Source organism: Mucilaginibacter ginsenosidivorans (assembly GCF_007971025.1).
Taxonomy (GTDB): domain Bacteria; phylum Bacteroidota; class Bacteroidia; order Sphingobacteriales; family Sphingobacteriaceae; genus Mucilaginibacter; species Mucilaginibacter ginsenosidivorans.
In genome coordinates this window covers 3,514,333-3,572,003 of the sequence record NZ_CP042436.1, presented here as the reverse complement: position 1 = coordinate 3,572,003, position 57,671 = coordinate 3,514,333, and the positions used below count along the sequence as shown (strand labels likewise).

General features: G+C 43.2%; 42 protein-coding genes and 1 pseudogene (2 of these 43 only partly in view). 8 read left to right on the top strand and 35 right to left on the bottom strand.

All coding sequences use genetic code 11. The annotated features are described in order from the left end of the window. On the bottom strand, positions 1 to 2,260 hold the 5' portion of the coding sequence (locus FRZ54_RS16385; protein WP_147032659.1) for an endonuclease MutS2. The gene continues 101 nt to the left of window position 1, outside the view; 2,260 of the gene's 2,361 nt are visible here — the first part of the coding sequence; the start codon lies at positions 2,258 to 2,260; its stop codon lies beyond the left edge, outside the window. Next, on the bottom strand, positions 2,241 to 2,765 hold the full coding sequence (locus tag FRZ54_RS16380) for a DUF4296 domain-containing protein (protein ID WP_147032658.1): 525 nt from the start codon (positions 2,763 to 2,765) through the stop codon (positions 2,241 to 2,243). The genes FRZ54_RS16385 and FRZ54_RS16380 overlap by 20 nt, the downstream gene beginning before the upstream one ends. A 40-nt stretch (positions 2,766 to 2,805) precedes the next feature. Between FRZ54_RS16380 and FRZ54_RS16375 the strand changes: the two genes are divergently transcribed. The 4 genes from FRZ54_RS16375 to FRZ54_RS16360 all read left to right on the top strand — a co-directional run bounded on the left by FRZ54_RS16375 (position 2,806) and on the right by FRZ54_RS16360 (position 6,109). Beyond that, the gene (locus FRZ54_RS16375; RefSeq protein ID WP_147032657.1) at positions 2,806 to 3,495 is read left to right on the top strand and encodes a YggS family pyridoxal phosphate-dependent enzyme; all 690 of its coding nucleotides are present in this window, start codon (positions 2,806 to 2,808) and stop codon (positions 3,493 to 3,495) included. A 75-nt stretch (positions 3,496 to 3,570) separates the two neighbouring features. Continuing rightward, positions 3,571 to 4,053 (top strand): GNAT family N-acetyltransferase, encoded by a 483-nt coding sequence (locus tag FRZ54_RS16370; protein WP_147032656.1) that lies wholly within the window; start codon positions 3,571 to 3,573, stop codon positions 4,051 to 4,053. A 101-nt stretch (positions 4,054 to 4,154) separates the two neighbouring features. Continuing rightward, a complete protein-coding gene (locus FRZ54_RS16365) occupies positions 4,155 to 4,853 on the top strand; it encodes a DUF3298 and DUF4163 domain-containing protein (RefSeq protein ID WP_187359643.1) in 699 nt (232 codons plus the stop codon). Then, positions 4,853 to 6,109, top strand: coding sequence for an aspartate kinase (locus tag FRZ54_RS16360; protein WP_147032654.1), 1,257 nt, complete (start codon positions 4,853 to 4,855; stop codon positions 6,107 to 6,109). Before FRZ54_RS16365 ends, FRZ54_RS16360 begins: the two co-directional genes overlap by 1 nt. Here the strand turns inward: FRZ54_RS16360 and FRZ54_RS16355 are convergent, their stop codons facing one another. Together FRZ54_RS16355 and FRZ54_RS16350 are read right to left on the bottom strand one after the other, a co-directional pair. Next, positions 6,110 to 6,829, bottom strand: a complete 720-nt coding sequence (locus FRZ54_RS16355) for a DUF92 domain-containing protein (protein ID WP_147032653.1) — start codon at positions 6,827 to 6,829, stop codon at positions 6,110 to 6,112. Between the two features lie 33 nt (positions 6,830 to 6,862). Further along, positions 6,863 to 7,531, bottom strand: a complete 669-nt coding sequence (locus FRZ54_RS16350; RefSeq protein ID WP_147032652.1) for a ferredoxin reductase domain-containing protein — start codon at positions 7,529 to 7,531, stop codon at positions 6,863 to 6,865. A 114-nt stretch (positions 7,532 to 7,645) separates the two neighbouring features. On the opposite strand from FRZ54_RS16350, the gene FRZ54_RS16345 reads away from it, so the two are divergent. Next, positions 7,646 to 7,870, top strand: coding sequence for a hypothetical protein (locus FRZ54_RS16345; RefSeq protein ID WP_147032651.1), 225 nt, complete (start codon positions 7,646 to 7,648; stop codon positions 7,868 to 7,870). Between the two features lie 79 nt (positions 7,871 to 7,949). Here FRZ54_RS16345 and FRZ54_RS16340 read toward each other — a convergent pair whose 3' ends face one another. Both FRZ54_RS16340 and FRZ54_RS16335 read right to left on the bottom strand, forming a co-directional pair. Then, positions 7,950 to 9,047, bottom strand: a complete 1,098-nt coding sequence (locus FRZ54_RS16340; RefSeq protein WP_147032650.1) for a fatty acid desaturase — start codon at positions 9,045 to 9,047, stop codon at positions 7,950 to 7,952. Between the two features lie 45 nt (positions 9,048 to 9,092). Next, complete coding sequence (locus FRZ54_RS16335) at positions 9,093 to 9,413, bottom strand: hypothetical protein (RefSeq protein WP_147032649.1); 321 nt, start codon at positions 9,411 to 9,413, stop codon at positions 9,093 to 9,095. A 433-nt stretch (positions 9,414 to 9,846) separates the two neighbouring features. Between FRZ54_RS16335 and FRZ54_RS16330 the strand changes: the two genes are divergently transcribed. Next, positions 9,847 to 10,143, top strand: coding sequence for a VOC family protein (locus FRZ54_RS16330; protein ID WP_228462518.1), 297 nt, complete (start codon positions 9,847 to 9,849; stop codon positions 10,141 to 10,143). Between the two features lie 69 nt (positions 10,144 to 10,212). Here the strand turns inward: FRZ54_RS16330 and FRZ54_RS16325 are convergent, their stop codons facing one another. The 12 genes and pseudogenes from FRZ54_RS16325 to FRZ54_RS16275 all read right to left on the bottom strand — a co-directional run bounded on the left by FRZ54_RS16325 (position 10,213) and on the right by FRZ54_RS16275 (position 34,310). Beyond that, positions 10,213 to 11,775 carry a glycoside hydrolase gene (locus FRZ54_RS16325; RefSeq protein ID WP_147032648.1) on the bottom strand — a complete coding sequence of 521 codons (1,563 nt, stop codon included), beginning with the start codon at positions 11,773 to 11,775 and terminating at the stop codon, positions 10,213 to 10,215. A 62-nt stretch (positions 11,776 to 11,837) separates the two neighbouring features. After that, positions 11,838 to 12,860 carry an aldose epimerase family protein gene (locus FRZ54_RS16320; protein ID WP_147032647.1) on the bottom strand — a complete coding sequence of 341 codons (1,023 nt, stop codon included), beginning with the start codon at positions 12,858 to 12,860 and terminating at the stop codon, positions 11,838 to 11,840. Between the two features lie 96 nt (positions 12,861 to 12,956). Continuing rightward, on the bottom strand, positions 12,957 to 14,780 hold the full coding sequence (locus FRZ54_RS16315) for a glycoside hydrolase family 35 protein (RefSeq protein ID WP_147032646.1): 1,824 nt from the start codon (positions 14,778 to 14,780) through the stop codon (positions 12,957 to 12,959). A 77-nt stretch (positions 14,781 to 14,857) separates the two neighbouring features. Beyond that, positions 14,858 to 16,012 carry a glycoside hydrolase family 43 protein gene (locus FRZ54_RS16310; protein WP_228462517.1) on the bottom strand — a complete coding sequence of 385 codons (1,155 nt, stop codon included), beginning with the start codon at positions 16,010 to 16,012 and terminating at the stop codon, positions 14,858 to 14,860. A gap of 11 nt (positions 16,013 to 16,023) precedes the next feature. Beyond that, positions 16,024 to 17,370: a vanadium-dependent haloperoxidase gene (locus FRZ54_RS16305; protein ID WP_147032645.1), complete on the bottom strand. Its 1,347-nt coding sequence runs from the start codon at positions 17,368 to 17,370 to the stop codon at positions 16,024 to 16,026. A gap of 4 nt (positions 17,371 to 17,374) precedes the next feature. Beyond that, positions 17,375 to 20,710 carry a VCBS repeat-containing protein gene (locus FRZ54_RS16300; protein WP_147032644.1) on the bottom strand — a complete coding sequence of 1,112 codons (3,336 nt, stop codon included), beginning with the start codon at positions 20,708 to 20,710 and terminating at the stop codon, positions 17,375 to 17,377. A 105-nt stretch (positions 20,711 to 20,815) separates the two neighbouring features. Further along, positions 20,816 to 22,666 (bottom strand): RagB/SusD family nutrient uptake outer membrane protein, encoded by a 1,851-nt coding sequence (locus FRZ54_RS16295; RefSeq protein WP_147032643.1) that lies wholly within the window; start codon positions 22,664 to 22,666, stop codon positions 20,816 to 20,818. A 10-nt stretch (positions 22,667 to 22,676) separates the two neighbouring features. Further along, positions 22,677 to 25,940 (bottom strand): SusC/RagA family TonB-linked outer membrane protein, encoded by a 3,264-nt coding sequence (locus FRZ54_RS16290; RefSeq protein ID WP_147032642.1) that lies wholly within the window; start codon positions 25,938 to 25,940, stop codon positions 22,677 to 22,679. Positions 25,941 to 26,372: 432 nt separating this feature from the next. Then, the gene (locus FRZ54_RS16285; RefSeq protein WP_228462516.1) at positions 26,373 to 29,642 is read right to left on the bottom strand and encodes a hybrid sensor histidine kinase/response regulator transcription factor; all 3,270 of its coding nucleotides are present in this window, start codon (positions 29,640 to 29,642) and stop codon (positions 26,373 to 26,375) included. Between the two features lie 192 nt (positions 29,643 to 29,834). Beyond that, positions 29,835 to 30,401, bottom strand: a pseudogene (locus FRZ54_RS24995) (ligand-binding sensor domain-containing protein); the annotation flags it as partial. 348 nt (positions 30,402 to 30,749) lie between these two features. Next, positions 30,750 to 32,726 carry an alpha-L-arabinofuranosidase C-terminal domain-containing protein gene (locus FRZ54_RS16280; protein ID WP_147032640.1) on the bottom strand — a complete coding sequence of 659 codons (1,977 nt, stop codon included), beginning with the start codon at positions 32,724 to 32,726 and terminating at the stop codon, positions 30,750 to 30,752. 45 nt (positions 32,727 to 32,771) lie between these two features. Beyond that, positions 32,772 to 34,310 (bottom strand): alpha-N-arabinofuranosidase, encoded by a 1,539-nt coding sequence (locus FRZ54_RS16275; RefSeq protein WP_147032639.1) that lies wholly within the window; start codon positions 34,308 to 34,310, stop codon positions 32,772 to 32,774. A gap of 263 nt (positions 34,311 to 34,573) precedes the next feature. Here FRZ54_RS16275 and FRZ54_RS16270 point away from each other — a divergent pair, with 263 nt between their 5' ends. Continuing rightward, positions 34,574 to 35,281: an NUDIX hydrolase gene (locus FRZ54_RS16270; RefSeq protein WP_147032638.1), complete on the top strand. Its 708-nt coding sequence runs from the start codon at positions 34,574 to 34,576 to the stop codon at positions 35,279 to 35,281. A gap of 277 nt (positions 35,282 to 35,558) precedes the next feature. Beyond that, positions 35,559 to 36,836, top strand: a complete 1,278-nt coding sequence (locus tag FRZ54_RS16265) for a glycoside hydrolase family 27 protein (RefSeq protein WP_228462515.1) — start codon at positions 35,559 to 35,561, stop codon at positions 36,834 to 36,836. A 230-nt stretch (positions 36,837 to 37,066) separates the two neighbouring features. Here the strand turns inward: FRZ54_RS16265 and FRZ54_RS16260 are convergent, their stop codons facing one another. From FRZ54_RS16260 to FRZ54_RS16185, 17 genes are all read right to left on the bottom strand, one after another. Then, a complete protein-coding gene (locus FRZ54_RS16260) occupies positions 37,067 to 38,902 on the bottom strand; it encodes a Rieske 2Fe-2S domain-containing protein (RefSeq protein WP_147032636.1) in 1,836 nt (611 codons plus the stop codon). 118 nt (positions 38,903 to 39,020) lie between these two features. After that, entirely contained in the window at positions 39,021 to 39,200 is a 180-nt protein-coding gene (locus FRZ54_RS16255; RefSeq protein ID WP_147032635.1) for a hypothetical protein, read from the bottom strand. Further along, the gene (locus tag FRZ54_RS16250) at positions 39,197 to 40,060 is read right to left on the bottom strand and encodes an alpha/beta fold hydrolase (protein WP_147032634.1); all 864 of its coding nucleotides are present in this window, start codon (positions 40,058 to 40,060) and stop codon (positions 39,197 to 39,199) included. Before FRZ54_RS16250 ends, FRZ54_RS16255 begins: the two co-directional genes overlap by 4 nt. 1 nt (position 40,061) lies before the next feature. Next, a complete protein-coding gene (locus tag FRZ54_RS16245) occupies positions 40,062 to 40,820 on the bottom strand; it encodes an NRDE family protein (protein WP_147032633.1) in 759 nt (252 codons plus the stop codon). Positions 40,821 to 40,841: 21 nt separating this feature from the next. Beyond that, positions 40,842 to 42,509 carry an aquaporin gene (locus FRZ54_RS16240; protein WP_147032632.1) on the bottom strand — a complete coding sequence of 556 codons (1,668 nt, stop codon included), beginning with the start codon at positions 42,507 to 42,509 and terminating at the stop codon, positions 40,842 to 40,844. Position 42,510: 1 nt separating this feature from the next. Beyond that, complete coding sequence (locus FRZ54_RS16235) at positions 42,511 to 44,046, bottom strand: GMC oxidoreductase (RefSeq protein ID WP_147032631.1); 1,536 nt, start codon at positions 44,044 to 44,046, stop codon at positions 42,511 to 42,513. 24 nt (positions 44,047 to 44,070) lie between these two features. Continuing rightward, a complete protein-coding gene (locus tag FRZ54_RS16230; protein WP_147032630.1) occupies positions 44,071 to 44,697 on the bottom strand; it encodes a TMEM175 family protein in 627 nt (208 codons plus the stop codon). Between the two features lies 1 nt (position 44,698). Then, the gene (locus tag FRZ54_RS16225; protein ID WP_147032629.1) at positions 44,699 to 46,675 is read right to left on the bottom strand and encodes an amylo-alpha-1,6-glucosidase; all 1,977 of its coding nucleotides are present in this window, start codon (positions 46,673 to 46,675) and stop codon (positions 44,699 to 44,701) included. Positions 46,676 to 46,693: 18 nt separating this feature from the next. Further along, positions 46,694 to 48,346: an SMP-30/gluconolactonase/LRE family protein gene (locus FRZ54_RS16220; RefSeq protein WP_147032628.1), complete on the bottom strand. Its 1,653-nt coding sequence runs from the start codon at positions 48,344 to 48,346 to the stop codon at positions 46,694 to 46,696. A gap of 148 nt (positions 48,347 to 48,494) precedes the next feature. Beyond that, the gene (locus FRZ54_RS16215; RefSeq protein WP_147032627.1) at positions 48,495 to 48,962 is read right to left on the bottom strand and encodes a GlcG/HbpS family heme-binding protein; all 468 of its coding nucleotides are present in this window, start codon (positions 48,960 to 48,962) and stop codon (positions 48,495 to 48,497) included. Positions 48,963 to 48,980: 18 nt separating this feature from the next. Next, positions 48,981 to 49,907, bottom strand: a complete 927-nt coding sequence (locus tag FRZ54_RS16210; RefSeq protein WP_147032626.1) for a YHS domain-containing (seleno)protein — start codon at positions 49,905 to 49,907, stop codon at positions 48,981 to 48,983. Positions 49,908 to 49,935: 28 nt separating this feature from the next. Next, positions 49,936 to 51,135 carry an MGH1-like glycoside hydrolase domain-containing protein gene (locus FRZ54_RS24770; RefSeq protein WP_394348422.1) on the bottom strand — a complete coding sequence of 400 codons (1,200 nt, stop codon included), beginning with the start codon at positions 51,133 to 51,135 and terminating at the stop codon, positions 49,936 to 49,938. After that, a complete protein-coding gene (locus tag FRZ54_RS24765; RefSeq protein WP_228462513.1) occupies positions 51,033 to 52,532 on the bottom strand; it encodes a hypothetical protein in 1,500 nt (499 codons plus the stop codon). The genes FRZ54_RS24770 and FRZ54_RS24765 overlap by 103 nt, the downstream gene beginning before the upstream one ends. 64 nt (positions 52,533 to 52,596) lie before the next feature. Then, entirely contained in the window at positions 52,597 to 53,406 is an 810-nt protein-coding gene (locus FRZ54_RS16200) for an SDR family oxidoreductase (protein WP_147032625.1), read from the bottom strand. Between the two features lie 256 nt (positions 53,407 to 53,662). Beyond that, the gene (locus FRZ54_RS16195) at positions 53,663 to 56,242 is read right to left on the bottom strand and encodes a DUF5686 and carboxypeptidase-like regulatory domain-containing protein (RefSeq protein ID WP_147032624.1); all 2,580 of its coding nucleotides are present in this window, start codon (positions 56,240 to 56,242) and stop codon (positions 53,663 to 53,665) included. Then, entirely contained in the window at positions 56,239 to 57,042 is an 804-nt protein-coding gene (locus tag FRZ54_RS16190) for a hypothetical protein (RefSeq protein ID WP_147032623.1), read from the bottom strand. The genes FRZ54_RS16195 and FRZ54_RS16190 overlap by 4 nt, the downstream gene beginning before the upstream one ends. Positions 57,043 to 57,075: 33 nt before the next feature. After that, positions 57,076 to 57,671 carry the 3' portion of a Crp/Fnr family transcriptional regulator gene (locus FRZ54_RS16185; protein ID WP_147032622.1) on the bottom strand. 76 nt of this gene lie beyond the right edge of the window, so the window shows 596 of its 672 coding nt (coding positions 77-672); its start codon lies beyond the right edge, outside the window; it ends in the stop codon at positions 57,076 to 57,078.

Below are 57,671 nucleotides of genomic sequence, written 5' to 3'. Positions count from 1 at the left end.
ATTTACGCAAAATACCGTCACCTTTTCCATGTAATATTTTCAGGCTCCCAATGCCCATCATCAGTGCCCGGTCCAACAGCTTTTCAATTTCATACAACGCCTCTTCTCCCCGCTTCCCGCGTACATCAATCTCCGGACTAAAATTTGCCACATCCCCGGTACCGGCACTAAAGCTCCTCCTGATTTCTTTCGGAACTTCTTTTTTTGATACCTTTTGTACCCGGTTCTTCCTGGCTACGGTACGCAGGTTGCCGATGGCAATGATCACGTTATCCTTTGCTATTTCCATCACCTGGCCGGTAGTTTCCGAATCGGTCAGTTTCACCCAATCGCCGGGTTTCAATTCTTCATTTGCTTTTGCAGCCTTGGTCGGTTCGGTTTTTATCGTATTCTTTTCCAGTTCCCGGTTCAGGTTTTCCCGCAACATGCGTGTCTTTTCTTTATCGGCGTTGCTATTTTTTATACCCGCTATGGTATTTTCAACTAACTTATTGGCATTTAGTATAATGGTGTTAGCCTCCTGTTTGGCTTCGCGAATAAGGATTTTTTTATTTTCTTCAAGATAGCTTTTTAATTTCTCGTTCTCGCTCAACAGGTTATCCACCTGCCTTTGCTGCCTGTCCAGTTTCAATTTGGTGTCGTATATTTCCTTCTTCTCTCTTTCAAGGTCGACTAATAAGGTATCGACTTTCTTTTGATTAACGCCTATCTTATTTTTGGCAAGGTCGAGCACTTGCTTCGGCAACCCGATCTTTTGCGCAATTTCAAACGCATAAGAGCTCCCGGGTTTACCCACTTCAAGCATGTAAAGCGGCCGCATTTCTACATTGTCGAACAGCATCGAGGCATTCTCTATCCCTGGTGTGTTACTGGCGAACAGTTTCAGGTTTGAATAGTGCGTAGTGATAACCCCGCGAATGTGCTTTTGGTTAAGTGTCTCCAAAACAGCTTCCGCTATCGGGCCACCAAATTGCGGGTCGGTACCTGTGCCGAACTCATCTATCAGCACCAGCGTTTTGCCGTTAGCCATCTCTACAAAATTCTTCATTTTGGAAAGATGCGCACTGTAGGTACTCAAATCACTATCAATGGATTGATCGTCTCCGATATCAACAAACATTTGTTTGAAGACTCCTATGGTACTTACCTCTGAAGCTGGTATCAGTAACCCGGCCTGTGTCATCATTTGCAGTAACCCAACCGTTTTCATACAAACAGATTTGCCCCCTGCGTTCGGCCCTGAAACTACTACAATCCTGGCGTCTTCGTCAATCGAAATATTCAGGGGTACAACCGTTTTCTTTTCTGCTTTAAAGCTCAGGTACAATAAAGGGTGTCGCGCGTTTTGGAGGGTTATTTTAGCATCATTCACCAGCACCGGCATTTCAGCTTCTATATCAATCGCAAATAATGCCTTCGCACGAACAAAATCTATTTTGGTCAGCAAACCATGATACGATAACAAAAGCGGAACATAAGGCCGCAATTCGTCTGTCAAACCGGTCAATATCCTTACTATTTCGCGACGCCGCTCAAATTCCAGGTCGCGGATGCTATTATTCAATGAAAATACTTCTTCCGGCTCGATATACACAGTTTGCCCGGATGCCGATTCATCGTGAATAAAGCCTTTTAGTTTGCGTTTATTTTCGGCGAGCAACGGTATACATAGTCTCCCGTCGCGAACAGTTAAAGATCCGTCGGCTGTCCATCCGTTAGCCGAGGCATTTTTAAATATCTGATCGATCTTCCGCCTTGCCTCGTGTTCGGCTTTGGCAATGCCCGCTGTTATATCAGCCAGTTCGCGCGAAGCGTTTGGCCTGATCTTGCCTTTCTGATCGATAATCACTCCTATTTTTTTGAGAATTGATTTTTCAATCGGTAAATGCTCAAATAAGGCTTCAAGGTTGGGATACTGTCCTTCGCGTTCATTAAAATAGTCAATAACCGCAAATACGGTTGACAATGAAGCCTGCACCTGGAAAAACTCTTCTTCACTAAGAAAGGCACCTTCTATCTTCGCTTTATTTGCCAGCGATTTAATATCGAAGAAATGATGGATGGGCAATGCCTCATCATTCTCTAATATATTTTTGAACTCATTGGCTTGGTGTAAGAATTTCAGGACCTGGTCATAATTATTCATTACCTGTATCTTGTCAACCATTTGCTGGCCCATGACACTCAGGCAATGCGCTTTTATCAGTTCCTTTATCTCAGTAAAGCCAAGCTTTTCAACACTATTTGATGGGATCAGCATTCGGTTTACGCTTAAAAGGTACAAATCGTTTGATCGGGGCGGGTTGAGTACGTGGTTTGATTTTGGGCGTATCAATTGGCTTTGTTTGTGTCGCCGGCTGTTTAGGTAATTTTTTGATGGAGTCCGCCTTTCTTTTTGCGTCCGCGGCTATCTGCTGTTGGTTAACTTTATTGAGTGAGTCTGACTTCTTTTTCAACACATCCGATACCTGCTCATACATTTTCACAAGCAGTTCAGGGTTTTGGGAATAATACTGAAGGCTTTTTTTGAATTGATTAGAATCTGTATGGAAACTTTTGAACACCATCAGGTATTTGGCGGTGCCATATTTGAACAAACTATCGGGCACCTGCATTACATTATACATACTGCCATCGGTAATATGTATCTCGGTTAACAGCCTGGTCATCCTGTCAGGCTGAATTATGTTGTCAGGTACGCGGTCGCCGCCGCAAGCCCCGCAGAAAAGCAATAGTGAAAAAAACAGGATATTATATTTTTGCATTCTTTATTTTAGCGGCATTATTAAGCAAAACTACGGATAAATGAGCATAGCAGATAATATCAGAAGCTTAAAAAACGAAACCTCGGTCATTCATGTAACGCTCATAGCCGTATCCAAAACCAAATCGAACGAGGAAATAATGGAGGCCTATGATGCAGGACAACGTTTATTTGGTGAAAATATGGTGCAGGAACTGGTAGAAAAGTATGAAACGCTACCGAAAGATATCCAATGGCACCTTATCGGGCACCTGCAAACCAACAAGGTAAAATACATTGCGCCGTTTATTACAATGATACAATCCGTCGATAGCATCAAGCTGCTGCAGGAAATTGATAAGCATGCACAAAAAAACAACCGGGTTATTGATTGCCTGCTGCAAGTGTACATAGCCGATGAGGAAACAAAATATGGCCTGGGTTTCGACGAAGTGATAGAGATGCTCCGTTCCGAAGAATTCGTTAATATCAAACATGTGAGGGTACGGGGAATGATGGGAATTGCGACGAACACAGAAAGTGAAAAGCAAATAAAAGAGGAATTCTACGAGTTAAAAACGTTTTTTGAAGGTATCAAACAAAGCTATTTCCGCAAGGAAAACAGTTTTGATACCTTGTCAATGGGCATGTCGTCCGATTACAAGATCGCTATCGAACAAGGCAGCAATATGGTGCGCTTGGGGAGTACGGTGTTCGGGCAGCGGGTGATCAAACACTGGAAAAACAATTAAGACGCAATTTTTAGATTTTAAAAATCGACACGATTTAACCGGTCACATAATCCACTGACCTATTATGAATGACAAATGATCAATAACCAGATACAATTAAGAATTGCAAAAAGGGAAGATTGCCCACGACTGATGGAGTTGGTAAATGAACTGGCTCTGTTTGAACGCGCCCCTGATGAAGTTACCGTAACGCTTGACGAGTTTGAAAAAGCCGGTTTTGGCCCGAACCCGGTTTGGAAAGCCTATGTTGCCGAGTGGGAAGGTTTTGTCGTCGGTTTCGCTATTTACTACGTGCGTTACTCTACCTGGAAAGGTTGCCGTCTTTACCTTGAGGATCTCATAGTTACTGAAAGCTGGCGCGGAAAAGGAGTCGGTAAATTATTATTTGATAAGATGATTGAAGAGGCAAGCGAACTGGGATTTAACGGCATGACCTGGCAGGTGCTTGATTGGAACGAGCCTGCAATTAAGTTCTACAATAAATACGAAGCTACTATCGAGGACGGGTGGCTGAATGGCTCGCTCTCAAAAGAGCAAATAAAAAATTATAAATTATGAATCGTAGGCTTAGTCTGTTAGTTGTAGTTATATTTAGTTTATACTCATGCCATAGGTCGGCTCCTAAAAATAGTGGGGCGACCACGACAAAAGACACACTTGTGTATACTTATAAAGTTGTTAAGCAACGGGCCTCTGACTGTGGTGATAAGCCCGATACTTCCTGTACGGTTGCCAAAGTGACCTACCCTTTTTTCCCCGACCAGAAAGTCCTGAACGACACGGTTGTTAAGAGGTTGCTTATTGCGTATTACACAGGTGATAAGCCCGATAGCAGTTTGCAGCAACAAACTCAGAAGTTTATCCAGTTTTACAATTACGATACGACGCGTAATGCCGATCATCCGAATGTATTTTACACCCTGGAATCAAGTGCAACCGTTGTCAGGCAGGACTCCAGCCTTATCACTTTGCAGATAGACCGGTATACTTACGATGGCGGTGCACACGGAAGCGACTATACCGGCTTTATTAACTGGGATACCGGCGCCAATAAAAAAATTGAACTCGGCGATATCTTGTCGCCCGGGAATGAGGAAAATTTGAGAGCTATCGCCGAAAAAAATTTCCGGAAGCAGGAGAAATTAAGCGATACCGGTTCGTTTACAAATTATTCTTTTAAGGGCCGCAAATTCGCCCTAAACAATAACTTTTTGGTGACCCCTATCGGGATCAGTTTCCTGTACAATGAATATGAGATAAAACCATATTCAGAGGGTCAAACGACCCTTTTGATACCATATATGCAAATCAAATCCTTGTTGCGGACAAATACTGTAATAAGCCAATATATCAGATAATGCTTGTATTCAAATTCGGAGGTGCATCGGTAAGGGATGCAGCCGGGGTGATAAACCTTTCGGAGATTGTCAGAAAATACACCGGTCAGCAATTGCTCATTGTCGTTTCTGCAATGGGCAAAACAACCAATGCGCTCGAACGGCTCACTAAAGCTTATATGAACGGAACTGACGAATTACCCGATATTTTTTCGGAGATCAAAGATTATCACTTCAATATAGCAAAACAGCTTTTCGACCCGTCCCACTCAATATTTAATGAAGTTGCAAATACGTTTGTCGAGATAGACTGGATGATAGAGGACGAACCGCACGACGACTATGATTTTGTTTATGATCAGATTGTATCGATCGGAGAATTGGTATCGACCCGTATTGTTGCAGCATATCTTAATCATGCGGACATAAAATCACAATGGGTTGACGCACGCGGATATATTCATACTGATAATAACTACCGGGAAGGAAATGTGGACTGGGAGAAGACCATGGTCTCAATTAAAAATGACATTCCAAAATTATTGGAAAAAGGCATTGTCGTGACCCAAGGGTTTTTAGGCGGAACATCGGAGAATTTCACAACAACGCTGGGGCGCGAAGGTTCGGATTATACAGCGTCTATCTTTGCTTCATGTCTCCAGGCAGAGTCGGTTACTACATGGAAGGACGTACCCGGTATACTGAATGCCGATCCAAAATTTTTTAGTGATACCGTCAAATTTGATGAGTTATCGTATACCGAGGCCATCGAAATGACTTATTATGGGGCTAGTGTAATTCACCCAAAAACCATCAAACCTCTACAGAACGCCAAAATACCGTTACTCGTAAGATCATTCAATCATCCCGACGAGCCAGGCACTATTATCAAAGAAACGGCGAACACTGCTTTTGAAAAGCCGGTGATCATCCTTAAACAAAACCAGGTATTACTGTCAATTTCAGCAAAAGATTATTCATTTATCTCCGAAACCCATTTAAGTGAAATATTTAGCTTTTTTGCCAAAAACCAGGTTAAAGTAAATATCATGCAAACATCAGCGTTGAGTTTCAGTGTATGTTTCGACCTGAAACATGAGCGGTTTGAAAAGCTGCTGGTTGCCCTTGCCCCGAATTTTAAAGTGAAATATAACGAAGAAATTTCGCTGATAACCATCCGTCACTATAAACTTGGGGCGTTGCGCGACCTGGTAGGCGGTAAAACCGTTTTGCTTGAACAGATCAGTCGGAATACGGCACAAATGGTTATAAAATAATTACCAGGCCAGGCTCACAAAGGCCAGCACAGATAGTGCGGCGATCAACGTATTCAGGAAGTTGACCGAATCGTTATTTAAGCCACCCTTTCGTTCGAAGACAGCACCCAGAACAGAATCAGCCAGGTTGCCGATTGTTCCTGCGCAGATGATCCAAATGAACGTCATGTGCGATAGATGGCCCTGCGAATAAATAGCAGCAATAAGAGCAGACCCGATGATGCCAATCAACAGTCCTTCAAGACTGATAACGCCGTCAAGCCCTTTTGTTTCTTTTTTTAACGTGATAATATTAAAGAAGCTACGACCGTAAACCATTCCCAATTCGGACGATAAAGTATCTGCTGTTGCCGAAGCAAGCGCGCCTGCCATCATTAGCCCGAGTAAATACGTTTGCTGCGGGATGAATATCGCAAGCAGACCCATTATTGCAGCCACGCCCCCATTGGCCAATACCTGCCCCGCGTTCCGGCTGGCTGACTGATCGGATTGAGCTTTGAATCGTATTTTGTCTTGCTTTTTCCAACTTGTAGCCAAGGTGCCTGATATAAAAAAAACCGTGAGTATGCTTAAACCAATATATCCGAAACCTGCGAATACCAATAAGCCTACGGTTCCGCCGGTTAACCCTCCTGCTGCGGTTAGTTTGCCGGTCCTGATACTAAGTAAAACAGCTACAACCAGGAAAATTGCAACAATTAAATAATCGGAAACGGCCATTTTCTAAATAATACAGCCGTAAATTTATAAGGATTATTCTTCTATTATAATGCACTCTTTGCTTTTGCCCAACTCCTCCAGGCATTTTACCATATCTTCTGTAAACTTATCAGGACCGCACACATAAAAATATTTCATGTCATCTGTGGCGTACTTTTGGATAAGTTGCTTATCAATATGGCCCTGGAGGAATTTAGGGTTGTCTGTTTTATCCAGGATATTGATAAAGTTTTCACCAAGCATCATTCGAAACTCATCATTCAAAATAATGTCGTTTACCGACTTGTTAGCAAAAAGCAACTTGCAGTTATTTACATGCCCATCCCTATACAATTGTCGCAGTATAGCGATGAAAGGCGTTACTCCTGCCCCACCTGCTATAAATAAACCAGGGCCTCTAAAATTGATCGCGCCCCAAACATCATGAATGATCAATTCATCGCCGCCGTTTATATGCTGTAACTTATTGGTCATTCCGTCATGATCCGTATATATTTTGACCGTAAACTGCAAATTGTCCCATTCATTAAGTGATGTGAATGTAAACGGGTGAAGGTCATCTTTTAAACCCTTTTTATTCAGGGATACATCAGTGGCCTGCCCGGGAAAGAATTTGTATCCTTTTGGCTTCTCGATATCAAATTGCTTTACGTTATGTGTAATGGAGCGTGTTGCCAATACCTTTACAATATGTTTTTCCATGGCCGTAATATTTAAAGTACAAAATTCGCATCTAATTGTTGGAATACCATCTAATTCTATCAAAATGACGATCGAATAAAAATTTATTTTACATTTGTACCAAAATAACCATTAATGAAAACAACAAGCATATTCATCACTCTTGCAGGCATAGCTATCCTGATAACTTGCCTTATTTATTTCAGGCCGGCGCTGAATGTCGTTGATTCTGATCCTATGACCATTAACCCTAAGGGCGGCATGACCTCTGAGTGGCCTTTGTTTATCGGCATATTAACAACATTTGTAGGTGTGATCTTCTTTTTCATATCCACCAACGATAAAACCGCAAAGAAATAAATCATTAATTATTTCCGGTTTCATAAAAAAGGACATACCTGTTGCAGGTATGTCCTTTTTGTTTTTTGATGTAGGCATATCAACTCACGTTGATCTGTTTATTAATGTCTGTGCGATTGGCGGTTAGTTCGCTCCCGGCACATGCTTTCATTTTACTTTCCAGGTAAGGCTGGTGATATTGCCTGTAATAATCTTTTTTTGAATCCTTGTATGATTTTACAGCTCCTATCATGCTCATGAACTTGATATAATACCATGCAGTATCAACCTGGTATGGCCTGAAGCCGCTGCGGGCGCTTTTGGGGTACAGGTGATGATTATTATGCCATTCGCCGGCTACAAAACCTGGCCAAAGCTGGTTGATGGAATTATCTTTCTGATTATGGTCAACCCCTTCGCGTTTTTTGTCTTTTCCTTTTCCATGTCCCTCGTAGTTAAATGTACGTACGCCTATGGCCCAGAATCCTGCTGAACCGAATATGGTGCAGGCCAGAGCATGACCGCCAACGAGGTAAAAAGCCAGATACCAAAACGACCAGTTGAGTATCCACGACATTACGGCGCGATATGGGTTTACATACGAACCCCATTTTTGATATTGCGCGTAAGTATTCGCTTTAACTCCCGTGTGTTTCATTAACGCTTTTACGCGGCAATAGTCATCTTCACTCAGGTTTTTCGCAATAGGCTGATGATTGACGTCGGCAAGGAAACAATACCAAAAACCAGCTTCGGCGTTGTATGGGTCGCCCGGTTGATCTGATTTGGAATGATGGACGTGATGTGATATAGCATATATTTCCTCAGGGATGATGCTTATGGTAAGGTTTTGTGTAAAAAAACGCCAGAAAGGGTTACGAAAATGGTACGCGCCATGCGTACAGTACCTATGGTGCCATATGGTGCCATGCGTGCCTAATATGACCATGCTATACATGAATCCTACCAGCAACATCCAGGGGTCCATGTATTTGAACAGGAACAAAATAAAAAACGGCACCAGGCAAAGCACCTTGAACCAGCTAAAAAAAGGCAACCAGTTTTTACGGTTACTAAAAACATTCAGCCGTGAAAAAAACTCGCGCAATATTTGCCTGATACTTGGTTTGATCAAGTCGCCCTGTACGTCTTTCCATCCGTAGGCCGGGGCTTGCAATACATGATCTAAAAATGCCATTCAATTTAATAAATTAGGGTTCAAAAATTGGGTTCCTCAATAGGTTTAGCGGAGCCTTTTTGGACTAAAGGCTATAATGTAGGCAAGACCGTCGCTTAATACCGTGCGAAGATCTATCAATTGTTCTTCTTTACTCATGGATTGCTGTAGCTTTGATTTTACAGTGTGAAAGACGTCGAGGATCAATTCAGGATACACCTTACTTGCTACCGCAGGATAATACTCACGCTGGATCTGCTTTTTTTCTGCTTCAGTTACCAATTTCAGGCTCCATGGCTCGTCAGGTTTAAATCCATGCTCTTTGGCTTCATTCATCAGGTCATAGAGGTATAGCCTTGCCTGACTCTCCAGCGCTTGCGTGTCCATAAATGGTTTCTATTATTTGCCCAAAATGAATTTCGCAGGAATGCATTCATCCTCTTCGTTCACGTGGTGTAAGTTTTTGTACAATAATTGTTTATGCCTGCCTTGGTATGTAGCTTAAAGATCACCGAAAATGGAAACAGGCAAAGTCTAAGGAATATGACCCAGAGTGGAACGTACTAAAGGTACGTATTTTTTACGTAAAACTGACATTCCTGCAATTTATTTTCAACTCCTAAAAGGTGCCGTTGTAAAATCCCTGCTTTGTGCAGCTTTTCTGTTGGGCTATGGTTTCAGCCGAATAACCAACCAGGTCAACAGCGGTCCGAGTGTAACGGGTGTCGGCGGTATTTTTTTTAGGCCAAAGACCCCACGGCGCTGAAAGCTTGGTACAGCGAGAATTTGGGTATCTGTATGGGAGGATACGGTTCAACTTTTGAATGGCACCAGGTCATGGACAGCACCAAAGGGGTTTACCGCATGGGCGCCGTTTAAGGAAACCACCAAATACTTTCAGCCTTCTGAAAAGCAATTCATGATCAATTACGGCGTGGAAGGCTTGGACCAGCTTTTGACCCAAATGAGAGCGGCTGGCGTTATGCCGACTAATAGCGTCGAAAAGACCAGCTATGGTAATTTTGTAGACCTGATGGACCCAGAGGGCAATAAGATCGAACTGTGGGAGCCTAATTATGTGGAATATACCAAAATGGGCACCCTCACCACCAAATAAGCAGTCGGCTTACAGATTTAGTTAAACGCAAGAAGGCCCTTTCAGCTTAATTTCATCGGTATTTAAGAATTAATTTTCATCCATTACCAAAGTGTAAATGGACCGTGGCCTTATATTTAAAATGTCATCAGGTCTCCCTTTCCGTTCCGCTTTCATATTGTCATCAGCCATTGCCGTAGTTACATAGGATTGACAGGTTTTAAACTTTCCACCCGGTATATCCAGGTGCAACTTTTTCACCAGGCCGCCGTTATTAATGATAACTACTATCAATTTCTTATCGCCGTAAAAAGCGCTGGTAAGTAAATCCTTACTTGTTTCCTCCAAATTAAGCCTCGCCATTCCTGGCCGGATAAACCTGCTAAAATGCCCCAGTGCCCAAAGGTTTTTGGTGATTTCAAAACTGCCTGATTTAAAATCGGTCGAGGGATGGAGAGCGAGCAAATAATAGCGCGGATTGATATCAGCTGCGCCCGGCTCCCATGAATTCCAGAACTGCCAGCTTGATGCGTTGCCGTACGTAAGGTCATAATATATAAGTTTGGCTAAGAACATAGCACAATCAAAGCCACTCCGGTTACCCCGCCCCCCTTCCTTAAAGCCATCACCCAGCATAGAATATTCCGATTGCCAATATTCTACTTTATATTTTTTTGCGGTATCGGCCACTTGTTGCCTTATATTGATCGCTTTTTGCGTCGTATCATCAGTAAAATAGCCATGCCCGGCTATAAATTTACCCAGGTGCGGCAAATTCCCCAGGTATAAGGCGCTGTCTGCAGACCAGAAATTTTGTATTTGGCTGCCGTTCATACTGTTTTTGGGTGTACTGTATAAATAGTTAAGCATACCTGCTTCAGGTATCAATATACGGTTTGACAGTTGGCGGGCCGTCAAAGCCTGATCAAGTGTTTTAACCACTTTGAAAATTTCTTCATTGGTATACGGACTACCCTCCTGGCTCGCTTCACCAAATTTATTATACCATTGCCATTGCGGCTCATTTACGGGGCTTATAAAGCTGAAGTAAATATTTTCGTTATTAAAATGTGTCAACACCACGGCCAGGAAGTCCGCATAGGCACTATATTTATCTGCTGGCAGATTAGCATTTCCGTCTTTCGTGGTTTTATAACCTAAATGGTTTTGAGTGTAATAAACGGGTGGACTGTTTACAAAAGCTATTAAATTTTCAACCCCGTAGGCACGGGCCTGTTTAACAAACCAAAGGTATCCTTGCTCTTTATTCCAGTTGTAAGTACCGTCGGCATTTAAAAAGCATTCAGTTCTTCTGTTAACATCTTTAATGCCGCTGCTGTCGCCCTGTTCTGCAGTACCGGCACCTATATTAAAGCGCCAGGCCGAAAGGCCAATTCCTTTTGGATTACCTTGCTTGTCTATTGCTTTACTGAAAAGTAGCTCAGCCATACGTTTTTTTGTGCTATCTGGCCAATAAAGCCCTATGGACTCAGAATACCAACATCCCGAAGCGCCAAAACTTTGAATGGTCTGTGCTTTATTTTTAAGGTCGATGGTTATTGTAACAGGTTTTTGCGCCCGCAGTTGAGTTGAAATTGTGAGAACCAATATGATAACAGCAAGACGGGATGTGTATGGGATAGTGAACTTCATATCAAAATGTTAAAATATCAAAAGTGCCATTTTAATTTAACGCATCATTATTCATTATCATTTCATTTATAGAAATCACTTATAAACCGATAAATAATGGTATGAGGCGGGTTTTTACCCGGATTGAATGTTATGAGCGGAAGAGCGAAGCGGTTTAGCGAATCAGATAATGACTGTGGTGCCATGCAAAATCCTGTACGGGAATAATTTTCCATCCCCTCATTTATTGAACCTGTACTTTTTTTAAGGCTACCAGAATAAAAGTGTAGCGCTGGTTGGTCGGTAAACACCTCCATCAGAATACCACTTTTGTCCCCACTAACTTTTGCTACCGATGTTCTGTTACTATGCTTATTCAACACAAAATTGTGATCATAACCTCTACCGTTATTGAGCTGTACATGGTTATCATTGATGCGGATGCCGACAGCCGTCGGTTTTGTAAAGTCGAAAGGCGTGCCTTTCACCATATCTATTTCCCCGGTAGGTATTAGGGCAGAATCTATCGGCACGTAATGATCCGCTCTGATCAGCAACAAATGATGTCCAATGGTTCCGCTTTTTACTCCATTAAGATTAAAAAAAATATGATTTGGCATATCGATCGTGACAGCCCGATCGGTATTCGCATTGTACTCGATCTTCAACTTATTGAAATCATCAATGGTATACCTGATCGTTAGCGTTAGGTTGCCCAAAAACTCACCTGCATAATCTCGAGACTTATAGGTAAACGCGATTGTCTGCGCCCCTTTCAGAACTATTTTCCAATTTTTTGACCGAACATTATATTGTTCATCATGGATGATCTTGTGGTCGTTATTCGCAACTAATTGGTAATATTTTTCACTTAACTTCAAGTCAAGGTAATTATCAATTGCCGATATATGATTGGGTTCAGACAAACGAACACATTGTTCTGCTCCGTCGAAATTATGTACGATATTAATGCGATTCCCATTTTTGTCGGGAATTTTTAAATAAACAAGTTTGGCACCGCAGGCAGTAAAAGCAGCTTCCATACCACGACTGTTTCGAATAACATATAGGTCCCGGGTTTCAGTCTGTTTTTTATAAAATAGCATATTTGCTCTGCTTGGTAAAAAGGCGCTTCCATCTCACCTGAAGCGCCCTGGAGAAATCAACTAATCATCAATCAATCTTTTTATATTTTGAAACACCTATTCCAGCTCATTCAAAATAGGCGTCCCGATACTTTTTAATATTGTTTGATCCGTTTTGATCAATTCAAAGACAGCCACCTCATTTCGGCCTTTCTTTAACCATTCAGCCGGCAAATAAACAGTTTGTTGTGGCCCAACAGACCAGTACCTGCCCAGATTATGGCCATTAACCCAAACCACACCCTTGCCCCATTTACGCATATCCAGGTAAGTATCGGCTACGGTGTTAAGGTAAAATGAACCTTTTTTGACGACAGGCGCGTTGGTACTTACCGTATTATTGCCATTAAAATTGATTGTATTGATATGGTTAAACGGCAGGCTGTACATTTGCCAACCTTTAACCTGATTGCCAGAAAAATTCACGCCCTGGGTTATACCCTTTTTATTTTGCAGCAAGTATTTCCCGAAATTGATACGGCCCAGGTTTTCAACCAGTATATCCAGTTTTACCTTTCCTTTTGGCAGCGCAATATTGATACTGTCTTGGTTCTGCCTTCTGTCTAATATTCCAGCCCTTTTACCATTAATTAATATAATGGCATAATCGCGCAAACCGTCCAATTTCAATATCCCCGCCCCCCCACCGCTAAGTGTGGTACGATACAGCATAAAACCATAGGCCTGATTCAGATCTTCAAAAGTAAGCGGTGTTGCATTTTTTACCGCAGCTGGTAAAATATCCAATATACTGCGTGTTTGCGACAGCGTTATCCGGGGTATGATTATAGTAGGTTTAGATGAAGGAACATCGGAAAGGACCTGCCCCTCAGGCAGGTGCTTTCTGATGACATCCCTGAATTTCATAAACTTATCCGTAGGGTTGCCCGCTTCATCTAACGGCGCGTCATAATCATAGCTGCTGATCTGTGGTTCGTAAGGTGTTCCATCTTTAAAATTAGCACCATTCATAAATCCACGGGTAGTCCCACCGTGAAACATATACATATTGATAGATATACCGGCAGCCAGTACCGAATCAAGCTTTGGCAAAAATTGCTCGGCTGAAACTATATGATGTTTGGTTCCCCACCAGTCAAACCATGCGGGATACCATTCCGCTATAAAATAAGGGCCTTTACCATCGTGGTTATTATCAATTACTTTCTTAACTTTTCTTACATCGTCGATACCATTTACAGCAGGCAGCAACCCCGGCAGATGCCCGTTTTTAACATCTGATTCAGGGTCACAAGTATAAAGCAAGCCATCGAAGCCCGCCTCTTTGAATAGCTTTTGATTGATACTGAGATATCCTTTATCGGCACCGTAAGAGCCATACTCATTTTCGATCTGTACCATCAAAATATTTCCACCATGGTTTACCTGCAAGTGCGCCAGTTGCTTACCTACCTGCATAATGTATTTTCTGTATTCATCCAGGTATCGCGCTTCTTTACTGCGAACGATCAATCCTTTTTCCTTTTCAAGCCAATACGGATATCCTCCAAACTCCCATTCTGCACATACATAGGGGCTTGGCCGAAGAATAACCCATAGCCCTTCTTCCTGGGCTATTTTAACAAATTCAGCAACGTCGTTATTTCCTGTAAAATCAAATACACCTTTTTGAGGTTCGTGCAAATTCCAGAAAACATAAGTACCTATTGTGTTCAGACCCATAGCTTTGGCCATTTTCATTCTTTGGCGCCAGGCCTCACGGGGCACCCTTGGATAATGCATCTCTCCCGAAATGATCTGGAATGGTTTATTATCAAGTAAAAAGGCATCATCGCCTAATTGAAATGTATGTATTTGAGCAAATGTATTCCCGACATTTAAAAAAATAAGTACAAATAATATCAGTTCTCTCAGTTTCATTTTAGTATTTAAAAAAGTTTTTCTTTGTGTCTTATCCAGATGAGGGGACTCTAATTTGATTGTTCGATCAATAATTTTTACTGATCAAAAATTTGCAGGTTCCATTTATCAAGCCAGTTAATTTGTATATCATCATCCTTAAAAAGGATGGGCAGCCATAAGTATCTTCCGTCAATTGCATTTTGGGGTTCCCATTTATCTGCCATAAAAATAAATGCGTCCTTTTTCCCTTCAACAGGCAACACGAAGGTACTTTGCCCGTTAAATGTAAGTTGCGCATCCGGTCCTTTGCAGGGGTTTCCATGAAAAGTCCAGGGGCCCCATATACTGGCAGCAGTAAACCAGCGGGCTTCATTCGGCGCCCAGCCAGTACAACCCGACCCTATCATATAATAGATGCCATTCCTTTTAAACAATGCCGGAGCTTCTGTTTGGTGGCCTATATAAACCCTCGCAAATTTTCCTGTATAGCCAGTGTAACCGGCATCCAATTCAGCTATTTGCAGGGTATAATTCTCTTCGGACGAAAACACATGATAAGCTTTCCCATTATCATCCATGAAAATTGTCATATCCCGCACCATTTGCCCGCCAGCAAAATCGCGGTAAAAAAATTTATTGGCCTTATTGAAGGTATCGGCGCAGTTAACTTTTTCCGTTTCGGGGGTCCCGTGCGGATAGAAAGGCATTTTACCCGCATTGGCCCTGAGGCTTTTTAAATATTGGTATGGCCCTGTTATTTTATCGCTAACTGCTACCCCGGCTAAGGCTGCTGCATATCCTTTTCCTTTCAACTCCAGATGGAACCACATGACGTATTTTTTGGTTTCCTTATTGTAAACCACTTTTGGTCTTTCAATGATGCTGCCCTTGGTTATATCACTTTTCGGATCGTCACTTACCTTTAAGACGACTCCTTCGTCCGCCCAGTTATACAGATCTTTTGACGAGTAACAATGTACGCCAACCTGTGCTGAATTACCTTTTTTACCCTCAATTTTATGTTCGCCAAACCAGTAATAGATGCCATTTTGATACCATATTCCTCCGCCATGCGCATTGATATGCAGCCCATTGTTATCGGGCCATATTGCCCCCGGGCTGAAACTGGTGTTCGGAATGTTAAGTTTTGATTGTGCTTCTGTTTGGACTATAACTGCCAATAAAAAACACAACAATGAAGCATAGTGTATTTTTCTTGTTACTATCGCTATAAATAAGTTATTTGCCACAGCTTCAATTGTTAATAAGGGGTTGCATTACCCTTAACTTTACTTAATTTACTTAACACCCACTGCCCTACTTTGACCCCCTGTATCATCCCATTATCAATTGCATCTTTAAAGTGGATACCACCCCAAAAGCGCGACATTCCTGCTTCGGCGGCAGCCTCGTTGAACGAATTAAAGGTGCGGGGAGCGAGGCCATATTTTTCTTCCACATTATCCGTGTAATGAAATTTATCTCCAAAGTAACCGGTAAGGATTGCCGCCGATGTTGACGATATCACCGAATGGCCACTAATATATTCGGGAAACGGCGGCGTTTGCAGAAAAGGCTTCCAGTTAACATCAATATACCTGCGGATGGCTGTTTCGGGGCGGATACGGTTAGTACGATATTTATCGTCCCAGCAACATATAAAACTATCCATCAGACCGACGCCTACAATGGTATGAATCTCCATCGCCTTCGAAAAGCCTGTTTTTGCCTGCTGGCAGGCTATCCCTGTAATTCCCATCCAATGCGCTCCGGGCGATATCTTTTTAAAGCCGATCATCATATGTCCGTTATCCTGCAAGGCGAACGGGTTGCAGTCCCAAAAACCAGCTATGGTGCGTTGTTCGTCCGTTAATCCGTAACTGCTTGCCTTATAGTTCATCACCATGAATTTGTAAAAGGCAGAGTTCTTATTGGTAGAAAAAGGTATGGGCGGATCGGGCAGAAACTGCGAAGCAGAATCGAGGGTGAGCGGACGGATCGTGTTAAAATAAGGTTCAACCGGGGACATATAAGCGGGTGGTGTTGGATACCAGCTGCTGTCCTTTCCCAGGGGTGCATATCTGGGAAAATTACTGATCTTGTTATACTTGTCTTTTTTGGCATAACCAAGTACCTGCTTGCTGATAGCCTGCGCATAGTGCTTCGAACTATCAATAACGTCATAAGTAAAACCACTCTTTTTACAAGAGTCTAAAAAGCTCTTCTCGAATTTGGTCATCAAATATCCGGATGGCTGTAGTTTGGCCGCCGTCTCCATCATGGCGATCACCGCACTCAGCTCATAAGAGTAACCAGCAGCATATTCTGGCTTTTTAATAAGCGGGTATCCATTTAAAATACCATGCATGCTTTTAAAACTCTTGTCGTTTTCCGATACCACTTCATAACCCGCCAGGCAGGTATAGGCAAAAAAGCGCCCGGCAAGAGGCGGATTGGTTACATCATGTACCATTATGCCCGTCACGTTATCTATTACTTTAGCTATATCGGCACTGGTTAATACAGGCATCGGTTTCTTATTGCTGCAGCTATTATACAAAGCAACAGCGGCCAGTAGTATCGTTATTAATAAAACCTTCGCTTTCATGCATTTAGTTTTCCTTATAGGCCCTTATCCCCTGCTGGTTGATACCGAACAACAGCACATGATTTACCTCCGTAACACTTCTGACATCTCCCCATAGCTTAAAGCCAGATTGCAGCTGTGGAATGTATTGAAAATGACCTTTGCCGTCCCCTTTTAATAAAGTGCCATAATTGGCATCATATTTTCCGAAACGCAGTCTCGCCCGGTTTATATTACCGCACAAAAGCAAATCCTGATTGCCATCATGGTCATAATCTAAAACAGTTATGGTATATACCGGCGCAAATTGTACCTCTAAGGGTAATGCGGATGAATGCAGCTTGCCTCTTGCATCGCTCAAAAAACAAGTTGTGGCCAAATTATCTGCCTGCAAATGTCCTGCACCTTTTAACTCGGCCGGCGTGAATATATCGGTAATAGATGCGTCAGCATAGCTTTTATAATCCGGAAAGCGTGAGCGCATCATACTGATCTGCTCCAGCAATTCGTCGCGCGTAACGTAGGGGTAACTTTTGTGTTGTATATAAAAACACAGGATAGGGTCAACAGCTCCATTAGCTTCAAAATCTTTATAATACATTTCGGCAGGTTCGCCGATACTGGCCTTGCACTGTGTATTTAGCCCTTCATTGCCAATTACAAAATCAGGATGACTATCGTGGTTCAGATCAGCAACGAGTATTTTGTTCCACCACCCGCTAACTGGCTGGTCAAAGTAATCTTTAGTGTGGTTTACCAGTTTGTCGCCTTCATTGATAAGGATTGTCACGGGCATCCATTCGCCTACTAAGACCAGGTCGGGTTTCTTATCCCCGTTCATATCCACCCATGCGGCATCGGCAACCATACCTATATGCTGTAATTGAGCATTGAATTTTGCGGTTTGATCTGTAAAGTGTCCTTTGCCATCATTGATAAGAATATAACTCGCTGGCGTTTCGGGATACCTGCCTGGTATTACTCTGCCGCCAACAAATAAGTCGGGAAAACCGTCGGCATTAATATCCGCCACTTTTACGCAACTCTTGCTGCTGAGCATGACAGGTAAAGCATTTTTTGCTTTTGTAAAATTGCCTTTCCCATCGTTCAGATAAAGTCTGTCCTGCAATAAGGGGTCATCGGGAATATAACTATCATATCCTCCCGAACTTATATACAAATCTGGTTTACCATCGCCATTGGCGTCAAAAAACACAGCATCAGCGTCTGTACTTTTTTTATCCGCCTCAAAAACCGCCTCGGGCTTTGCAGTGAATTTACCATTGGCCTGCTGTATATACAATGAACCGGATGAGCCATTGCCTCCGCCTACATAAACGTCTTCAAGCCCATCGCCGTTCACATCCCCTTTTGTCATACATGGTCCCGAAAACGATAAGGGATTTATCATAAGTGGCTGCCGCTTAAAATCATTGATGTCATTTTTGCTTTGCCTGTTTACTATAGCGGGAGCAACTTCGGTAAAAATAGGTTTAACAGTTTTGGGGTGATGTACAATGCTAACCGCATCTTTCTCGTTAAGCGTTAGTTCCTGATCGGCTTTAATATTTTTTATTATCTGCTGCTTCCCTTGCTGCCATACAATGCCTAGAGAATCGACCAGTTTATCTTTCCCCAATCCGAAATGAAGTATCGGTGATACGCTGGATTGAAAGCCCCTGCTGGGCATCTGTTCCAGATATTGTTTTTTATTTTTTATGTAGATGGTAACCTTAGCGCCTATGCCCTGTGTATTTTTCCTGGCACCTTCAAGCCGGAGTTGCAGATAATGATTACCAGATTGTTCATTGGATTCATTTTGATAGATAAACGCCGGCAGATTGACATTATTAACCACCAGATCCAGATCGCCGTCATTATCAAGATCGGCGTAAGCTGCGCCATTACTATTCGACGATTGCGTAATACCCCAGGGGGCGCTTGTATTAGTAAATGTTAAATTGCCATTGTTTTTGAAAAAATAACTCTTGACTTCCGAGGATGGCATTTGCTGCACCAGGTTATATATATCCTTTCGCATCAATCTTTTATCCTTCATAAAATCGCCCATGTATTTCATGAAGTCCATATTGGTAAAATCGCGGGTATAGCCGTTGGTTATAAAAATGTCTTTCAAGCCATCGTTATCATAATCGGCCAACAAAGGAGCCCAACTCCAGTCGGTATTCGAGATGCCGGACAACTGACCAATTTCGCTAAAGGTGCCGTTGCCGTTGTTTATTTGCATCATGTTCCGCATATACTGATAGTAAAATCCGGTACGCAACGACAGATCAAATTTTTCGTAGTTATCCGGTGCAAACAATAGTTTTTGCCGGTGATTATCCTCGGGAAGCATGTCGAGCGTAAAAATATCAGGTAAACCATCGTTATTTATATCCGAGATATTGTTGCCCATGGAAAATTCGGAGGTGTGCCCAACAGCTTTTTGCAGCTTGTTAGTGAAAGTACCATTGCCGTTGTTGATATATAAAAAATCAGGTATGGTATAATCGTTAGAAATATAGATATCCGGCCAGCCGTCCCCATTGACATCGGCTACGGCCGCACCCAACCCATAGGTAAGATCGGAACTGCTTATGCCAGCCTGCCCGGTTACATTTTTAAAAACACCGTTGTCATTTCTGTATAACCGAACCCCATTGGGCGAATTGGATTTTTTTAAGATCGCAGCTGTATTTGCTTCGTCCAGAATGGGTAATTGAGTAGGACTGTGGTTTAGCAAAAACATATCCAGATCGCCATCTCTATCATAATCAAAGAAAACGGCCTGGGTACTGTATCCGGCATCAGCTAATCCGTATTGCCGGGCTTCTTCCGTAAAATGAGGGATTCCGTCCTTATCATTTCCCTGGTTAATAAACAACTGATTTTCGCGCTTCTCAGGGCGCAAATTGCCCGAATAACAAACATAGATATCCAGTTTACCGTCACCGTTGATGTCTACCATCGTTACACCAGTTTTCCAGGGCCCGGGCCGGCCGGCTACTTCGGCGGTTTGGGTAATATCCTTAAACTGCATGTGCCCTTTGTTCAGGTACAGCTTATCATCGGTCATATTGCCGGTAAAATAGATATCCAGCAGGCCATCGCCATTCACATCGCCCGTAGCCACACCACCGCCGTTATAAAAATACTCATACATCAACACATTGGTATTCAGCCCCTCGGTTAACACATTGTTAAAATCCACGTGAGTTTGTTCAGGAGGAAGTAGTGTAAATAGCGGGTGGATCTCGTTGTCTGTTGTTTCTTTATTTTCAACTTTATGCGTACATCCTGCTGATGCTAAAAGTCCAATAAAAAGTAGTCTAAGAAATAATTTACTGTGTGTATTCACAAAAATGGGGGTTAAATTTAGATAAAGAGTAAAATTTAAGAGAATGCCGGCCTTTTATAGCCGACATTCCCCTTAGTAAATATAAACAATTTTATACCCCATTAATTAGTACCCGGGATTTTGAAAATCCTTAAGCTTGCTGTTTTTATTAATCTCGTCCCTGCTTATAGGCATGAAATAAAGCTTATCATCCCATGTTCGGTTTTCAACTCCGGGATCAAGATCTTGTACCGTGTAAGTATAATTGTAGTTATCGGTGTTGTACCTGTAAACACTAACGGATTTCCCAGGTTTTAATGTACCGGTAATCTTAATGATCCTGGCTTTATTGCCAAGGGTCGTCGGAGCAATCATCCAGCGGCGCGCATCATAAAACCGTTGCTCTTCAAACATCATTTCCACATTGCGCTCGTTCCTGTACCGTTGTTTAAGTGCATCCCCCACATCGGTTATTGCCGGCATTCCAGATCGGAAACGGATCTTATTAAGCCAGGTCCGCGCTTCGTTTTCTTGTCCCAGTTCAATACAGGTTTCTATGTAATTGAATACAACTTCGGTATACCTTATCAATGGCGACGGTACTTCCGACCGGGTGTTTTGGTCTACGATGGCTGGGTTAGGGTCCATAAACTTCCTGATGGCATAGCCGGTCCGTGTTCCGTTCCAGTTTTCAATAGGGCCGTTCCTTGTATCTAAGCCAAAGTAAGTTACAGGACTGGCAGCGCTGCCGGTTTGATAAGTTCCCATTTGTATTTCATTGTAAGGATCTATACCTGCACCGTCAGGGGTGCGCGGTTTCCACGGAGCGCCATCATACAAAACAGATGCATAAAAGCGTGGGTCCCTGTTTGTATAAGGTGCTCCGGCTTCCGCAGCGTTGTTCCAATCAAATTTAGTTCCATCCATCATTTCATAATCATCTACCATGTTTTGGGTAGGTTCGCTCGACGTCCAGCCATGATAACCATTGGTACAGTTGTTTCTGCCATACCATGCACCCCATTCGTCTTTGCTGTTACTATAATACCTCGCAAATATTATTTCGGCTTCTCCGCCATTTCTCGACAAATAAGAATTTTGATAATTCGTAAATCCATCTGCCGCACTTGCCGGGGCAGATAAATCAAGAGCATAACCATATTTGCCTAAATCCATCACCGCCTTTGCCGCTGCCTGTGCCTTTTGCCAGCGAACGGTGCGGTCGCCGCTCACATAACCCAACAATTCTGGATGGGCATAACCGGATATGGTGCTTGATTTTGTTTTTGCTGTGGGTATGTCATGCAAATCGCTAGCTGCGTATAGCAACACCCTTGCCTTTAAAGCTAAACAAGCATCACTGGTAGCACGTCCTTTTGCCAGATTCTTACCTTGAAGCAAGCTGGCTGCTAAATCTAAATCGCCTGTTATAAAATCAACACATTCTTCATATGTATTCCTGGCAATCGAAAAATCAGGTGTGCTAAGTGAATAGGACGATTTTACAATCGGAACGCCACCATAATAGCGCAGCATTTGATTGTAGAAATATGCGCGCATAAAATAAGCTTCTCCTTTCAATCTGTTAACCAATGTTGAATCAAGCGGAGCCGTCGCAAGATTCTCTAACGCCAGGTTAGCAGCCCTGATGCGGGCGTACATTTCACCCCATTCGTAGGTATTATTTACCCATCCTAAATGCGACGGGCTAATATTAGCCTCCATAATATCCTGTTTACCAAAATTATAGAGTGCGTTGTCCGTTATGCAATCCATACTTTCCTGGTTCAACTCTGCATCGTGCAAGCCATTATATAGCTCGGTTACAAATGCCTCGGAAAGGGCCGGATCAGACCATGTAACCGATGCCGATGCCTGGTTTAATGGTTTTGTGTTCAAAAAGTCCTTCTTACACGATGTAAGCAGCGCCCCCGATACAATGGTTATTATTGAAATATTTCTTATAAATGTTTTCATATCGTTCAAATTAAAATTTAACACTTACACCGAGATTAACGACTCTTGCCTGCGGATAATAATGACCATCTGAACTTGTGGATTCAGGATCATAGATATCCTCTTTTGCAAACGTTAACAGGTTAAGACCATTTGCATATACCCGCAAGTTGCTTATGCCAATTTTGCTGGTTAATGAAGTCGGAATGGTGTATCCCAACTCAACGTTCTTAAGACGGATATAATTCGTATTAAGTAACCAATAGGTGTTTCCGCCAGAAAAATACTGGTTATTTCTATCAACCGTACGCGGGTATTTAGTACTCGGATTGTCAACGGTCCAACGATGATCATAACTCCATTGCAAAAAGTTACCAATCGTTCCTGATTCGGTCTGAAGGAAAAGTTGACCGCCGGTGGCGCCCTGCAATAAAACAGTTAAATCGAAGCCCTTATACTGTAAACCTAAGTTAAAACCTCCTTGAAAAGTAGGCTGATTGGTCTTATCGTTCCTTACCTGGTCGTCCCCATTAATTTTACCATCGCCATTTACATCTTTATACATCATATCGCCTGGGCGAAGTGTGCTCGCACCAACGCCGCTGTAGTCAACCTTATTGGCATCGATTTGGGCCTGGGTCGAAAATATACCGGTATATATGTAATAAAGCTGGCTACCGATTGGATGCCCTGTTGATTTTTGCCAATCAGGCGCTCCGGGAACTTCTGACCAATAATCGATCTTATTTTTGGAATAGCCGCCGTTAACACCCAGGTTGTACCTCAAATCGCCGATCCTGTCGTGATAGGCTAATTGAAATTCCCATCCTCTGTTGCTAACCTTACCGATATTTATAGGAGGTATTAAGTTTCCTGGAATTGCAGTTGCAGGTATAGCGCCGTTATATGCCAATAATATCTGAGTACGTTTATTTTGGAATGCTTCAAACGTAAAATCAAGTTTCCCGTTTAACGTGGTACCATCTAAAGCGAGATTTATATTATTAGCTACTTCCCATGTAAAATTTGGATTTGGAACCGCGTTCTCATATAATGTTTGAGCGGGCACTCCATTAATTATATATGAACCAACATTATATAAGGGCAAATAAGCGTACTCATCTAAGGTATTGGAATTAGGTTTAACAACATAGTCATTGCCTAATTGTCCCCACGACCCGCGAAGTTTTAAACTTTGAATAAACCGGACATTTTCTCTAAAGAAACCTTCTTCAGAAATTCTCCATCCGGCTGACACCCCAGGGAAAAAGCCAAAACGATGCGTTTCAGGGAACATATAGGAACCATCCAGGCGCCATAAAAACTCAAGTAAGTATTTTTCTTTATAGTTATACCCTACCCTGCCAAAATAATTTAAACGGGCTTTTTCCCATGCGCCACCACCATCATTTATCTCAGCGTTACCACCGGCATCTAACTGATCAATAGATGTTGAATTAAAATACTTACGGGAAGCATTAAAATAGCTGGAATTTGATTTTTCTTTGGTTACACCTGCAAGCAAGACAATGTTGTGACTGCCGAAACTATGATCATAACTTATTATGCCTTCGAGCATGGTGCTTAACTGGTCTTCCGAGCCCTGATCAAGATGTGCCTGGGCAGGCCCGCGTGCTACTTTGGTAAGGACAGGCACACCGTTGTCATCCTTAGTTACATTATCCCAACTGTATACGTACCATGGCGTTTGCCAGTCTTTGGTTTGGCGCATATATTTATCTATGGCCACATTGCCGGTAATTTTCAGCCCAGCTACTCCAGGAACAGAAATTTCTATTTTTCCGTTAGTCTGAGCATAATATCGCGTGTCTTTGCTATACCCGGTTTGATTAGTCGTGATCAATACAGGTTGCTGGCCATTTTCAATATCTGGTCCCGGCAAACCATTGGGCCAATAAGCCGGCCTGTAGGGATAACCGCGCATTAACATCCTGAATATATCACCCGCACTTTCACCGGCAGGGAAGAAACGGTTTTCCTGCCGGCCCGATACGCCAAAGCTTGTAGTGATATATTTGTTGACCTTGGCGTCAAGGTTTAAACGGATATCGTATTGTTTATACCCCGTAGCAGAATTTTTGTAATAACCATCCTGATCTTCGTATCCAATGGAGGTAAGATATTTCACATCTTCTGAACCGCCTGACAATTGAACATTCTGACGCGATTGCGGAGACCAGTCTTTTAAAGTAGCCTTGAACCAATCTGTATTAGGGTGTCCCCATGGGTCAGAACCATCGGCAAACTTCGCAAAATCATCTGGTTTAAATGTAGCCGTAGTAACCGCTCCGTTGTCCGGCCTGGTAAAACTACCTGTCGTTTTAAATGCCTCTGAAGCGGCTGCCCAGTACTCTGAAGGCAAACCATACAGGTCTATTTCGTTAACCAATGTGGCATATTGGGTTGAATTAGCCATTTTGGGTATAAGTGTAGGCTGAGCCCATCCGTGATTGTAAGTATAGGAAAGCTGAGGTTTGCCTACTTTACCGTGTTTGGTGGTGATCAGAATAACGCCGTTGGCCGCCCTGGCCCCATAAATAGCAGCAGATGCATCTTTTAATACCGATATACTTTCGACATCAGCCGGATTTATACGATCAATATTATTTTGTCCGGCTGGGGCTGGAACTCCATCTATTACAATGAGTGCATCGTTATTACCCAAAGTGTTAGTACCGCGTATCCGGATAGTTGAACCATCATAACCAGGTTCGCCGCTTCCATTCATCGCGATAACACCCGGCATCCGTCCTGCTATGGAATTGGAAAGGTTAACAGCAGGCGATTTTACCAGGTCTTCACCCTTAACGGATGCTACTGAACCGGTAACCGTTATTTTCTTTTGTACACCATAACCGACAACCACTACTTCCGTTAGTCCTTTGGATGATGGTTTTAATTTAACATTAATAGTGGATTGGCCGTTGACAGGTACCTCTGCTGTAGTATACCCGATATAGGATATAACCAATGTAGCATTATCAGCAACGGTCAAGGTAAAATTTCCATTTGCGTCTGTCAGCGTTCCCAAACTAGAACCTTTTACCTTTACTGATACACCGATCAGGGTTTCACCAGTCGTCTGATCTGACACATTCCCTGAAACTTTTATTTGAGCATTTTTTGCTCCCGTTATTTTTGTAAACTTCGCTCCCTTAATATTTATAGTGCCGGCAAATGAAAAGCTCACAAATATTAAAGCTAATAATACCTGGCCTAACACTACTTTAAATATCTTGAACAAGTTTACAGTTCTATGTAAATTGTATTCCATAATAGCTTATTTTTAATTAGTTAAAATTTAATGCACATTATAAGGCAAGATGATTGAGGGCAAGAAATCATGTATTGATTTTGTCCCTTCCGTTCCGGGGTCAGTATAGTTTATTTATCATGCTCATGAGTTTTTAGGTTATATGTTGAATTAATATTGGTTCAATTGGCAAAGGGCTATTTAGGCAGCCCGAATAACTACGGCCTTTAATAATTTCGTGTAATAAAATTCATAAACCTGCGTTTACTTCATCTATCAACGTGATTGACAGTCGTTCAATCAAAATAAATGTACTTACTACAATTATAATCGGCGACACTAAATTGACTATAAATGGCAAGAAGAGTGCGGGGTAAATTCTTAGAACTTGAGGGGGTAATTGGTAAAATCGGGCAATTTTGCCGTCTTTATCAATATTGTTACTTAATGAAATTAATATTTACCCGATTTTAACTTTACGGCGTTTTTGGTGATGTTATTATGAAAGGGTGTACGGAACTTCTTTATATATTCGGAAGGGTTTAATTCAAATAATTTATTGAACTGTTCCCTAAAATATTTAGGATCATTTATACCAACTTTGTACGCTGCTTCAGAAACAGTGCAGTCTGTGTTGAGGAACATTTCAGCAGCTTTTCTGAGCCGTATAAATCGTATAAAACCATTTGCCGATTGCCCGGAAATAGCCCGGATCTTCTTATAGAGGTTAGAATGGCTCATTCCAATCTCATCAGCCAAAGTTTTAATACAAAAATCACTGTCAGCGAGGTTGTCTTCTACAACTTTGATGCATTCTGTTAAAAACTTTCTATAATCCGGTGGTATCTTAAAATCATTTACTTTTAACGTTATTTCGTTGTAAAAATATTTTTGGAGATTATTTTTACTCTTTAGGATGCCATTAACACGAGCAACCAGCAATTCCTTTTCAAAAGGTTTACTTATATAATCGTCCGCTCCCCCTTCAATCCCTTTAAGCTTAATTTCGGGCGACGAACTGGCAGTTAATAACAAAACGGGAATATGGCTTGATACAGGATCTTCCTTAACTCTGCTGCACAATTCAATACCACTAAGGCCTTGCATCATCACATCGCTAATGATGATATCCGGTAAAAATTGAAACACCATGTCCAGGCCTTCAACTCCATTGGCAGCCTCAAAGATCTCAAAATCAGATGAAAAAATTTGCTTCAAATACTGCCTGATCTGGGCATTATCATCAACTATCAGCATGGATTTGCATTCGACATTAAAAGGTTCTTCCTTTCTGCCCTTCACTGAATTAAGTTCTTTATTCTTTGGTAACTCCTCATAACTTTCAATAAGTTCGTCCAAAAAAACAGAATTTTCCAGGACGTCTTCGAAAATAAGATTAGGGCTTAAATGCTCCTTGCCTTTTAACAAACTTATTTTAAAGGTTGTACCAACTCCTTTTACGCTTTTATAACTAATATTGCCCTTATGGTTTTCAATAAACATTTTTACAAGATAAAGGCCAATTCCAAAGCCCCCTGTCAATGGTAATTCATTTTGTGCCTGGTAAAATTTATTAAATAATTCTTCGCCAATAGCTTCGTCTATGCCGCAGCCTGAATCTGTTATTTCTATATTAACCAAGCTGGCAGTTTCAGAAATCCAACAATTTACTGTCCCGTTATCCGGTGTAAACTTTAATGCATTTGATATTAAATTAAATAGAGCGATTTCTATCTTTTCCCTGTCGGCAAACAATTCGATATTTTCAACATCGCAAAAAAAACCGAACTGGATATTTTTCCTTTTCGCCTGGTGATTAAAGCATAAAAAGACCTCCTTAGACAAATTTACAACGTTTAACTTGACTATTTTGAGTTTATCTGCTTCACTATCCGCTTTCCTGAACAATAATAATTGGTCAACTAAACTTAACAACCTGCGCGCATTACGATATACTATATTCAAATTAGTTGTGTCATTCGATCGTTCCCCGGTACTAAATAGCAATTCTTTCACAGGGTTTATGATCAATGTTAAGGGAGTTCGAAATTCGTGAGAGACATTTGTGAAAAAAGACAGTTTCCGTTCGTTAAGTTCCTTTTCTTTTTCAGCCGACATTTGTGCAATTTTCACTTCGTATTTTAACCTGGCCTGCCTACCGCGATAAAGCAGGTAATAATAGATCAAAGCAGCCGCTATTAGGGAATAACTCAAAAATGCCCACCATGTCTTATACCAGGGCGGGAGGACTTTTATTTTTAGAGTAGCATAATTTTCAAACCATATTCCGTCCTGATTAGCTGTTTTTACTTTAAATGTATAATCCCCAGCCGGAAGGTAACGGTAAGTAACTGATTTTTGATTTTTTACGTAGTTCCAGGTTTTTTCTAACCCAACCAATTGATAAGCGAATTGATTCTTTTCGGCGTATGCATAATTTAACGCGACATATTGTATGGAAAAAACCGATTGGTTGGGTTTTAAAGTAATTTGAGTAGATTCATTTATAACCTCACTTAGTATGTTATCTTTTTGACCAACCTCAACTTCTTTACCAAATAATTGAAAACCAGTAATTAGCACCTTTGGTTTAAACATATTCTGCTTAACCGCTGCAGGGTAAAAAACATTATAACCTTCGGTTCCGCCAAAAATCATAAACTTTTTCTTACTGCAATACATTGATGAACTTGGATTAAACTCACCCGCCTGTAATCCGTCCGAAGTATCATAATTGGTGATTTTGTTAGTATTTACCTCAACCCGCGACAACCCATTATTTGTACTTATCCAGACGTTCCCTATCTCGTCTTTCTGTATTGCATTTACCGTATTGTTCGCTAATCCATCCCTTTCCGTGTATCGTTTGATTTTTTTTCTTTTGATGTCATACACAACCAACCCATCTCCTTCGGTGCCGATGAAAAGGTGATCATTTTTATCTAAATACAAGGAATATATAACCTTGCTCGGCAGAAACTCTTCGATTTGAGCCTTACTAAAATAGTCGACGAATTTTTTTTGATCTCTTATGAAGTATTTTAACCCTGAAGCGTATGTCCCGATGTATAGGTTCCCATATTTATCTTCAGCAAGGGCGCGAATATTGTCAGAACCGATGGTGCTGTTTTGCGGATTATAGTTTACAAATTTATCCTTTCCCGATGTTAGCAAACTTAAACCTCCCCCGTTTGTCCCCACCCACAAATTGCTTTTTGAATCCTCGAGAATAACCCTTACATCATTCTGACTTATACTTGCCGGATCATTTGCTTTATGAATAAAATTGATAAAGGAATCTTTTTTTTTGTCATATCGAAAAAGCCCCTGAGAATAAGACCCAAACCACAACGTATTGGTATGATCCTTATAGGCACAGAGTATTGCATTGTCGGTTAATGAGCCTTTTTGTCCATTTGCACGATAGTATTTTACAACCTCTCCGCTTAATTTCTTTTTGTATATTCCATCACCGTCTGTTCCAAGCCACAAGTAGCCGTCATCGTCAATGCACATGCCATAATATCTCAAAAAACTAACACCGTAATTATCAGTCAGTTTATTCTGAAATTTTTGAAATTTTTCAGGCGCTTTGCTCAATAAATATATCCCATCGCCATAAGTACCGGCCCATATGTTCTTGTCCTTATCCTGGAATAAGGCTTGAACAGACCGTGCTGTTATACCATAGTTATCTTCAGATTTTACCGGGTCGATAGTCAAATCCTTATACGCTGATTTTTCGGCTTTATCGAGATCGATATGATATAAGCCACCATCCTGTAAGCCAACCAACAAGTTTTTATTGTCATCTTCCAGGAGAGAATAAAAATAGTTGCTCCTGAGGTTATACTTTGAGCCCAAAAAAAAGTGGAATTTATGCTCCGATCTTCTATAAAGAAATAACCCTTTGCTGGTTGCTATCCACATATCATGGTTGTGATCCTCATAGATAGAATTCACCCTGCATGGAGGGATTATATTTACGGGGACCTGGTTATTTAAATTTTTTGAGAGCGCCCCGTTGGCTGTGCTAAAAACACTTAGCCCGCCGTTCTGTGTGCCGACCCATAACAACCCATAGGTGTCCTCAACAACATTAATGACTAAATTGCCTGACAGACCACGCAATTGCTTTTTATCATAACTTTTAAATTGCTGACTTTTTAAATTATAGGACGATAAGCCCAAACTGCCACATGAAAACCACAGTTGATCTTTATTATTTTGAAAAATACTGTTAACATTATTTAGATAAAGTGATTCGTTACCTGGTGGATCAAACTTAATAAAACGTTCGGTATTGGTATCAAATTTGTATATTCCCCTTCGTGACGATATCCATATTCCATCGCTATTATCCTTAAATATAACCTGGACATAGTTGCTCGGTAAACTATACGGATTATTAAATTCAAATTTGAATACTTTAAAATTGGTACCGTCAAAACGATTTAAGCCATCGCCTGTGGCAAACCACATAAATCCCTTACTATCCTGGGTTATCCCATTAATAATCCCAAATGAAAGTCCATCTTTCAATGAGTATTTTATCACTTTTTTATTAAACAGATCTTGGGTAAAACCGGATGAACAAGCTATTAACCCTATCAGGATAAGTATAAATCTCCTCATTAATATTAAATAATAGGTAAATATTGGCAGTTGTAAATTTATGTAACAAAAGCGCTACAAAAACTCCATATTCAAATGTAGTTTATTTTCATTGAAAAAGAAATGTATAATTGACAATCATAAATACTTCGATTTTGCTTTATTTCAGCCTATTTACATCAACTTCACCAGTACAGGGGTACTTCAACACCACACCTATTCCGCTATTGACACGCGAACAACACAGAATGAATATTGCTTTAGAATTAATTTCACATGATTGCCCATAAACTCAATTTTGCTTTTCTTCGGGCTGATGTTAAGCGGATCATCCAGCGAATTGACGCCATTAAGATCGTCGCTCTGTAACACCGTCAGCGTTCCTTTTGACCCCGGTTTTACGCCATTAACCACCAAATCGGCTTTCTGTTCCATTTTGCCGGTATTAACTATTTTAATGATCAACTGATGCCCCTTACTATCCAAAACGGCCGAGGCAAAACAACCTTCCTGCCCGGTGACAGCTTTGTTATCTAAAGTAAGAGGCACCACGTCTGTCCCTTTATTTAATGAGTATAACTGCTGTACATAGTAATTCGGTGTACCGTATGATTTCAGGTTATCAAACCATATCAGGTCAGGTGTCCATTGCCATCCTTCAACATGGGCGAATAATGGTGCATAAGATGCCATACTTACCACGTCGGCATTTCTCTCTAAACCCGTCATAAAAGCAGCTTCGGCTATTGCACATTGCCAGTTATTCTTATTATCCGGGCTCCCTGCACTCACACTTTGAGCTGCGTATTCGCCTGCAAAAATCTTTGGACCCTTGCGGGCATAATTGTCATATCGCTTTACGTTTTGCAAAAACCATTGGGGTGCCCTGTAATAGTGTTCATCTAAAATGTCAGCATTCAGCTTCCGGAAGCTCTTATTCAAATCGTCAAATATTTCGCCATCGGGATTGGGGCCAAGGCTGCTTACAAGTTTGATCTGCGGATATCTGGCATGAATGGCCTTCTCGAAAATTTTATACCTCTCAATATACTGTGGTCCCCATTGCTCATTACCAACACCCATCATTTTTAAATTAAATGGCTTCGGATGCCCGAGCTGCGCACGCTTTTTACCCCATGTTGTTTTGACAGATCCATTTGCAAACTCGATGAGGTCCAGCGCGTCCTTTACATATGGGCCAAGCTGATCTAACGGCACTAATTCGCAGGTGTTAAACTGGCAGGCCATTCCGCAATTAATTATTGGTAAAGGCGATGCCCCGATATCTTCGGCCAGTTCAAAATATTCCAGGAAACCTAATCCAAAGCTTTGATAATAGTCGGGAGTCGGCCGGTGAGCGAACTCGGTATTCCAGCGATTGATTATCATTCTGCGATCAGCCACATCGCCTATGGTTTTTTTCCATTGATACCGCGTGTCCAATTCGCGTCCTTCGACGATACAACCTCCGGGAAAACGCAGAAATCCGGGTTTCATGTCGGCCAGTTTTTGTACAAGGTCGGCTCGCAAACCGCCCTCCCGTTGTTTCCAGGTATCTTTTGGAAACAGCGATATCATATCAAGATCAACAGAGCCTTTGCCGTTTACCAAAACTCTAAGGCTGGCTTTGGGATCTGTTTCAGTAGCGTTAAAGTTGGTTGTATATTTTTTCCATTCTTTTGATGAAGGCGAAACTGTGGCACTGCCAATAACTTCCCCTTTTGCACTAATCAATTCGATTTGGAGGCTTATACCGGCAACCCAAGGAAGTTTGGCAAGAACGGAGAAATTATATTGATCATCCTTTTTTACGCCCATGCCACGAAACCCCTCGTTGCTAAGGCCATAACCCTTTGGCGTTTTAGAGGTAACATGTATAAATCTGGGGTTATCGGGATTGGCAACGCCCCTGTTTAATACCAGCACACTGCCATCGCCACCATCCTGCTTAAGCTCCTTCCATCCCATTAAAGGAGCTTTGAACTCAAAAGACCGGTTTTTCACCAATTCAGCATAAACACCGCCATCGCCGGCCATATTGATATCTTCAAAAAACACGCCGTACATAGTTGGCTGCACATGCGCCTTTATATTATCGGCAGCAATTACATACACCTTTTCTGTAGTGTCTGATTGGCAGAAAGCCGACAGATAAAGAAAAATGAAGCCTAATAGTAAAAGGATTTTTTTCATTATAAGCGGTTGATCTATTATGGCGGCCTATGAATTGTGATCGAGTTATTCTAATTCTAGTGTAACGACAGATTTTGCCGGTATAATTACTACCAATTTATCACCATCCTTTTTGGCTCCGGTAAAATTCGCCAGGTGCAATTTATCGGGTTGTTGAAAGGTATTTACATCAGTAATATTTGCCGACGTAAGTATCTGGCCGGTTACTGATTTCCATTTTATATCCTTAAGGCTGGTAGTAATGGTTATATCGTTATGAATATCCAGGTTGGCAAGTGAGATATGTACCTTTCCCGATGCATCCTGTGACGCAGAAACATTTATAGCGGATATTGTCTTACCGTCTACCGTGTAATCAGGTGAATTTAGTTGTATTGGTAGATATTTGGCATCCTGGTGCACTTTGTACATATCAAAAACGTGATAAGTAGGTGTCAAAAGCATTTTATCCTTATCAGTAAGGATTAGAGATTGCAGCACATTGATTGTTTGCGCCAAAGCTGCTGCCCGCACCCGGTCGCAGTGGTTGTTAAATATATTTAAGGTAGTTGCAGCTATCAGTGCATCCCTCAAACTATTTTGCTGATACAAAAATCCGGGGTTTGTGCCGGGTTCAACATCGGTCCATACCCCCCATTCATCAACTACCAGGGCTACTTTCTTTTTAGGATCGTATTTATCCATTATGGCCGAGTGCTTGTTAACAAGCTCCTCCATTTTAAGGCAATTGACCATGGTATTAAAATACTCCTTTTCACTAAAAGCGGTAGCCGATCCTTTATGCCCCCAATCTCCTGTCGGAACAGTGTAATAATGTAACGAGATACCCCACATCATCCAATCGGGGATATTTTTCATGATAACTTCCGTCCAGTTATAATCATCGGAGTTGGGGCCACTTGCGATCTTTTTAAGTGGCGCGCCCGGGTAGTTTTTAGCAAAGGAAGCATACCTTTTAAACTGATCAGCATAAAACTCGGGGGTCATATTCCCACCACAGCCCCAGCTTTCATTTCCTATGCCCCAAAAAGTCACTTTGTAGGGGTCGGGGTGCCCGTTTTGCTTACGCAACTGAGCAACCGTACTGGTGCTGTTTGAATTCACATATTCTATCCATTTGGACATTTCTTCTACCGTACCACTGCCAACATTAGCAGCTATATATGGTTCGCAACCCAATAGTTCGCAAAGCTTTAAAAACTCATGCGTGCCAAAGCTGTTGTCTTCTGTTGTGCCCCCCCAGTTTGTATTTACCATCCGTGGCCGTTGTGCACTTGGACCAATGCCGTCGCGCCAATGATATTCGTCGGCGAAACATCCGCCGGGCCAGCGTAAGTTGGGTATCTTAATTTTCTTAAGGGCGGCAACTACATCCAGCCTGATACGATCCTGTTTAGCAACGGGCAATGATTTATCCACCCAAAAGCCGCCATAAATGCCATGCCCCAGGTGTTCGGCAAATTGCCCGTATATGTGCTTGCTGATAGTTAGCTTTGAATCATTGCTTATAACTATGCTAGCTGTATTTTGAGCATAGCATGTAATATTTAAGCCTGCAAATAGTAAAAAGAGGTACTTTTTCAAGAGTTGTAATTTTTTTAGATGATTGATTCTTGGTTGATAATCGGAGCACGTTGTCGTGCTTAATAAAATCTAAGTAAAGTAAAATATTTTTAATTGTAAAATAAACAATTAAAAATATTCTCAATTTTTATATGTACTTTGTACACTAATAAAAGCCAAAATATGGCTTCAGCAAGCGGTTTACCACAAAAAAATTACCTTATGTATTTTTTATTGTACGAAAAAATATATTTGTTTGGCTTTTTCTAACTCCTGATCCCACAATGCACAAATACTCAAAACAAACCCGCCTGTTACTGGCCGTTGACTGTATTATCTTCGGATTTGACGGCGAGGCCCTAAAGATCTTATTGATCAAAAGAGCTTTTCAGCCTGAAAAAGGCAATTGGAGTTTGATGGGGGGCTTTGTGCAAACAACTGAAAGTATTGACCAGGCTGCCAACCGTATATTAAAGCAATGTACCGGTTTAGATGGCGTTTACCTTGAGCAGTTGCATACATTTGGCGATACAAACCGCGATCCTATAGAAAGAACCGCATCTGTGGCCTATTTTGCATTAATAGATATACACAAATACGAAACCCAGTTAAGTCATAATTACCATGCGGAATGGTTTCCTCTTAAACGTATTCCAAAATTGATATTCGATCACCAGGAAATGGTGGAAGCTGCAAAAAGAAGAATTCGGTACAAGGCTGCTCTGCATCCAATTTTGTTCGAACTTTTACCAATTAAATTCACCTTACCCCAACTTCAAATACTTTATGAGAGTGTTTTTAACACCACAATTGACAAAAGGAATTTCAGCAAACGGGTTTTAGCGACCGGGTTGTTAATTAAATTGGCGGACAAGGACAAAACCGGATCTAAGCGGGGTGCTTACTATTATCAACTCAACATGCAGAATTATTATGCTAAATTTCAGGCTTTTCTGAATTTTATTCCTAATCCTGACACCCTCCGCCTATAGCGTCTCCGGGCAAATTTTGTAAACTATTTTAAATGTTTTTCTAAAACACTTTCTTTTATAAAAAATTAAGTGTTATTTAAACACGAATTATAAAATCTATTACCGGTTATTGCCTATGTTTGGGTTGGGACCGGATTACAGTTCCAACCAGTTTACGTTGTATTAATCAATTCTGCCAAAATAGATGAAAATGAAAATTCTATATCTGCTATTAGCCTTCTGCGCATGTTGGACTAATGTTTATGCGCAAAAAAGCGACATTGACTCAGCCCCGCCCATGGGTTGGAACAGTTATAACTGCTTTGGCTCGGCCGTGCATGAAAATGAGGTTAAGGCCAATGCCAATTATATGGCCAAATACCTAAAAGCCCACGGTTGGAATTACGTCGTTGTGGATTTTTTATGGTCATACGATAATCCTCCCGGCAGTAATATTGGCAATCCTTTTCAAAAGAACCTGCAGGATGGTTCATTTGTTCCATGGTTAACCATGGATAAGTGGGGCAGGTTATTGCCTCAGCCCACTAAATTCCCATCAGCATTTGGCGGACAAGGATTCAAACCGCTTTCAGCCTATATTCACAAACTGGGTTTAAAATTTGGGATACATGTAATGCGCGGTATTCCGCGCCAGGCGGTATGGGCCAAATCACCGGTTTTGGGCGCCACTGGTATCACCGCCAATATGATAGCTGATACCACCTCCAAATGCGATTGGTTAAACCATATGTATGGTTTAAATATGGATAAGCAGGGTGCACAGGATTATTTAAATTCATTACTAAAACTGTATGCCTCATGGGGGGTAGATTTCATTAAAGTAGATGACATTGCCCGGCCTTATCACAAAAAGGAAATAGAGGGATACCGCAAGGCTATTGAGCAATGTGGCAGACCGATAATACTAAGCATCTCCCCTGGGGAAACCCCGGTAAATGAGGCTGAACATGTAAAACAAAATGCAAACATGTGGCGCATGGCAGATGATTTTTGGGATAATTGGAAAGAGATATTGCACATGTTTGATTATGCCAAACAATGGGAAGGTTTCGGGGGTAATGGACACTGGCCAGATTGCGATATGCTGCAGATTGGCAAATTATCAAAACGGGGGCCTGTAGGTAACGAGCGGTACAGTCGGTTTACGAATGATGAATTGTATACACACATGACGTTCTGGTGTATTTTCCGGTCGCCTTTAATGATCGGGGGGAATCTTCCTGAAAATCGGGCCATTGAAAAAGCATTATTTACCAACGATGAAGTACTGGCTGTGAATCAGCATGGCACAGCTCCACATCAATTGTATAAAACCGATAGCATCATGGTTTGGTATTCTCATATACCTGGAAGTAAGGATATTTATGTCGCCCTGTTTAACATAGGAGAGAGCGCTCGGGATGTAGCTATTGACTTTTCATCAATAGGTTTTAAAGGAAAGGTCAGGGTAAGGGATCTCTGGAAAAAACAAAATATTGGGATTTATAAAACAAACTACTCCAAAACAATTAATAAACATGGAGCTGCGTTAGTAAGACTTACACCTATAAACTGAATACAAGCCGTGTATTGGCCACCTGTTTTAATTAAGGCTAAAAAAGATTTGATCTTGACTGAAAATCAAAGTTTTAATGACAAAAGAGGGTCGATTATAATGCAAATATCGAACAAGTTTGGTGTTGGTGCACTTTTCGTTGGACGTTCCTTCAAAGCATTTTGTATAAAAATCTTTCCACTTTTAAAGGTCAGTTGTCCAAACTGCTACATGTTCCAGTGTCATACTCTTTAATTAAATAGCGGATGTATTTGATTTGCGGGGTCAGTATAAAAGACATACCAGTTATCATAGCGATACAATATGCCGGTTATCTTCACAGGCTCAGCAACATAGTTTAGCACCTGGTTGTTAATTTTTTCTCCCCGGGGTCCCTGCAGAATGGCGTATCGCATTTCACCTTTTTCATCTTTAAAAGTAAGGATGGGCATGATGCCACCACTGATGCATAAAATGGCGCAGGCACGGTGCGGTTTGCCTTCGCCCGGATTCATCGCACCGAGGTAGCATTTCGGATCGATTATTTCGCCTAGGATCGACGTGTCCGCCAATTTCTTTAATTCGGCAGCAGGCAGATTATTGTTTTTGTCTGATACTTTAACTGAAAGCTCCCCTTTACTTAACTCCATCGCCGTGACGTCATTACGCTGAATAACAGCCCCGTTAATTGAGGTTAAATAATGATCTGTATTAAAATGCTTCATAACAGAATCGACCACTCCGTTTGCACCAAACTTGGAATCGTTTACCAGGGGATAAGTTTTAATAATCGTTTGCCCGCTTTGGCCCTTCCCGGCAATAGTTCTTATAGCAGGGAATGGATAAGATACCAACTGTCCCTGGATCGTTTTGAGGTCTTCGTAATCAAAGGATGACTTAGCCACGTGTGTCAGCCTTGTAGTAAAACCAACGGCAACCAGCAATGCAACCGCGCATAAGCCCAGTGCTGCTCTTTTAACAAATTTGATAATAGCAATTGGGTTTTGATCGCTCCAACCAATGAAAAAGGAAGTCGGGTCAGTCGCCTTTTGCTCACCGATCGTTGCGGGTTCAACGGAGGTTCCTTCAGGCAAAGCATTCACGTTAACGTATACCGAATTGCCTTTTAACTTCAATCGGTAAGTGGCAAGTTTCTCGGTGAATGGCGGTGGTGCGCAACCATCGCCGGGCTGGTATTGATAGCCATGCCAGGGACAGGTAATACAACCATCGACAATCTTCCCCTCGCCTAACGGGCCGTTCTGATGCTTACAAACGTTATGTACAGCACTCAATTTATTACCGTACTTAAAAACGGCAACTCTTTCATTATTTACAATAGCCATTTTGGCCCGGCTATCTTCAATATCGCCTGCCTCGCATACGTAAACCCATTCTCTATCTTCTATGGTCCGTTGCCTGCAATCAAATTTCCACTCCTTAATGCCCGCAAGAATGTGCAAAGTGGCAACAGTGAGCAAACCTGTTATCAGCATTAAAAATATCAGCGGGCTGCTCTCCAGTTGGATAATTCCAAGCATCACATGCATGATGATGAGTGCATAAGCCAGGTATACCATCATGTGCATCGCTTTCCAGGTTTTTGGCGAGAGAAAATTTAGCCAGAAATCGTGGCTTGTAAATGCCATGATCATGAATATGATGTAAGCAGTGAACCCGAGTGTCTGAAAAGGAAAAAACCGCAGTGAATTATAATGCGTATTGCCCGCGAAAAGCGAAACCAGCGGGTGCAGCATTCCACCCGAATGAAACCAAACCAGGCTCAGGACAGCATGTACGGACGCCACACAAAACATAGTAACTCCAAGATGCCTGCGATTGTATAGTAACGGCAAAAGCCAGGGCTGCAGTCTGCAAAGCGGGCCAATGATGAGTATGACGTGTAAAAGAATAATGGCCAGCGTACCAAATGCTCTTATCACGATGGTCATTGCTATGAGCTGCGGAAAAAGCAGCTTGCTTAGCAAAATAAACGAAGCCAGGTAAATAGCAATGAACGACCAAAGGAAACGATCGTATTTCTTTTTAAATGGGTTCCATAAAACCGGTACGTATGAGGTGCTCATGTCTGTAAAATTTAATGCGGCAGGTATGGAATACTAACATATGCCACGATGGTTAACGTTGTGATGACCACAGCTATCAGCAGCCAGGCTATCAAATGTCTTTTGCGGTATTTGGCTATCATGACCTCAGCGATTTAAAAAGAACAACCGGCCACAGGACAACGCAGCCCGGCAGAATGATAAATTTAACACCCGTGGCTATTCCTGAATTCCAATATGTGTGCCTGATAAATAACAGCCACAAGGTCGATACCAGGCCAGTTGCCAGGTACAGGTATAAGATGTATATCGCCATCATTTCTCTTGAGTTTTTAGGGTTAATAAATGCTTTTGTATGATATCGAAATGTTCCCAGGGAATAAAGTGGTTTGCCCCCGGTATGATGATCGTTTTCACGTTTTTGTTGCCTGCAAGTTTTTGTTGGCCATAGGTTACATTCCTCACGGTAACAAGCGGGTCTTTATCACCATGGATAAAAGTTACCGGCATGGTCAGTTCGTTGTAATGAGCGTCCATCGTAAACAGGTCCTTTTTGTAATAGTATATTTCAGTATTGCAAGTTCTGAATGCCCCCGGGATCAGGAACTCCAGCGGAGTGTCAACAAAAATTCCTCGCCAGCTTTCCTTTGGCTCCTCGTAAGGCGAGATCGATCCTGCAAGGACAGTAAGCGATGCGTAAGCCTGGGGATGTTCCTGTGCCAGCTTAACTATAATAGGCCCGCCCAGGCTATGGCCTACCAGGTGAAGCGGCCTGCCATTGGCTTCATGCTCTATGATCTTGTAGATAAGATAGGATTGCTCATCAAGGTGAAATGCTCTGCCGAAATCACTATAGCCAAAACCAGGGCGATCGATAGCAATTACCCTGAAGTATTTGAGCAAACTGGTATCCATCAGGTATCTTTTGTAGGCGCTCCAGCTGCCCGGCGAACCATGGATTATGAACAGTGTCGGAAATTTTTCATTGCCGGTTTTAACGTAATGCAAGGGGATATTGTCGACGGTCAGACGGCAAAAAGAAGCGGTGATACCTCTTTGGCTAAATTCCTTTTCAGCATCCCTGTCGGCCTCCCTCATCTGAAAACACGATTGGGAACAGATCATCCATGCAGGGATAATCAGCCAGAAAAACCATCGCTTTTTGATTCGTCCCGCCATATTAATCGTTGAGCAAAAATGGCCTGTTCTTTAATGGCAGCGACGAAATATAAAACTTGTCCTCCAGCACATCTGTGTGATAAAACATAACGCTATTGTGCATAACCACGGCTTGCGTTACACTTGGCGCCTGGCATAGCTCTTTGTGGAATGTCCGGATAGCCGAAGCATAAGGCTTAGGTTTCTTCACCAGGAAATTTTTAAACTCCTCCTTCTTCCCGGTCGAGTAGTGCCTGTAATAAGCAGGCATCGACGACCAGATATGTTCTTCACTTATCTCAAGGTCGAGTATTGTTTTCTCTCCGTTATCCCAGGTCATATCGTAAAGCTTATCGCCTGCATAAAGGATCAGTGAAAACGGCTCGAAATACCGTAAGTCGTATTCAGTAAAAAAGCTTATCGGGAAATCCGAGCAAACAATATCCAGCAAAAGCAGGCTGCTGCTTTTCAATTTATTTTCTTTCCGGGTCAAGTCCGATTCCTGGTGGATCATCACAGCCACATGCCCTTCTTCGCTTGCCGCAAACCATGATCCGCCAGTCTTTTCATCCCGCGTAAACATGATCTTTTTGTTGTTGCGCGTGGTCGTCAATGGCGGCAATGCATAGCCACGCTCCACATTTCCATCCCAGTCAGAAGTTAATATCGTCGAATATTTATTTTTCAAAAACGTCACATTACACATAAAATCGATCACTTTATATTCGGGTACCCTAACTTCTGTCAGCATTTCATCCATCAGTTCCATAGTGAAAATCATTTTGTTAACCCTTTAGTTCGTTTACTCGGTTATTCTTAAAGCATGGCCGTCCGGGTCCTTTACGATGAAGTACTTCATCCCCTTGTCACCGGCCACTATTCGTTTTATAAAATGGGAATGAGCGTCATCCAGTTTTTTGTACAGGTTGCCGATCTTATCGGCAACCACCGTTATTTGCCAGTACCAGATGTCATTCACCTTTGTATCCTTTGGGAAAGGTTTGCCAGGACCGGGCACCAAGTATTGCAAAAACTCAACTCCCGGACCGCCCTCTGCACGCAAACCTGTAATATGTAAGCTGGCACCCTTTACATTGCTTAAGTCCATCTGCTCCATCCCCTTATTCCAACTGTCGCCTTTTCGGTCAAAACCTAACAGGTTTTTGTAAAAATTCAGGCTTTTTTCTGTGCTGGTGATACCAATGGCAGTATGGTCGATACCTAAAAACAATTTACCATTGGTATTTTGCCATTTCGGCTGCCCTTTTCCCTGCGGGAAGTAGATCAGTTCGAGATCGTGATGATCAGGATCATGAAAGTAAAAGGCCCTTATCCCAGCTGCAGCAGCGTTTGATAACGGAATAGTTTCCGGCATCTTGCTGATCTGGCTTGCCATGTTCTTTTTGAGGACAGCATAGGCTTTGTCCATGTCGCTAACCACGATGGCGATGTGCTGAAAATAGACGTCGTTACTTTTCATATCCGCAGGGACGGGCCTGCCTGCTGACGGATTGTATTCGGTGAGCTCGATCATCTCGTCGCCAAGCTTCATCCTTACCGTGCGGGTATATGAGCCTTCAGCATTGACCTCTGATCTGTTTTCGCTTATTTTCTCAAAAGCCAGTACTTTGTTATAAAAATTTACTGACCGTTCCATATTCTCCACCGTCATACCGACAGCTTCTACTCGTTTAGCCTGGCCAAAGCCTGCGGTTGAAAAAAACAGCGCGGGCACAATGAGAATCAACCAGTGATATTTAAAAGATCTTTTCATGTTCAATTTGCGTTTGGTTTGATAAAGGAATAGTTCCGCTGCGGCCAGCATACTTACAATGGGAATGATGATATATATCCAGAACGAGGTATATATACCTGAAGGGATGGCGCTGGCCAGGCTACGCGCCGGGTTCATCCCGAAACCGGAAACCGGTCCACCTACAATCACGTAAGTGGTGACGAAACAAGCAGCGATTATGCGGGTGTATTTGCCATACTTGTGGCTTGACGAAACGTTGAGCACCATGGTCATCATGATGAAACCCATGATAAACTCGGCAATGAATGCATTCATTTCGCTGCCGCCAGGACGTGTTACAACATAATCGACCGGCGAAGCTGTAAGCGCGTTTCCCAACAGCCAGGCCATCAGGTAAACCATTAGCGTACCACCTGCTATCTGAAAAACAATGTAACAGACTGCGTCGGTCTGATTGATGCGATTCACCCTAAGAAATGCAAGCGTAACCGCAGGGTTGATATGTGAGCCCGAGGGAGCTGTTATTGGTGAATAAAATATCAGCAGAGCAGTCAGCCCCATAGCAAAACCGTTGATGACGTGACGCAGCATTGCATTGGATATAGCATAGTGCCATGCCGAATGCGGACTGTCGAACATTGCCGAGAAAAAGCAGGCCGATGCCATAAATATGGCCAGCCCCACAGCTTCCATGATATAGAGTTTCAGTTTCACTTTAAAGCGTATTGATCAGGTGTTCAGAAACGCGCAGCGCATTAGCCGCAATAGTTAACGACGGGTTGAACGCCCCGCAGCTTGGGAAAAAGCTGGCATCCACGACATATAGATTATCCACATCATGTGCCTTGCAGTTCACATCCAGTACCGAAGTTTTGGGGTCAGTCCCGAAGCGGAGCGTTCCGTTCTGGTGGCTCATTCCGCTGATATCAAGGTCGTACCCGTTCCATACAGTATCTTTAAAATCTGGGTCTATCTCGCCCAGCCGTTCAAAAACCTCCTTTAGTTTATGCTTCAGTTTCTCAAAAGCTTCGGGATTGGTACGGGTGTAGTTAACTTTTATCTGCCCTTCGTCAGTAAGGGTAACCCTATTATCCGGCGACGGCAAATCCTCGGCGGTCAACCAAAAATCGATCGCCATTTCGCGGATCTCATCAAAGCTTTTTTCAGGATAAATATCCTTTGCAAGCGACATGATCGTTTCCGGGTCGTTCTTGCCCATTAATTGAATCTCACCGAGCGGAAATGCACTGTTGTCAGCTTTATGGTAAAAATCCGCAAGGCCAAAGCTTTTTTGGAACGAAGTGCGGTTCTTCATCTTAGTGAATGCCACCAGGCATCCGTTGTGGTGCAACATAAGGTTTCGGCCAACTTGTCCGCTCGAATTGGCCAGGCCATGCGGGTGCTTTTCGCTGGCGCTTTTAAGCAACAACGCGGCAGAGTTCACCGCGCCGCACGCCAGTATCACCGTATCTGCTTCAAACGATTGCTGTTCCCCGTTTATATCAGCTATGACATTGCTAATGCGTTTACCGTTTTCATCGGTTTCGAGCTTGGTTACCAGCGCCTGCGTCACTAAAGTTACGTTAGGTAAATCGAGAACATGACGCAGGCCACTACTGTATCCATCAGCTTTCGAATCTGTCGGATCGGGATAACCGTCGAAATTTTCAAGCATTACAGGCGGCTGGTTTTTGCTGCCGTCCTGCGGAAACTGCATACCCATGGGCAGCGGAAAAGGTCTCAAGCCTAATTGTTCCATCTTACCTGCCAGCGATACTATCTCCGGTTCGTAAGGTATTGGCGGCAATGGATATGGGTGTTCTGCAGGTGGCTCCGTTGGGTCCGCCCCGCGAAGGCCGTGCACGCTGTAAATATTTTCTGCCTCGGTATAGTACTTTTCAAAAACATCGTATTTAACCGGCCACTCCGGCGATATGCCTCCATAATGGTGGACTTTCTCAAAATCCGACAGCCGGAAACGGAACATCGCCGCACCGTACACCTTGCTGTTACCCCCAACATTGTAGTGGATAAATGGCTTAAAAGGTTTGCCGTCGTTATCCAACCATTCTTCTTTGGGCCGGTATTTGCCCTCCACCATCACTTTATGCGGATCCCAGTTATCCTTCTCTTTCGGAATAAATCCGCCGCGCTCCAGTATCAGGATATTTTTGCCGCTTTTGGCCAGCCTTGTAGCAATGGTACTGCCCCCGATCCCTGTACCAATAACCACGATATCATATTTTTTCATCTTCTTTTTATTTTTAATTGTCCTCTATTTTGTCTTTACCAGCCAGTATATCCACATGGCTGTATTAAGGGTCAGCCCCACCCACGGGTTGAAAGCCGTAACTGCTGTTATGGAAATATTGCAGAACATGCCTGTAAACTCAATCTTTGTCATTTTTCTTACCAGATTATCGCTGACATGATCGTGTAACATTTTTCTTTCATGTTTCACCACAAACCAGAGTGTGATGAACGCGACGCTAACCAGCACAAAAAAACCGGTGTAAAGAACTGCAGCCGTTTTGAAAGCGCCTGAAGCAATATAATCGCCCAGGACTCTTGTAGGAAAGGGCGTTAATACGGCCAAAAGCATCAGGAATCCGTTGGCAATTATCAGTTGCACATTCACATGCCTTATCAACTTAAAAATGCCGTGATGTGCGATCCACATTAGCAGGATAGTCACAAAACTGTTGGTATAAGCGAAGTATTTTGGCCATAACAACAGTAAACCTTTAGCGAGGCTTGCATTCGTTTCATGCTCGTTGAAGGGGTAACTAATATCCAGCGCCAACAAGGTTATGGCCACAGCGAATATCCCATCGCTGAAAGCTTCAAGCCTGGCTGTTGCGCGGTCGTTAGTGGCTGAGTTGTGACTTAATTCTGAACTCATTTTATACCAGCTTGTAAGTATTAATAACTCTTAACAGTTCTCCTACGCTCCATGCCTGGGCGATACAACCTTTTGGTGCGTGGGGCGCATCGCCATCAAATATTTCAGAGATGGTACCAAAGCCGCCCTCTTTAAAGTGGTAGCTGAAATCGCTGATGATTTTTTTCAGTTCCGTCTTTGGCGTCTTTACTTTCGCCAAAGCATCCACGTACGGACCGAGCAGCCAGCTCCAAACGGCCCCCTGGTGATAATTGGAATCGCGGTGCCATTGATCGCCGCCGTAAAAACCATTGTAGTTTACCGAGCCGGGCGCCAGGCTGCGCAAACCAACAGGCGTATACAGCTTCGCTTTAATTTTTTCGAGGATGATCTTTGCCTTATCACCGCCGATCAACGGGAACGGCAGGCTGATCGCAAATAACTGGTTTGGCCTGAACGTTTGATCAGGAACGTTATTCTCATCTATGGTATCATATAGGTATTGCCCCGCTTCGTACCAAAATTTTTCCTCAAAACTATGTTTGATGAGGCGTGCCTCATCGCTGTATCGTTTCGCATCCTTTTTTCCGGCCAGGGCGCAAAACTCACTTACAATGCAAAGTGCATTATACCACAGCGCTTCTATCTCAACAGGCTTGCCCATACGTGGCGTTACAACCCAATTCCCCACACGCGCATCCATCCAGGTAAGCTGCTGGCCCTTTTCGCCTTCAAAAAGCAGGTGATCGGTCGGGTCATCATGGATGTTGTAGCGCGTTCCTTTGTAATGCCACTCGATAATATCCTGTAACACCGGGAGTAATTCGTTCAGTACAAAATCTTTATCCTTGCTGGCATTATAATAATGGTATACCGCCAGGAAATACCACAGCGTGCCATCCACATTGTTGAATTCGGGAGTGCCGTTATTATCGCTGAAAAAGTTCGGCAACATACCTTTACTAACACTATGCGCAAATGCCTGCAATATTTTCTTAGCATCATCCAATCTTCCGGTACTAATGCAAAGTCCGGGCAGGGATATCATCGTATCACGGCCCCAATCGGTAAACCAGTGATAACCGGCAATAACGGTCGCGCCTTCAGTAGGGGTGTCATTGCCGTTCAAATAAATATCTCTTTTGACTATAAATTGGTCGGCAGCAAGTATCAACTGCTCCCTGGTCGCATTACGTTTGCCCGATCCGAAGAGACCTATCCTCCTGTTGATCTCATCATTAAATGCTTTTTCAGCGTCCAATACTTCGGGGTCTTCAGTGGACAGAACCACAAAAAGTTTTGATCCTTTCTCTAACGAAACCTCGAATTCTCCATATTGAAGCAGGTCCTCATTATAATCCAGGCCGCGGTTTACCTCCTCTTCGTAACGGAAATTGTAATACCATTCGGGCTGATGGCGATAGCTTGAGCCCGGAACGCTTATATAAATATTCCAGTCCGAACCATAAGGCTTGTTGTGAAATATGCCGTTTTTGAAATCCACATCCCAATGCAGGCTTTGATTTACGTGCCCGAGAGAATGGTAATCCCTTGCGATTAGGAAAGGCTGCAACAGTAGTTGAAATTGAGAACCAGCTTCGGTCACTTCATACTTAATGATCGTGGTATTCTTCCTGTGCAATTGAAGCAGGCTTTTCGTTATCACAACGTCGTCAACATGATAAGTCCATTGCGGATAAAGCTCTTTCGTGAAGCTTTCCAGGTACTGGTAGCCCCGCGGGGCAAATACACCATTATAATTATTAGTACCCAATTCGGTCCTTTTGCCGTTGGCAACAATGGTTTCATCAAGTTTCGACACCATCACCGTGCGCCCCGTAGGCACCTGAGTGGCGGCTACAAGCAAACCATGGTAGCGCCTGCTATGGCAGTTGGCAATAGTGCTGCTGGCATACCCTCCCAGCCCATTGGTTTCCAGCCACTCGGCACTGGCCTGGTAGCTGATATCTTTTAATTGTTCTTCTTTGATCGAGATCATCTTAAATCAATTTAACGGTTATTGCCATGCGTACTTGCCACCTGTCAGCACCCGTATTTTGTATAGGCTCGTGTGAGCCGTCATGTATAAAGTTTTGCCGTCCTCATCACCCCAGGCCATATTAGCAGGGCGTTCGGGGGTAATAATTTTACCCAGTAATTGAGCCTTATCCGAAATGATCCACATGCCGCCCGGCGCCGACACAAACAAATTGCCGGCCTTGTCAACTTTCATCCCGTCAAGCGCTTCGTCGCCTTCGGTTTGGTTACAGTCGAAAAATATCTTGCCGTTGGCTAATGTGCCATTATTTTGCACGTCGTAGCGCCAGATAGTTTTGGTTCGATGGATATCCCGGATGTCCCAGTTGGTCACATACAGGTACTTTTCATCCGGCGAGAAAGCGATCCCATTAGGCCCGCCGCAGTCTTTGGCAACTACCGATAACTTCCCGTTCCTGATCATGAATACGCCCTGGTAATCCAGGTCTTTACGTTTATCGTTATAAAAATCAGGTAACCCGTAAGGTGGATCGGTGAAGTAGATCGTGCCGTCGCTCTTCTGCACGATATCATTGGGGCTGTTCAGGCGCTTGCCGTCGATTTGATCAGCCAATATGGTCACATGGCCCTTCTTTTCGATGCGTATCACGCGCCGGTTGCCATGCTGATCGATGATGAGGCGGCCTTCTTTGTCAATGGTCAAACCATTGCTCCCAGGCTGATGGTATTCGCCAATATCTTCCCCGGTATAACCACTATGGCTCAGGTATATGCTTACATCGCTATTTTTAGGATCGTAGCGATAGATTGTATTCAAGTTAGGATCACTGAAAAGCAAGTAACCATCAGGGTGCCAAACCGGCCCCTCGGTAAACGAAAAACCATCGGCGATCTTTTGTACATGAGTATCTTTATCGATCACCTGGCTTAGCTTATCGTCAGTAGTGTATATCTGCCCGATATTCTGCCAGTCGGGCATTTGATATGCCGATGCCTGCTTATAAAAATCGATGGTGGCATTGCGCACCCATATATAGTTGGAAGGAATGTTTCCCAGCACGCCGTTAACACCCAAAATAGCTATATTGAAAATCTGTCCGGGCTTTGCATCATTGGTCAGCACTACACGGTTAGGTGCATTGTAGCCGCTTATTACGCCGTTGCCTACCTGCCCGAAACCCGGCATTTGTTTGCCGTTAACCCAAATCTCGCTATAGTCATCCATCACGATCTCAAGAACCGCACGGCCTCCTTTTACGGCCGTATTGCCGATCTTTTCGGGTAGGGTTAATGTTAATTTATACCAAACAAATGATACCAAACCGGTGCCCTGGCGGTCCTCCAGGTCAGTTGGTGCTATACTCTTGAACCCCTTATCAAAATCCTTGTCGCCAATTCGCGGACTAATATTGTTTGTCCTGTTTACTGCCCCGGTCGGATAAATCAAAAGAGGATCATCAGCCGCAGGCCCAGGCCCGCGGAAATCCTGGCTCACTACAGCGGCGTTCCGCACAAACCATTTCGCCTGCACATCCCCGGCTCCTTTGGTAGTGCGCAGATCAGCAATAGCATCCGGCTTGGCAACGGTCAACTGCCTGTTCTCTTGCGCAGCCGCATAGAATGCCGCCGGTATGGTCAGTGCGAGAGCCAGCGTTATTAATATCTTCTTCATGGTGTTTATTTCCAATCTGTGTTTTTTGATTACCAGGCAGGGAGTCCGCATTAATTGCGGTCCCTGCCCCTTTCCGCCCAAACCGGGGTAATCAATTCATCACTCAAAATCAACTATCAATATTTCTTAAATCTTTGTTGCCTTTGGCTTACATTTTCACTTTACTGCCTGCAACTGCTATGTCCTCGTCTTGTTGGGCGCTCGCGCTGCCGCTTACCCCGATAGCTCCGATAACTTCGCCATTATAAATGATGGGAACTCCCCCTTGCAGAAAAGTGTGCCCGACTGTGATCAGCGCGCCGCGTCCGCCGTTTATACTGTTTTCCAGTTTCGACGAAGGCGCCTTAAAAAGAGCAGCTGTGTTAGCTTTCCTGATAGATACTTCGGAAGCTGCTGCGAAAGTGCCGTCGAGGCGTTCAACGCATATTATATTGCCGCCTGCATCTACCACTGCTATCGCAGCTCCGGGCGCATTCTTGTCGTGAGCAAACCGCACCGCTTCGGCGATCACTTTTTTGGCGCCGTCCAATGTCAGTGAATGAGTTGCCATAACCTGGGCTTTTGCACTGATTTGCATCGCTACAATGCTTAGTATTATAAAAAGGTATTTTTTCATTTTTTTGATTTTTATCGGTTAGGAGATCATCTTGTTATCAGGCGACATAGCGGGCGCGTCGTACCCTTTAAACTTACCTGCCTTCTTTTTGATCAGGACCGGCCAGTTCTCGTCAGCTTTTTTCACGTTGCTGTCCAGATCCTTGTTAAAATGGTCGTACGCATCCTGGGTATGCTGAAGGATCAGTTTGCCGTTATATAATTGGTAGATCAATGGATTAACCGGGCGCAATTTGCCAAGGCTCACTGCGTAACCGCAGAAACCACCGTATTGCGGAGCATACTTTTCAGGATTATCCTTGAACTTGCTGGCATTTTCCGGGGTCGAGAACCAATAGGTAGCGCCCTGGTAGCGTGCATCAAATTCCTTATTGCCCATCAGCGGTTTTTCGCCTGTGAAATAGGAAACAACGTCGTAGCCTTCCAGAATCACCCCATCTTTATCCACATTGTTCAGGAAGCCCTTCTCAGCATCGGTTTTAATCTGTTTGCCGTTGTTGGCAACTACCGCGGGCCAGTATTGATCGGCCAGTCTCAGGTTACCTTGTACATCCTTGTTCCAGCCGTTAACTGCACGCTGGTTGTGTTGCAGCACCAGGCGATCATTCACTATAGAAAAAGTCCTAACGTCTATAGGTGCCGTGCGCCCCAAAGAGACTGCGTAGGCACAATAGCCACCAAATTGCGGTTTGTATTTTTCGGGGCTAGTAGTGAAAGCATCCAGGTGCTCCTGGCTCGCAAAGTAATAGATGGCGCCCTGGTAACTGGTTTGAAACTTTGGATCGCCCATTACCGGTTTATTATCGGTAAAAAAAGCCACCGGGTCGTACCCATCGATGATAACGCCTTTGCCGTTCAAATTCAGCAGCGTCCCGGGTGTCTTCTGTGCAAAAGCAGCTGCTGCAAGGCACAGTATCAAAATGGTAAAAAAGTGTTTCTTAAACATAATATTCAATTTTAAATGGTTAATGTGCTTATGATTTTGGATGTAAAAGTTTGGCGACAAGCCCGGTCCAGCCGGTTTGATGTGAAGCGCCTACGCCGCGTCCTGTGTCGCCGTGGAAATACTCGTAAAACAAGATGTAGTTGTTGAACAGGGGGCTATTCTGCATGTATTGGTTTGTACCAAGGAATGGTCTTTTGCCGCTCTCGTCGCGCAGAAACAATTTTGCCAGTCGTTTTGAAAGCTCGTTGGCTACATCTTCCAGACTGAGGTAGTTACCGCTGCCCACCGGATGCTCTACTTGAAAATCGGGCCCATAATAGGCATGAAATTTATGTAGGCTCTCGATAAGAAGATAGTTAACCGGCATCCAGATGGGGCCCCGCCAGTTGCTATTGCCACCGAATAATCCCGTGGTCGATTCACCCGGCGTATAGTCTACTTGCAGATCCTGCCCGTCGAGATAAAAATGATAAGGGTTCTGTTCGTGGAATTTGCTCAAAGCCCGTATACCGTAATCGCTAAGGAATTCGGATCCGTCGAGCATCCGCAACAATATTTTTTTCATCCGGTGCCCGCGCAGCAGCGAAAGCAGGTGTTTATCCCCCATGCCTTTGTCGCTCCAGCGGCTCACCAAATTGGCCAGTTGCGGGTTGTTTACGAGGAACCAATTGAGTCTTTCGGCGAATTCGGGATGATCCGTCAAAATTTCATCATCCAGCACTTCAACTGCAAACAATGGTATCAAACCAACCATCGACCGTACCTTGAGTCTTATGTTATTGTCATGCGAAAATTTGAGATTATCGTAGAAGAACTGGTCCTCCTCGTCCCAAAGACCATCCCCCATACCTGCCATTGCCGAGGCGATGTACAGGAAATGCTCGAAGAACTTGGTGCTCATATCCGCATATATCTTGCGATGTTTGGCCAGTTCGAGCGAGATACGCATCAGGTTTAGCGCATACATCGCCATCCAGCTTGTACCATCTGACTGCTCGATATGTCCGCCGGCAGGCAGAGCATTGCTACGATCGAAAACACTGATGTTATCCAGACCCAAAAAACCGCCTTCGAAAATGTTGTTGCCTTCAGAATCCTTGCGGTTTACCCACCATGTAAAATTGATCACCAACTTGTGGAAAATCGACTCAAGAAAATCAAGATCGGCTTTGCCGCCGTTATTTTTTTGATCAGTTTTATAAACTTCCCATGCCGACCATGCGTGCACCGGTGGGTTGACGTCGCCAAAGGCCCACTCGTAAGCCGGCAGTTGGCCGTTGGGGTGCATATACCACTCTTTGGTGATAAGTTGCAATTGATTTTTGCAAAATCGCTGTCGACTATTGATAAAGGGATACAATGGAACGCCAGATCCCATGCCGCATACCAGGGATACTCCCATTTATCAGGCATCGAGATAATGTCGGCATTGTTAAGGTGTTTCCATTCATGGTTCCTACCATATTTGCGTCCAGCCGGAGGTTTGGGTTGCGAGGGATCCCCCTCGAGCCACTTGTCCACATCAAAATAAAAAAACTGCTTGCTCCACAGCATGCCGGCAAAGGCCTGGCGCTGCACCAGTTTTTCATCTTCCGAAGTGATCCCTCCCTGCAACTCGGCGTAGAATGCATCAGCGTCAGCCAGGCGCTGCGCGAAAACTGAGTCAAAATCTTTAAATGGCGATTTGTTCTTTTTATTTTCTAACCGCAGGCAAATAACCTGCGAAGAGTGCGCTGCAACAGTAATATCATAGTCCACTGCTACCTTAGTTCCAAAATTGTCATCGTTAATAGCGGTGGAGTTACCATTGACCAGGAATTCATTAACCCCATCCTTCTGAAAAGGCGCCTCGTTGGAATAATTATAAAGCTTTTGCATATTGCTCTCGTTGTCGCAAAAAAGCAGGCGCGCATTATCTTTATAATGAAGCGCAAATCCTGGCAGCTCATCGTGATTAATAGCTATACTACCCTTTTTTATTGCTGTTAACGATGGTTTATAGGTATCGTAACCCCATGTCCAGGTATTCCTGAACCATAGCGTTGGCAGTACATGCAGCGATGCATCCTCATCACCCCGGTTATATACCGTGATCCTGATAAGGATATCCTCTGCATCAGCCTTTGCATATTCAACAAATACATCAAAAAAGCGGTCATCATTAAAAACGCCCGTATCTATGAGTTCAAATTCAGGCTCAGATTTTGAGCGGCCCCGGTTTACATTTACAATGTCCGCATAAGGAAAGGCCGATTGAGGATACTTATAAAGCATCTTCATATACGAGTGCGTCGGCGTCGAATCCAGGTAATAGTACAGCTCCTTCACATCCTCGCCATGATTGCCTTCGTTGCTGTTCAGGCCAAAATACCGCTCCTTGATTATAGGGTCTTTTTTATTCCAAAGGGCAAGCGCGAAGCATAGCAACTGCTGATCATCACTTATGCCGGCTATACCTTCTTCGCCCCAGCGCCAGGCTTTGCTGCGCGCCATATCGTGCGTGGTGTGATCCCACGCTGTACCATGCTCGCTATAGTCTTCCCTTACCGTACCCCATTGCCTGTCAGACACATAGGGTCCCCATTTTTTGCTCATGGGTTCGGTTAATCTATTTTTTTCAGACATAATATTCTTCTATACGGCGGTAAAAACCGCCGTTCGGTGTTCTTAATTGATTCGTTAGGATTGCTTAGCCGTTCGTGGTGAAACCGGGGTACAATGTCATACCGCCATCCACAAAAAGCGAGGCTCCGTTCACGTAGTCGCTGTCATCACTTGCCAGCCAAACCGCAGCCTTGCCAATATCTTCAGGCACGCCGATACGCTGATAAGGAATCAATGTCAAAAGATCTTTTAATGCTTCCGGAGTCTCCCATGCCTGCCTGTTGATGGGCGTTTGGATGGCTCCCGGGCAAATGCTGTTGATCCTGATCTTCTTCCAGGCAAACTCCTGTGCGATACTTTTCATCATCAGCATAATGCCACCTTTGCTTGCCGCATAATTGGCATGACCTGCCCATGGAATAACCTCATGAACACTACTCATGCAGATGATCTTGCCTGCAGCTACCGACACATCGGGTCGGATACCACGACGCAGGTATTCGCGTATCGCTTCGCGGGCGCACAGGAATTGACCGGTCAGGTTTACGCCAAGTACAAAATTCCACTGGTCAATGGTCATTTCTTCAAACGGCGAGTCCTTTTGCAGACCGGCATTGTTTACCAGGATATCCACTGTTCCGTATTGTTCCCGCGTAGCGTCGAACATCGCTTTCACGTCCGCTTCCTTGCTCACGTCGCATCGCAGGGTGATCCCGTTACCGCCGTCGGCCTTTATTTCCGCGAGCACTTTTTCGGCGTCTTCGCGCGAGTTTTCGGTCGGGAAGTTTACCACTACATTGGCGCCTTCACGGGCCAATGATTTGGCTACCCCCGCACCTATGCCACTGCTCGATCCGGTTATAATAGCTGTTTGATTCTCTAATTTTCGTTTCATTTCGGAATGAATATTTAATAAGTTTCTTCTTGTTTTTATTTCTTACACAAAGGTGTTTACTAATTCAAAACAGCTTTGTCAGGTAGCTTACACTTAAAGCATATTTTCCAAAAATTTTCCAGTAAATAACTAACAATAAATGATTTATATATGGACCGACACTAGTTGAACCATTAAAATCACTGCTTAAAAACCAAGAAAGTTTTTTTAGTGGGATCCGGCTCGCATATTAACCGGTTTTAAAAAGTGCGACAAATTAAAACAGGATAGTTGCACTGGTACGAAAACCGTATTTTATAGCATCTGGATGGTCGAGATAGTTGAACCTGCGGACCAGGCTGACGCCGAAAAATTTGAATATGTTCTCGATGCCAACACTGCCCTCCAGGTAGGGCGCCTTTCCCAGAGAATAGGTGAGCGGCCGTCCTGCCCCATCAACCGGGAATTGGTAAAGCGATGGATGCAGAGATGGGTTATTCTGATCGGTCACCCCGCCAAACAAGGCCTTGAACGAAAGTGTCTCACGCCATTTCAGTCGTTTGAAAAGCGGTATCTTATTCAGGAAAAATCCGTTCAGGTGCTGCTCATAGCTCAGGCTTTCGTAGTGATCGCTCACAAACTCCAAAAAATTCATCAAGTTGTAAGTATCGGGATCGTCATCGTACGAGTAAGTTTGGTTCGCACGATGGATCGTAAGCAGCGGATAAGGAAGCTGACCAAAAGTATGCGACGCCTGTACCGTCACATCAGCATAGCCCAGTTGCGACAGGTACAAATGTTTGTCGACCCGGCCGTGCAAAATTTGATAGCCAAATCCGCCTCCAAAAACACCCTTAACGCCCCTGGTATAATCGACCGACACAGCCGGGTATTTATTTGGAACCGGGATACGGTAAATTCTTCCCTGGTAAAATTCCTCATGCGGTGCATAACGTAAACCAAGAATTATTTCGGTCGACGTTAGTTGGTTGATCGTATTTGGCACCCCGCTTACCAGGTTGGTAAAATAAAGTGAACCGGCCGGCGATTGGGTCAGGTTCCGGAAGCCTAAATTGTATGAGAAATGATTTTCGAATTCACGGACATAGTCAAATCTGAAAAATTTGTTATACAGGTACTTATCGTTATTGCCTCGTTTAAAGGATAAGAAAAGGTTGTTCTCCACCACAAATTGAAGGGGGTTGCCCGGTATGCCGGCGTCATTCTCGTAATAGGCCCGAACGTAATTCTGAGGAAACTGGTATATATATTTATTGTCGAATGAATAAGTGCCGCTTAAAAAATATTTCCATCTCTGGTCCTTAAACCCGTACGCTCCGTAAGTCTCAAAATAATAACGCTTACTCATTTCGGGGGTAGTGCGACCGCCAAACCGGAGGCGCGCACCTTCAATGTTATTAAAACTATAAAAGGCATTTGCAGGGCCAATCTCAAAAGGGCCTACCGTATTGTAGCCTGCAATAATCCACGTAATAACGGCCATGGTACGACGGAATGATTTGAGCGATTGCAACGTATCGATATTATGGTACACTTTTGCTTCGGCGTGGGTCAGTGTGTCCAGTCGATTTTGAGCCCAGTACTCATCGTCCCTGTTATTGGCGCCCGGGTTAACAACTTCGCCCAAGCCGGAATATGTTGAATCGGGCAGTGCCTGGTTTACCTGGTAATCTTTGAAAGTTGTGGTCCTGGAACCTATCATACCACCTTTACCGTTCCGGTTCAGGCTGAAATCGACCAGGATGTTGCTTTTGCTTACATGATAACGCTTATCCGTATTTTGTTCAAAATCAAGATCAATACGCATATCCTTTACGAAGTTGATGTTCGTATTTTTATTGATATACAGGATAGATTTCTGGACAGCATAATTGCCATCAAGGGTAATGTATATCTTACCGTCAAACAGCAGGTCATTATTATTGCGGGGAGTGAAACTCAATTCCACCACTTTGGTATTATTAACGATCACTGTATCGGTAATGAAGAACTTATAGAAGGACGGTGAGCTATTGGCAATGGGACTAAGAAAAAGTTTAGACAACAAGTATATATCATTTTTGTAGATATCGACATCATAAAACAAATGCCTGAAATATTTGGCGAGGCCCTCATTATCGATGTAGAACCCAAGCTTCACATTTTTTTGAGCCAGGGTGATCGTCTTTTTCTTCCCGGGCTGTTGGCGGTAGTAGTTTTGGGTCAGCTTTTCGTCAAGGTAAACCGGCGTTAATGACTTACCTGGTACAAGAGTAGTGTCGCGGTTATCAAACAGGAACTTGTATTTTTTCCAAAACTTTTTGTCAGAAAAGCCGGGCGATACATTAGCAAAAGCCAGCAGCAGTTTCCCATATTCCTTGTATTGAACATAGTCATAATTTTCGGGCCTGTTCTGATCTTTATGGGCGATCACCTGCCTGATCAATTCAACGGCGGGGTTATTTTTATTGCGGTACCGTTCTTTTTTACCGGCACGAATAACCACAGTGTTCAATTCATCCGCCCGGGGCTGTAGTTTGATGTTCATCAACTGTGTTTGTCCGGGTTCGACTTTGACCAAAGCAGGAATATAGCCTACGCAGGTGGCTTTGATCAAACTAAAGGGTTTCGTATCAAGGATGGCGTATTTGCCGTTTTCATCAGATATACCAACGATCTTTGTGTTGACGACCGATATAGTTGCGAACGGCAATGTCTCTTTCGACCTTGCATCAGAAACCACACCGCTCACTTTTGTTACCTGTGAAAATGCTGTCAAAGGCAGCAGGAAAGTTGCTGTTAAAATGGTAAAAGCCCTGAAAATGCTTTTGAAGTTTATCGAAGTATGCTCGTTCATCTTCGCCAGTTGAGGTAAGGAAGCACAAGTAGCGCTGCACGATCATAATTGCGTGAACGCTCGCATAAACCGGGTAGAAAATTTTCAAGAGGTAAGTGTTTTTTACTCTCGACAACAACACAGTTGATCCCAACCTGGCTGGTAATCATTTCAAGTGCATATTCTTTTGCCTTGCCTCTTATATTGCGCAGGAACATTTTATTGTAATTCAATCTGCCTGCAAAATCGGCCAGCGTTTCCTGGGCATATCGTTCTTCCATATCCGTCATTCCGGGCAGCGTCATATGGGCAACATAAATGCTGCAGCCAAAGTGTTTCAAGAACCGAAGCGCATCGAGCGTACAATAGCGCAGGTCGGTCAAATAAACTACTTTATCCGGGTATTCGTAATGACCTTCCGGCAGCAAAAGCACCGGGCAGGTTAGCTTATTGACAAATGCCAATCTTTCGTTCGGGGAGAGGTTCATCAACATATCATCCTCTTTCGACATGATGATCAATTTAATATTCTGTGCTATCAGCAAATCGCTTATGTTGCGGGCGCCGATGCCTCCTTCAGGAGAAATGGCGAGGCCAGCCCCGGTACTATTCGTGTTAAATTGCTCCAGTTTTTCTTCCAGCGTACTCATATCATCAACCGGTTCATCCCCGGCACCTAAGGCCAACGCCGGAACACAGAGTGCCGGAGTTCTGCAATAAATCGTAATGTCATATTTAAATTGCCTGCTTATCGTGGTCGCAAGCTTAGCAAAGCCCCATGTGTTCAATACGGAGTTATTAATAATCAAAATATTTCCCATAAAGGTTAATTGGTTTTTATTGCATAGTCTGGTCTATATAAATGAGGCATTTAGTTCGAATTGCTTACGGTCGTACTGGATGACACCAAGACCCTTAAGTTCATTCAGCAGCACATTCACGCTTTGGCGCGAGGTAGATATTACCGCTGCAATATCGCTGTGGGTAAGATCGTTGCGAACAATGATCTTATCACCATGCTGACTTCCATTGGCTTTGGCCCAGGTTTTTATAAAGCGAACAAGGCGCTCTTTGGCATCAAGATAAACAAGGTCGGAGTAACGCGACTCCATTTTGCGAAGTTTGCGATTAACCATATTTACATAATGCATAAACATTAGTTGATTATCCTCCAGTATCCTCCGGAAGTCGGTAGCCCTGAAACAGCAAACAATAGTGTTATCGGAAACAGCCTCTGCACATTGATCGGCATGAATATGCTCTTCCAGGCTCAGGTCGCCGAAAATATCCGGGGCGTTTATGATGTCGATAAATTCATTCCCCATCCGGTCCGATGTCCGAATCTTAATATTTTCTTTGATCAGCAGGTATATTTTGCTGTAATCATTTTCTACAAAATACAGCACATCACCGCGCTGCACAATTTTTACACGGGCAACGGAACGGGCTT

Bases quoted from the DNA above. Each gene is read 5' to 3' on its own strand.
- FRZ54_RS16380 (WP_147032658.1), bottom strand. From the start codon at position 2,765: ATGCAAAAATATAATATCCTGTTTTTTTCACTATTGCTTTTCTGCGGG.
- FRZ54_RS16255 (WP_147032635.1), bottom strand. From the start codon at position 39,200: ATGATGGCGATATACATCTTATACCTGTACCTGGCAACTGGCCTGGTA.
- FRZ54_RS16280 (WP_147032640.1), bottom strand. From the start codon at position 32,726: ATGAAAAAAATCCTTTTACTATTAGGCTTCATTTTTCTTTATCTGTCG.
- FRZ54_RS16355 (WP_147032653.1), bottom strand. From the start codon at position 6,829: ATGGCCGTTTCCGATTATTTAATTGTTGCAATTTTCCTGGTTGTAGCT.
- FRZ54_RS16270 (WP_147032638.1), top strand. From the start codon at position 34,574: ATGCACAAATACTCAAAACAAACCCGCCTGTTACTGGCCGTTGACTGT.
- FRZ54_RS16325 (WP_147032648.1), bottom strand. From the start codon at position 11,775: ATGAAGTTCACTATCCCATACACATCCCGTCTTGCTGTTATCATATTG.
- FRZ54_RS16375 (WP_147032657.1), top strand. From the start codon at position 2,806: ATGAGCATAGCAGATAATATCAGAAGCTTAAAAAACGAAACCTCGGTC.
- FRZ54_RS16320 (WP_147032647.1), bottom strand. From the start codon at position 12,860: ATGCTATTTTATAAAAAACAGACTGAAACCCGGGACCTATATGTTATT.
- FRZ54_RS16195 (WP_147032624.1), bottom strand. From the start codon at position 56,242: ATGAACGAGCATACTTCGATAAACTTCAAAAGCATTTTCAGGGCTTTT.
- FRZ54_RS16225 (WP_147032629.1), bottom strand. From the start codon at position 46,675: ATGATCTCGATCAAAGAAGAACAATTAAAAGATATCAGCTACCAGGCC.
- FRZ54_RS16210 (WP_147032626.1), bottom strand. From the start codon at position 49,907: ATGTTTAAGAAACACTTTTTTACCATTTTGATACTGTGCCTTGCAGCA.
- FRZ54_RS16220 (WP_147032628.1), bottom strand. From the start codon at position 48,346: ATGAAGAAGATATTAATAACGCTGGCTCTCGCACTGACCATACCGGCG.
- FRZ54_RS16190 (WP_147032623.1), bottom strand. From the start codon at position 57,042: ATGGGAAATATTTTGATTATTAATAACTCCGTATTGAACACATGGGGC.
- FRZ54_RS16200 (WP_147032625.1), bottom strand. From the start codon at position 53,406: ATGAAACGAAAATTAGAGAATCAAACAGCTATTATAACCGGATCGAGC.
- FRZ54_RS16360 (WP_147032654.1), top strand. From the start codon at position 4,853: ATGCTTGTATTCAAATTCGGAGGTGCATCGGTAAGGGATGCAGCCGGG.
- FRZ54_RS16370 (WP_147032656.1), top strand. From the start codon at position 3,571: ATGATCAATAACCAGATACAATTAAGAATTGCAAAAAGGGAAGATTGC.
- FRZ54_RS24765 (WP_228462513.1), bottom strand. From the start codon at position 52,532: ATGTCTGAAAAAAATAGATTAACCGAACCCATGAGCAAAAAATGGGGA.
- FRZ54_RS16295 (WP_147032643.1), bottom strand. From the start codon at position 22,666: ATGAAAACATTTATAAGAAATATTTCAATAATAACCATTGTATCGGGG.
- FRZ54_RS16340 (WP_147032650.1), bottom strand. From the start codon at position 9,047: ATGGCATTTTTAGATCATGTATTGCAAGCCCCGGCCTACGGATGGAAA.
- FRZ54_RS16250 (WP_147032634.1), bottom strand. From the start codon at position 40,060: ATGGCGGGACGAATCAAAAAGCGATGGTTTTTCTGGCTGATTATCCCT.
- FRZ54_RS16345 (WP_147032651.1), top strand. From the start codon at position 7,646: ATGAAAACAACAAGCATATTCATCACTCTTGCAGGCATAGCTATCCTG.
- FRZ54_RS16260 (WP_147032636.1), bottom strand. From the start codon at position 38,902: ATGAGCACCTCATACGTACCGGTTTTATGGAACCCATTTAAAAAGAAA.
- FRZ54_RS16315 (WP_147032646.1), bottom strand. From the start codon at position 14,780: ATGAAACTGAGAGAACTGATATTATTTGTACTTATTTTTTTAAATGTC.
- FRZ54_RS16235 (WP_147032631.1), bottom strand. From the start codon at position 44,046: ATGAAAAAATATGATATCGTGGTTATTGGTACAGGGATCGGGGGCAGT.
- FRZ54_RS16350 (WP_147032652.1), bottom strand. From the start codon at position 7,531: ATGGAAAAACATATTGTAAAGGTATTGGCAACACGCTCCATTACACAT.
- FRZ54_RS16335 (WP_147032649.1), bottom strand. From the start codon at position 9,413: ATGGACACGCAAGCGCTGGAGAGTCAGGCAAGGCTATACCTCTATGAC.
- FRZ54_RS16245 (WP_147032633.1), bottom strand. From the start codon at position 40,820: ATGATTTTCACTATGGAACTGATGGATGAAATGCTGACAGAAGTTAGG.
- FRZ54_RS16290 (WP_147032642.1), bottom strand. From the start codon at position 25,940: ATGGAATACAATTTACATAGAACTGTAAACTTGTTCAAGATATTTAAA.
- FRZ54_RS16230 (WP_147032630.1), bottom strand. From the start codon at position 44,697: ATGAGTTCAGAATTAAGTCACAACTCAGCCACTAACGACCGCGCAACA.
- FRZ54_RS16305 (WP_147032645.1), bottom strand. From the start codon at position 17,370: ATGAAAGCGAAGGTTTTATTAATAACGATACTACTGGCCGCTGTTGCT.
- FRZ54_RS16265 (WP_228462515.1), top strand. From the start codon at position 35,559: ATGGGTTGGAACAGTTATAACTGCTTTGGCTCGGCCGTGCATGAAAAT.
- FRZ54_RS16215 (WP_147032627.1), bottom strand. From the start codon at position 48,962: ATGAAAAAATACCTTTTTATAATACTAAGCATTGTAGCGATGCAAATC.